Below are 54,207 nucleotides of genomic sequence, written 5' to 3'. Positions count from 1 at the left end.
AACGCGGGTAACATGGCCTAGGTGCAGGATCAAACGTGAAGGGGATGCGGATGTTTTATGAGCCGAAAGCGGGCCTGCGAAATGGCGGGCTGCCGCACAATCCGTTCAAGGCGATTGTGGCCCCGCGCCCGATTGGCTGGATTTCGACGCGCGGCGGCTTGGGCGATAACCTTGCGCCCTATTCGTTTTTCAACGCGGTGAATGATGCGCCGATGCAGGTGATGTTTGCCGGGGGCTTGAAGGATTCGATCACCAATCTGCGCGAGGTCGGGGTGTTTGCGGTAAACGTGGTGGCCGAGAGCATGATGGCTCAGATGAACGCCAGTTCGGAAAGTGTCGCGCGCGGGGTGGATGAGTTTGCGCTGGCCGGGGTCGAGAAGGCGGAATGTGTGGCGATTGATTGCCCGCGGGTGGCGCTGGCTCCGGCGACGTTGGAGTGCCGTTTGGTGCATCTGTTGGAATTGGGCGGCGGCAGTTGGATGGCGGTGGGCGAGGTCGCAGGCGTGCATATCCGCGAGGAATATTTGCGCAGCGGTCGGTTTGATCTGGCGCTGGTGCGGCCTGCGGCACGGTTGGGTTATATGGATTACGCGGTGGTGGGGGAACCGTTTGAATTGGTGCGCCCCGATGAACTGGGGCGCACCGGGGCATAGGGCTGCGGCTTAGCGTGGCAGCGACGGACGTGGCGGTGGCAGATCGGACAGGCCGATGTCGCGCCGCAGATGGTTCGACAGCAGGGCCGCTGGCGGCGGTTTGGCGGGCCGTTGCCGCAGCGCTTTCAGCAGCGCAAGCAGCGTCGGCCATGGGCCATGTTCGGCGATGAGGTCTTGCAAGGTCGGCAGCAGGGCTGCGCGCCCGGTGGTCGGGGTGGCATTCATTTTGGCGCATCACCAGCCGTTTGACGGTCTGGTCCTATGTTTGAGGTCAGATTTGAGGCCCAAACGCACGGCATGGATCAGCCGGGTTGGATTGGGCCGTGTAAGGGTGGGCTTGGTCAGGCCTGAGCCTGAAGCGCGGGGGAGATGGCTTTATCGGGGGTTAGCCGCGATAAAATGATCCGCCAGCGCGTCGCCAAGCAGCAGCCGTAGCGGCGGCGGTGTTGGTGAAATTCAACATGTGACGCCTCCCTTTACTGTGCATGGTGAGCGGTTTATGGCACGGGTGCGCGGGATTTCAAAACCCGATGATCACGCGAGTGTGATATGAGGGCGGGGTTGTGGCCTTGACGTCACAGGGGGGCATGGGGCAACCCGCCGGGGGTTTCACACCCCCGGACCCCCGTGGAATATTTAAGCCAGTATGAAAGCAAATTTTAGATAAATTTTTGGGAGTTAGCGGCGGGTGGCGAAGAAGGTTTTCAGCAGGACTTCGGATTCGGCGGCACTGATGCCGTCGTAGATTTCGGGGATGTGGTGGCATTGCGGGTGGCTGAACACGCGTGCCCCGTGGATCGTGCCGCCAGATTTGGGGTCGGCTGCGCCGTAATACAGGCGGGCGATGCGGGCGGCGGAGATGGTGCCTGCGCAGATTGGGCAAGGCTCTAGGGTGACGTAGAGGTCGTAGCCGGGGAGGCGCTCGGAGCTTGCAAGCTGGCAGGCTGCGCGGATGGCTAAGACTTCGGCATGGGCGGTGGGGTCGTTTAACTCGCGGGTGCGGTTTCCGGCGGCGGCGATGATTGCACCGTCTTTGACCACCACGGCGCCGATGGGGACTTCGCCGCGTAGGGCCGCCATGCGGGCTTGGTCTAAGGCGGCGTCCATGAAGGTTTTGAACACCGTGCTTGCCCCTTGGCGGTTGAGAGAATAGTTTGGCACCATCGCCCGCGATGATCGCGCGCTGAGCCCCATGAAGGATAAGAGACTATGGCCGAGAATACAAATCCCCCGAAATCTGCCCCCAAAACTGCGGTGCCGAAGATCGCTGGCCCTAAGATTGAGGGGCCAAGGGTTGAGGGCAAAGCGGTGGAGCGGAAGTCTGCGGTTGCGGCGAAGCCTGCGGCGGGGACGCCCGAAGGCGACCGGATTGCCAAGGTTCTGTCTCGGGCCGGGGTTGCTTCTCGGCGGGAAGCCGAGCGGATGATTGAATTCGGCGAGGTTTCGGTGAATGGCAAGGTGATTGACTCGCCTGCTTTGAATGTGACCTCGAAGGACAAGATCGTGGTGCGCGGTGTTGTGGTCGGCGAGCCCGAGCAGGCGCGGCTATGGCTGTATTACAAGCCTGAGGGGTTGGTCACTTCTGAGTCTGATGAGAAGGGCCGCGAGACGGTGTTTGACAATCTGCCCGCCGAATTGCCACGGGTGATGTCGGTGGGGCGGCTGGATTTGAACTCGGAAGGTCTGCTGCTGCTGACCAATGACGGCGCGTTGAAACGGCGGTTGGAATTGCCCTCCACCGGCTGGCTGCGGAAATATCGCGTGCGGGTGAATGGCAATCCGGTGGACCCGGATCTGGAGCCATTGCGCAAGGGGATTGTCGTTGAAGGCGAGCGGTTTCAGCCGATGATCGTGGTGATCGACCGGATTCAGGGCGCGAATGCCTGGCTGACGGTGGGTTTGCGGGAGGGCAAGAACCGGGAAATCCGGCGCGCGATGGCCGCGATCAATCTGACGGTGAACCGTTTGATCCGGGTCAGCTACGGCCCATTTCGCTTGAACGATTTGCAGCCGGGCGAGGTGGAAGAGGTCAAGGGCAAGGTCTTGCGCGATCAGCTGGGCCAAGGGGCGACGGTGGATGAGGATGCGCCGAAGCGAACGCGGGCACCGCGTGCCGGGGCTTCGCGGACGACGACGGGCAAAGCCGACGGCGCGAGTTCGGGGCGGCGGTTGAAATCGGGCGAAGGGCTGAAGCAGTTGTCGGAGGCTTGGGGTGAGGCTGTGAAGCCTCGGGTCTTTGGGACGGCGACGAAGAAGGCCGAAGCAGAAGGCGGCAAGCCGCGCACGTTTGGCACCGCTGCCAAGAAGGCCGACGGTGGAGCTTTGCGGCCTGCCAAACCTCCGGCAAAGCGGGCGACACCGACGCGGGGCGGACCTGCGGGGCCAAAGCCTGCGGGTGGGCGGCCTAAACGCGGGGCCTAAGCGGAATAATTCCCCGCTTTTGCCCTCTGGCAGGACGCGGTGGCTGTGCCTATAGTCAAGAGACTCCCGGTGTGTGGGCCAGTATTCTGAGAAGTGAGGCGTGATGTCTGCCAAGGGTTTGGAATCGGGCGCGTTTATGCTGTTGCTGGCGCTGATGGTCTATGTTGCCATCAGTGGGGCGCAATGATGGAGGCGCGGTGATGGCAGAGCGGTTCGGCGGCAAGTATTCTCCAGGTAATTCGCGCTCGGAAGCTGGGCCGGGGGTTGCGCCTGCGCCGGGTATACCTGCTCGGTCTAAGGCAGCCGGGCGAACAAGGGCGCTGTTTTTGCCGCCGTTTTTGTTCGCGGCCTTGGCGTTCAAAGGCGAACCTAAGGCGCTGATCATGGGACTAACGGCTTGCGGGATTTTGCTGCTGGCGGCTTGGTTGACCCAGCAGGGCGTGATCGCGAATGATGCTTACGATGCGCGCAAAGTGGCGCGGCGTCCGGCTATTCCGCGCAAGGCGTTTGCGACGGTGCTTATGGGAGTGGGCTTAGCTATGGGTGCCATGGTCGCCCAGCCGATGATTTATGCGATTTTGTTGGGGCTGGCTGGCGTGATTCTGCATGTCGGCGCGTTTGGGCTCGATCCGATGCGCGACAAGGGCATGGAGGGCGTAGACAGCTTTCAGGTTGAGCGGGTGGCACGCGCGGTGGATGAGGCCGAGGCTTTGCTGGCGGGAATGAAGGATGCGATTTTGCGCGCCAAGGACTCTGGCCTTGAGGCACGGGTGGCGAAGTTTTCCGGCATCGCGCGCGGGCTGTTCCGCTCGGTTGAAAGTGATCCGGGCGATTTGACGGCGGCGCGGAAGTATCTGTCGGTCTATCTGATGGGCGCGCGCGATGCGACGGTAAAGTTCGCTGATGCCTATGCACAGGGCCGCGATGCGAAAATCCGTGGAGATTACGAGACGCTGCTCGGCGAGTTGGAAACGACATTTGCCGCCCGCACGCAGGCGATGCTGCAAGGCGATCATACCGATTTGGACGTTGAAATTCAGGTGTTACGAGATCGGTTGAAACTGGAAACCTAGACCCTTATCACCCGCCCCGCTGCGGGGCTTTGCCAACCCGCGCATCTGCGCCTTGAACGAGTGAGAGCCATGACCGAAGATATCCGCGCTGCCGCTGCCACCTCGCTGGCCGAAGTTGAAAAAGTCACCGCTGTGATCCTGCCCGAACCGGGGCGTGAAGTGGTGGCGCTGGACGCCGCCCCTGCCCCGGTCGCCGAGGATATCCGCAAGCGGATGGCGGAACTGGATATGAGCAACACCCAGTCGATCATCTCGTTTGGCTCGGGCGCGCAGGCGGAATTGCAGGTGATCTCTCAAGAGATGCTGCAAGGGGTGAAGAACAAGGATGTCGGGCCGGCTGGCGACAGCATGCGTGAGATCGTCACCACCATTCGCGGCTTTTCGGGCGAAGAACTCGACGTGAACCGCAAGCAAAGCTGGTGGGAATGGTTGACCGGCCATGCCGCCCCCTTGGCCGAGTTTGTCGCGCGCTATGAGCAGGTGCAGACCCAGATCGACAAGGTGACCGAGAACCTGTTGGTGCATGAGACAACTTTGTTGAAGGATATCAAGAGCCTGGACATTCTTTATGGCAAGACGCTGACCTTCTATAACGAATTGGGTCTGTATATTGCGGCGGGGGAAGCCAAGCTAAAAGACCTCGACGCCACCGATATTCCCGCGCGCGAAGCGGCGGTGAAGGCGGCCCCGGAGGCTGATCAGTTGATTCGGGCGCAGGAGTTGCGCGATCTGCGCGCAGCGCGGGATGATCTGGAACGGCGGGTCTATGATCTGAAACTGACGCGGCAGGTGACGATGCAGTCATTGCCTTCAATTCGTCTGGTGCAGGAAAACGACAAGAGCTTGGTCGGCAAGATCAACTCCACCCTGATGAACACCGTGCCGTTGTGGGAAACCCAACTGGCGCAGGCGGTGACGATCCAACGCTCCAAGGAAGCGGCGATTGCGATCAAAGACGCCAATGATCTGACCAATGAACTCTTGACCGCCAACGCCACCAATCTGCAAGACGCCAACAAAATCGTGCGCACCGAGATGGAGCGTGGGGTTTTTGATATTGAGGCGGTGCAGAAGGCCAATGCGACTTTGGTTGCGACCATCGAGCAAAGCTTGGCGATTGCCGATGAGGGCAAGGCGCGCCGGGCTGCGGCAGAGATCGAGTTGGTGAAGATGGAAGGCGAGTTGCGCGATACTTTGGCCTCGGCCCGTGCGCGCAATACCGCCAGCGGCGCCAATATCGGCAGCGCTGTCTGATCATGGTGCAAGTGCGGCCCTTCACATTGAAACGCTGGAGCGGTGTTCTGGCCGCGCTGGCGCTGTTGGGCTGCGCTGAGGCTCCGCTGCCAGGGGTGAAACCTGCGCCGCGTCCGGTGATGGCGCTGCCGCCCGAAACGGTGGTGACGCCGGAAACCACGGTGAGTGCGGCGGCGCGGGCGTATTATGCGCAAGTGCAGCAGGGCTTGCTGGGTCAGGGGCTGTTGCGCACCGATGGCGGCGGGCCGGATACGCCTTACTCTGACCGGGTGCTGGCGGATAACTTCATCCGCATCGCTCTCTATGACGAATACGACAGATCCAACACCAGCACAGTGCAGCGGCAAACCACCTCGGCTTTGCGGCGCTGGCAGCAACCTGTTCGGGTGGGCCTGCGATTTGGCAACTCCGTCTCGGCACAAATGCGCGCGACCGATACCGCGCGGGTGGGGTCTTATCTGCAACGTTTGCAGGGGCTGACCGGGCATCCGATCCGGCTGGATGACACCCGGCCGAATTTCTGGGTTTATATCGTATCGGAAGATGAGCGGCAGGGTTTGGGGCCGGTTTTGCGCGCGGCGATGCCGGGGCTGACGGCGAATGATGTCAGCGGCATCACCGCCATGCAACGCTCCACCTATTGTATTGTTTACGCGCAATCGTCAGGCGCTTCAGGGAACTACACCGGAGCGTTTGCGGTGATTAGGGCGGAACACCCGGATTTGCTGCGGCTGTCGTGCATCCATGAGGAAATCGCCCAAGGGCTGGGTCTGCCGAATGACAGCCCGCAGGCACGGCCCTCCATCTTCAACGACGATGAAGAATTTGCGTTGCTGACCACGCAAGACGAGATGATGTTGCGGATGCTTTACAATCCCGCCTTGCGCCCCGGTATGACCGAGACCGAAGCGCGGCCCATCGTGGAAACCCTTGCCCGTCGTCTGATGGGCGGGGAAAGTTAGGCCCCTCGTGTTAGGCCCCCATGTTATGCCCCTGTGGGCGAAGGAGTAAGTCATGGTTTTCGGATTTCTGAAGGGCGAGTTCATTGATGTCATCACCTGGCTGGATGACACCCGCGACACCATGGTGTGGCGGTTTGAACGGCAGGGCAATGCGATCAAATACGGCGCCAAGCTGACGGTGCGCGAAGGCCAAGCGGCGGTGTTCGTGCATGAAGGCCAGTTGGCCGATGTGTTCGGGCCGGGCATGTATATGTTGGAAACCAACAACATGCCGATCATGACCACGCTGCAGAACTGGGATCATGGCTTCGATAGCCCGTTCAAGTCGGAAGTGTATTTCATCAACACCACCCGCTTCAACGATCAGAAATGGGGCACCAAAAACCCGATCATGTGCCGCGACCCTGAATTTGGCCCGGTCCGCCTGCGGGCGTTTGGCACCTATTCGATGCGGGTGGCTGATCCGTCGGTGTTCTTGCGCGAAATCGTCGGCACCGATGGCGAGTTCACCTCAGATGAGATCAGCAATCAGATCCGCAATGTGATCTTGCAAGAGGTCAGCCAAGTGCTGGCGAAATCCGGCATACCGGTGCTCGATATGGCGGCAAACACCGCCGATCTGGGCAAACTGGTCGCCACCGCGATTGCGCCGAAAATCACCGAATATGGCCTGTCGATCCCGGAATTCTACATCGAAAACATCAGCTTGCCGGAAGAAGTCGAGAAGGTGATGGATAAACGCACCTCGATGGGCGTCGCCGGAGACTTGAACAAATACATGCAGTTCAACGCCGCCGAGGGCATGGCGCAACCAAACAGCGGCATCGGCGCGATGGTCGGCGCAGGTATGGCTGCGGGCATGGGGATGAACATGGCCAGCGGAGCCGGGCCTTGGGGTGCCGCACCCAGCGCGGCCCCGCCTCCACCGCCGCCACCTGCGGCAGGCAAGGCTTGGCATGTGGCTGAAAATGGGGCCACCAAAGGCCCGTTCAGCGAATCTGATCTCACCAGCATGGCGGCTTCCGGCGCACTCAGCCGGACGGCGCAAGTCTGGACGGCGGGTCAGGATGGCTGGAAAGCTGCCAGCGATACCGAGCTTGCCAAGCTGTTCGCGATGATGCCCCCACCACCTCCGGCAGGCTAACTTATCATGGCCGTGATGGAAGCAAACCACTGGCCCTGCGCGCAATGCGGGGCCGACCTGCGCTATGCGCCGGGTCAGACCGAGTTGAAATGTGACCATTGCGGCTTTGTCCAAGCCATCCCCGCCAAAGCCCCGCGCCAAAAGGCGCAGGCGCTGGTTGAACATGATCTGGCCAAGGGTCTCGCCGATGACCTGCCCGATGCCGCAACAGGCGAAGTCCGCTCCACCTCCTGCCCAAAATGCGGCGCTGTGGTCGAATTTCAGGGCGCGAACCACGCCACCCAATGCCCGTTTTGCGCAACGCCGGTGGTGGTCGATACCGGCAGTCATCGCCGGATCAAACCGCAGGCGCTGGTGCCGTTCGAGTTGACCGAAAGCCAAGCGCGCACCGCCTTAAAAGGCTGGCTCGGCGGCCTCTGGTTCGCGCCGAACTCTCTGCTGGAATACACCCGCGCGGGTCGGGCGATGGACGGCATCTACGCTCCGTTCTGGACCTATGACGCCGACACCGACAGCCGCTATCGCGGTCAGCGTGGCGAGTATTATTATGAAACCCAATGGGTGAATGTCACCGTCAACGGCAAGACCGAGCGGCGGCAGGAACAGGTGCAGAAGACGCGGTGGTATCCGGCCTCGGGGCGGGTCTCACGCGATTTCGATGATGTGCTGGTGATGGCCTCGACCAGCCTGCCCGCGCGCTTGGGCAATGATCTGACGCCGTGGGATCTGGGCAAGCTGGAACCCTACTCGCCGGATTACCTCGCGGGGTTTCAGGCCGAGGGCTATACGGTTGGCCTCGCCGATGGCTGGGGCACCGCGAAAAGCGTGATGGCGGGCGTGATTCAGGATGACGTGCGCCGCGACATTGGTGGCGACGTGCAAAGGGTCGAGTCTGTAGATACCAATTACGCCGATGAGACGTTCAAGCATATCCTGCTGCCGATTTGGATGGCGGCGTATAAATACTGCGGCAAAAGCTATCGGTTTCTGGTCAACGGCCAGACCGGCGAAGTCCAAGGCGAGCGGCCTTACAGCTGGTGGAAGATCAGCTTTGCGGTGCTGGGCGCGGTCATTTTGGCAGCAAGCGCGGCCTATCTTTACGATCCGTCAATCTTTGGGCTTTCGCGGCCTGATTGGATGGATTGAGTTTGGGCGCAGGGAACTGGCTATGCTTTTGGCCCGATTTGATATGCGACGCGGGGAAGCAAGAGGTACAGCTTTAAGTGCCGATGTTTGCGCACCAGAGCGATAGGAAAACTTAATAATCTTCTGTTAACCATCGTCACCACAACATCTGGTAGAAAACCCGCTGAAAATCTGGTCTAAACACAAGTCATTCCCAGCTGGGAAGAAACTACGGCGATTTGAAGATAACCGTAACAACCCGACACGCCGCGCAACAGTTGACTCTGCCACGCCCGCGCGCGATGACGCGCAACAGCATTTCTGGGCAGTTTGGGGGCCAATCCGTGACCGATCTTTCCCGCGTTCTTGACCATGCCCGCATTGCAGAATTGCCGAATCCATACTTCGGCAAGGTGCGCGATTGCTATGATCTGCCTGCGACGGCAGACCAGCCTGCGCGGCGAATTTTGATTTCTTCGGATAGGATTTCGGCGTTTGATCGGATTTTGGCGGCGATCCCGTTCAAGGGTCAAGTGCTGACGCAGATGGCGCGGTTTTGGTTTGACCATACTGCCGATATTTGTCCCAATCATGTGCTGGCTTATCCTGATCCGAATGTGGTGATCGGCAAGCATGTGACGATCCTTCCGGTGGAAGTGGTGGTGCGGGGGTATCTGGCGGGGACGACTTCTACCTCGGTGCTAACGCAATATAAGAAGGGTGTGCGGGCGATGTACGGCCATGTGCTGCCCGATGGTTTGCGCGACAATCAGGTGCTCGCCGCGCCGATCATCACGCCAACATCAAAGGCATTCGACGGCGCGCATGACGAGCCTTTGACGGCGAAGGAGATTGTGTCGCAAGGGCTTTTGACGGCGGCGCAATGGGCGGATATCTCGGCCAAGGCTTTGGCTTTGTTCGCGCGCGGGCAAAAGATGGCGGCAGAGCGCGGGTTGATTTTGGTCGATACCAAATATGAATTCGGGTTGGACTCCGAGGGCAATATCCTGATCGCCGATGAGATTCACACGCCGGATTCCAGCCGCTATTGGATTGCAAGCGGCTATCAGGCGGCGTTTGCGGCGGGCACGCGTCCCCCGAGTTTCGACAAGGATGTGATCCGGTCTTGGGTCGGTGCCCGCTGTGATCCTTATGTTGATGACATCCCGGAAATTCCGGCAGAGATCATCCTCGCGACCTCAAAGGTCTATATCGAGGCGTTTGAGGCGATCACAGGGCAGAAATTTGTGCCCGATCTGACGGGGGCGACGCCGCTTGAGCGGGTGCGCGCCAATCTGGCACCCTATTTCGCGTAAGCGTGTGTTTGCGCTAGCAGACGCCTGTCATGTAATCTCGCGCAAACGCGCAAGGAGGCCGTAATGATTCTGTCCTGTGGTGAAGCTTTGATCGACATGCTGCCGCGCCGCTCGACCGATGGCGAGGCGGCTTTCGCGCCCTATGCCGGCGGGGCGGTGTTCAATACCGCGATGGCTTTGGGGCGGTTGGGCGCACCTTCTGGGTTTTTCTCTGGGGTGTCGAATGACATGCTGGGTGAAATTTTGGCGGATACTTTGAAGGCGTCAAACGTAGATATCTCGCTCTGTGCCCGCTCGGATCGGCCGACCACGGTGGCGTTTGTCAAGCTGGTGAACGGGCAGGCGACTTACGCGTTTTATGATGAGGGCACGGCGGGGCGGATGCTGGCGCTGGCGGATTTGCCAAGCTTGGGCGATGAGGTTGAGGCGGTGTTTGTGGGCGGGATTTGTCTGGTGAATGATCCGGCGGCCAGCACCTATGAAGCGCTTCAGGCGCGCGAGGCTCCGCTTCGGGTGACGATGATTGATCCCAACATCCGGCCCGGTTTTATCGCGGGCAAAGAGGTGGAATACCGCGCCCGGATAAAGCGGATGGTGGCGCGGGCGGATATTGTGAAGCTGTCGGACGAGGATTTGCACTGGCTGGAGGGGGCGGGCGATCTGGTTTCTCTGGCACGCGGAATTCTGGCGAAGGGGCCTTCGGTGGTTTTTATCACTGAGGGGGCTGCGGGGGCGCGGGCGGTGACGGCTTCGCAGGATCGGTTCGTCGCGGCACAAAAGGTGGTCGTGGTCGATACGGTTGGGGCGGGGGATACGTTCAACGCAGGCGTGCTGGCGGCTTTGCATCAGGCGGGGGCTTTGTCGAAAGCGCGGCTGGCGGCTTTGAGCGATGCGGAGTTGGACGCGGCTTTGACTTTGGGGACGCGGGCGGCGGCGGTGACGGTGTCTCGGGCGGGGGCCAATCCGCCTTGGGCGAACGAGCTTTGAGGGCTTTGTTGCAGCGGGTCAGCCGGGCTTCTGTGTCGGTCGATGGCGCGGTGGTGGGGGAGATTGGCGCGGGGTTGCTGATTTTTGTCTGTGCGATGCAGGGGGATGCGGAGGTTCAGGCGGATCGGTTGGCGGCCAAGATTGCCAAGCTGCGGATTTTCAAGGATGCGGCTGGCAAGATGAACCTGTCGGTGAAGGATGCCGGTGGGGCGGCGCTGGTGGTGTCTCAGTTTACTCTGGCTGCGGATTTGCGCGGCAATCGGCCGGGATTTTCTTATGCGGCGGCACCGGAGGAGGGGCGGCGGCTTTATGAATATTTCTCGGGCCGGGTCTCGGCGGAGGGGATCGTGGTTTCAAATGGGATCTTTGGCGCGGATATGGATGTGGCCCTGACCAATGATGGGCCGGTGACGATCTGGATGGATACGGATGATTTCTGAGGGTCCCAACTCGGGACCTTTTTTTATCGTTTTTATTCAATGGCTTGGGGTGGAGGTTTTAAGGATTTGTTAACGTTTGCACGGGTCGCAGGCAAAGGCTGGGGGGGCCGCCCGCCTAGACCCCGAGGATATTTGAGCACAGAGGATGACAATTTTAGATAAAGTTTAGCGGTTGGATGGTGCGAAGCGCCCTGCCCCGCACCGATGTTTTGGTCATTTGATGGCGTCAGCACATTCGATCAGCGCCGACATTGAGGCTTTCGAGCCCGCCAGCGGGTAATCCCGCACCGCGGAGCCATCAGCGTCGCGCAGATGGGCGGTGCGGCCTTCGGCGACTTCGACGAGGAATTTCACCCCTTTATCGCTGTCGGGCAGATCGAACAATGCCGAATTTCCGGTCAGACTGGCATCGCTCAGGCTCCATTCGCCGCGACGGTCGACTTCGACTTGCAGATCAGCCGTATCGCCCTCGGTGAAGTTCCAGTCGCTTGAATAGAATTGCAAGCGCACCGATTGGTCCTGAAACACCCAGATCGTGAAGCTTTCCGAGCCTTCATCCACCGCCGCTTGGCAGGCGACCGAGCCATCATCAAAGCTGTTGACCGCTACCATCCAGTTTTTGTGCTGGAACAGAGTTTCTTGCTCGGCCTGCGCCAAGCTTGGCGCCAGACACGCGCCCAACATCACTGCACCCATTCCAATTTGCCAAAATTTCATGGCGATCCTCCTCAGATTTCTGCGAGAAGGATCGGCGAAAATCCGCCGTTTCGCAAATGAATTTGGCTGTCATCTTTCGCGGCTGAGTGGTTTTCAACCTGTGGTTTAAGACTGTTCCACCCAATCCCAGCTTTGGGTAAACGCACCCAGCACGGCGCTTACGGCTTCGGTCGAGGCCGGGCCGGAGGCGTTCAGTTTGGCGACAAGACCGCGCTTTTTATCCTCGACCACTTCGCGCACCGTGACGGGCAGTTTCGCCTCGGCCAAAGCGGCGTTGTAGGTGCGGGTGATCGCCAAGCGGCGCAGGTCGGGCTTGAACACTTTACCGACAGCGGTTTTCGGCAATTCGGCCAAGATTTCGATGTATTTCGGCTGGGCGGCGCGTTCGGTGATATGGGTTTTGGCATACTCCATCAGGTGCTCGACGGTCACGCTGGCACCTTTGGCAAGTTCGACATAGGCGCAAGGCAGCTCGCCCGAATGGGCGTCGGGTTGGCCGATGGCACCGACAAAACCAACGCCTTCGCAGCCCATCAAGGCTTCTTCGATCACGGCGGGGTCGATGTTATGGCCGCCACGAATGATCAGATCCTTGGCGCGTCCGGTGATAAACAGGTAGCCATCGGCATCAAGGCGGCCGAGATCGCCGGTGCGCAGGAAGATGCCATCGGCGAACAGATCGCGGTTTTTATCGACCTCGGTATAGGTGGAGCCGGGCAGGACGCCGGGGTTGGAGACGCAGATTTCGCCGACCTCATCTGTGTCGCAGATGCGGAAACCGTCGGGGGTTTTTTGCAGGATGCGGATTTCGGTATAGGGGAAGGCTAGGCCGACCGAGCCGATTTTCTTCGCGCCATCGGGCGGGTTGACCGCGACAAGGCAGGTACATTCGGTCAGGCCATAGCCCTCAACGATTTGCACGCCGGTGATCTTCTGGAAGCGGTTGAACAGTTCCGTCGGCAACGGCGCGGAGCCGGAGAACGCACCGCGCAAGCTATCGATCTTGGCGTTGACCGGGCGTTGCAGCAGGGCCGAAAGCGCGGTGGGCACGGTGACGAGATAGGTCGCCTGCCAGCGTTCGATCAGCTTCCAGAGGTTGTCAAACACGCCTTCTCCGCGATAGCCTGCGGGGGTGGGGAACACCACATGTGCGCCGGACGCGATCATCGACATCAAGATCGGATAGGCGGCGAAGACGTGGAACAAAGGCAGCGGGCACATCACAATGTCGGTTTCGCGGAACAACAGGGTTGCCCCAAGCCAGCCGTTGTAGATCATGCCAGAGGCGCGGTGCTGGGCGACTTTCGGCATGCCCGTGGTGCCACCGGTGTGGAAATAGGCGGCGGTGTGGTCTTTGGTGCGGTCGGCGAAGGTCAGTTTATCGCTGGGCTGACGGGCACATTCGCTGGTGAAGTTTTTGACATTGGCGGTGTGATGGATGGGGTTTTTCGGACGCACAAACGGCACGATCCAGCTTTTCGGCGGCGAGAGGTAGCGGTTGAGATCGACTTCGAGGATGGTTTTGACGCTGGGCGCGTGCGCCACAGCCTCGGCCACCTTTTGCGCGAGATCGGTTTTCGGGAAAGGTTTCAGGGTGACGACGACTTTCGCCCCGGTTTCGCGCAGGATGGACGAGATTTGCGAGGGTTCCAACAGCGGGTTGATCGGGTTGACAATGCCTGCGGTGGCCCCGGCCAGCAGGGTGACGGCGGTTTCCAAGGCGTTTGGCAGCACATAGGCGACCACATCATTCGGGCCGACGCCCAAGCTGCGGAACAGATTGGCGGCTTGGGTGACTTTTGCGTGGAACTGATCCCAGGTCAGGGTTTGCGAGGGGTCTGTCGGGCCGGAGAGCAACTGGTAGCTGATCGCGGGCCGGGGGCCGTGTTTGGCGCGGGTGCGCGACAGGAAATCGTAGATCGAATGGGCGATGTCGCGGTTTTCCCAAGATGATTCTGCCTCGATGGCTTTGAGATCGGCGCGTGATGCGAAGCCGCCTGTCATGATAATCCTCCCCTGTGGTCTTTCGGATACCGGGCCATTCTGCTGCGGCCTCGGCTTGGGTCAGGATGGGGAAGATTGCGGGCTGGGGCAAGGAAAAGCGGCGGAGAAAACGCAACGTCAGGGGTTTAGGGGGCGGGCTTAGGGGTTAAGATTGCCGTCGGTGAATTGCAGGCGCGCAAGGCGGGCGTAAAGGCCGCCTTGGGCGACGAGTTCATCATGGCTGCCAATGGCGGCGATGCGGCCTTGGTCGAGGACGACGATGCGGTCGGCGCGTTTGACGGTGGCGAGGCGGTGGGCGACGACGATGACGGTGCGGCCTTTGGCGAGGTGATCGACGGCGGCTTGCACGGCGCGTTCGGATTCGGCGTCCAGCGCCGAGGTGGCCTCATCCAGCAGCAGCACCGGGGCGTCGCGCAGGATGGCGCGGGCGATGGCGATGCGTTGTTTCTGACCGCCAGACAGCATGACGCCGCGCTCACCCAGGTAGGTTTGGTAGCCGTTTGGCAAGCTTTCGATGAAGTCATGGGCGGCGGCGGCTTTTGCGGCGGATTCGACCTCGGCTTGGGTCGCATCGGGGCGACCGAAGCGGATGTTTTCCAAGGCCGAGGTGGCGAAAATCACCGGGTCTTGCGGCACCAAGGCCATGGCAGAGCGGAAATCCTCGCGGGCGAGGGATTTCAGGTCTTGGCCGTCGAGCGAAAGGGTGCCGGATTGCGGGTCGTAGAAGCGCATCAGCAGTTGCAGCACGGTGGATTTGCCTGCGCCGGACGGACCGACGAGGGCGATGGTTTCGCCGGGTTGCACCTGTAGCGAGATGCCGTGCAGGGCGGGGGCGTTGGGGCGGGCGGGGTAGTGGAATTCTACGTTGTCTAGGGTGATTTGGCCTTTGACCGGGCGTTGCAGGGTGGCGGGGTGCAGGGGTTCGGCGACGGGGTCGGTGGCGTCTAGCATTTCCACCAGACGCTCGGTGGCGCCGGCGGCGCGTTGCAACTCGCCCCAGATTTCCGACAGCGAACCGACGGCTCCGGCGACCAGCACCGCGTAGATCACAAATTGCACCAGTTGGCCGGGGGTCATCGTGCCGGCGCGGACATCGCGTGCGCCCATCCAGAGCACGCCCACGACGCCTGAGAATACCAGAAAGATCACGATCACCGTCATCGCGGCGCGGGTGGCCATGCGGGTTTTGGCGGAGGTGAAAGACTGTTCGGAGACGGCGGCGAAATCGGCGCGGGTGAGGGCTTCGTGGGTAAAGCTTTGCACGGTTTGCACGGCGGAAAGGGCTTCGGAGGCTTTGCCAGAGCTTTGCGCGATCCAGTCTTGGTTCTCACGACTTTGGTTGCGCAGGCGGCGACCGAGGGTGACGATGGGGATGATGATGGCGGGGACGATCAGCAGGACCAATCCGGTGAGTTTGAACGAGGTGAGGCTCATCAAGACCATACCGCCGAGCACGGTCAGGCTGTTGCGCAATGCCACGGAGACGGAACTGCCGATCACCGACAGGATCAGGGTGGTGTCGGTGGTGATGCGGCTGAGGACTTCGCCGGTCAGGGTTTTCTCAAAATACGCAGGGCTCATGCCCATCACGCGGTCGAACAGGGCGCGGCGGATGTCGGTGACGACGCGCTCTCCCAATCGGGTGACGAAATAGTAGCGGATGCCGGTGCCGATGGCCAAGGCGGCGGCGATCAGCAGGGCTGCGCCAAAGTATTTATCAACCAGTGACAAATCGCCTGCGTTGAAATTGTCGATCACGCGGCGCACCGCCATGGGCAGGATCAGACTGACCGAGGCGGTCAGGATCAACGCGAGGCCAGCGGTGATCATCATCGGGCGATAGGGGCGCAGAAAGGGCCAGAGGCCGCGCAGGGCACCGACTTTTTTGGATTTTGCGCGTTGTTCGGTGGTGGTCTCGGCCATGGCTTTGCCCTTGATTGCTTGGGCAAGGCTCTAAGCCCGCGCGGGCGTGGCTGCAAGGCTTGGCTATGGCGGCTGGGTTGTGCGCAGCACGTTGCGCGGTTATGTCGCTTGCGTCTCGCAGCGGTCATGCGCCAGAAAGGCTTGCAAATCTTTGGTTAAGTCCTGTTCGAAACGGCGGTCAGTCAGATCAAGCCCTGCGATGCGGTCAAATCGAAAGGTGCGAAAGCCGCGCCTGAGTTCGCACCAGCCCGAGAACATCCAGCCATCGGTCAGGTTCCAGATTGCAAGCGGGCGCACGCTGCGATTTGAGCGCTGGCCCGCGCCGTCGCTATACAGCATCTGCACAATCCGCCGCTCGCGGATCGCCTTGCGCAGCACAACCGCTTGCGAAGGTGCGCCCGTGCTGCGCCGCAAGGAGAAATAGGGCGCATCGGCCAGCTTTCGTGCCGTTGGATCGGGCATATTGGCCTGAAGCATCGCCCGCACTTCGCGTGCCGCCGAGGCCAGCGCCGGATCGTCGAGGCTTTCCGCGAAGGACAGGCCAACCGCCAAAGCCTCGACTTGCTCAAAAGTGAAGGTCACGTTGGGCAGATCGAAACCGGGCCGCAGCAGATAGCCTACGCCCGCCTCGCCTTCAATCGGCAGGCCAGAGGCCTGAAGATGGGCGATGTCGCGGTAGATCGTGCGGATGTTGACCTCGAAGGTTGTGGCCAGATCGCAGGCGCGGCTGATACCGCGGGTGCGCAGTTCATTCACCAGCCGGAAAAGTCGTTCTGCCCTGCGCATCGGTTCTCACTAAGTCGTGGGTCTGGGTCATGGTTCTGCGATTTTGCGGCAAAATTACCTTCAAGATAAGCGCTTATTTCTCGGTTGTGCAGGATTGCCAAACGCCCCTCAGTCCGGGCTACAGGGGCGTTTGCGGTTTTGTCAGGTGGCGGCGGTGGCCTCGATCTCGATCATCAGCGGTGGCAGCGCCAAGCGGGTGACGCCCAGCAGGGTCATCGGGGGGGCTGCACCAAGCGGGCCCATACGCGCACCAAGCAGGTCGAAGTTTTGTAGGGCGGCGTCCACGTCGGTGGTGAAAATCGTCAGTCGGGTGATATCGGCAAGGCTCATTTCGGCGGCGTTCAGCACGGTTTCAAGGTTATTTAGCGCGAGTGCAAACTGGCTGCGCATGTCTTGTGGGTGTTGCGGGGTGCCGCTGGCATCCACGGCGGTCTGGCCGGCGCAAGTCAGCAAGCGGCTGCTGCCTTGCAGGATTTCGGCTTGGTTATAGCCCAGCTTCAATGACCACGGCCAAGGGTTAACGGGGGTTCTTTGCATTGGTTTTGCCTTTTCATGCGTGTTTTGGTGCCCCCCTTAATGCACAGGCCTGCTGACAGCGTGGTGTCAGCAGTGATCAGGGCCAAGACTGTTCGGCCTGCCGCCAGCTGCTTGATCAGCCAAACACAGGACGGCTGCCCCTTTCGCCCGTGCTGGCACCGTGTCAAATTGCGCTGAACAGGGGGTGCGAATGACCGAATTTTTCATGGCGGCGGATGGGGCGAAGCTGGCTTATGCCGATGAGGGCGCAGGGGTGCCCGTGCTGTGTCTGGCTGGGTTGACGCGCACGATGGCGGATTTCGACTATCTGCGGCCACATTTGCCGCCTGTGCGGTTGATCCGAATGGATTATCGCGGGCGCGGGGCCAGTGACTGGACCGGGGCTGCGACGTATACCGTTTTGCAAGAGGCGCAGGATGCTTTGGCTTTGCTCGATCATCTTGGGGTGTCGCGCGCGGCGGTTTTGGGGACATCTCGGGGCGGGTTGATCGGGATGTTGCTGGCGGTTTTGGCGAAGGATCGGCTGCTGGGGTTGTGCTTGAATGACGTGGGGCCAGTGATTGAGCGCAAGGGATTGGAGCGGATTTTCGATTATGTCGGGCGCAATCCGTTTGTGAAAACCCATGCGGCTTTGGCCGAGAAGTTGCCGGGGGCGATGCCGGGGTTTGTGGTCTCGGCTGCGCGGTGGGCGGAGGAGGCGCGGTTGCATTACACCGAGGGGCCGGAGGGGTTGCGGATTACCTATGACCCGGCGTTGCGCGAGAGTTTTCTGGCGGGATTTGAGGGGCCAGCGGTGGATGCCTGGCCGTTGTTTGACGCTTGCGCCGGATTGCCTTTGGCGCTGATCCGGGGGGCGAACTCGGATTTGTTGTCGGAGGCGACCGTGGCCGAGATGCAAAAGCGGCGGCCGGATATGATGTTTGGGCAGGTGCCGGACCGGGCGCATATTCCGTTTCTGGATGAGCCGGAAAGTTTGGCGGTGATCGGGGCGTTTTTGGCGGCTTGCGGCGTGAAGGTGGGCGGATGAATATTGAGATGATCCGGGCGGCGGCGCGACGGCTTGAGGGCCATGCGCGGGTGACGCCGTTGCTGAATGCGCCATTGTTGGACCGCATTGCCGGTCGGCGGGTGGTGGTGAAGGCGGAGTGTCTGCAATGGACTGGCAGCTTTAAGTATCGCGGCGGTTGGGCGGCGGTGTCGGCTTTGCGCGACGCCAAGGGGGTGATTGCGTTTTCCTCGGGCAATCATGCGCAGGGGGTGGCACTGGCGGCAGCCCAGCATGGTTTGGCGGCGGTGATTGTGATGCCAGCGAATGCGCCTGCGGTGAAGATTGAAAATACGCGGGCTTATGGCGCGGAGGTGGTTCTTTATGATCGCGAGACTGAGGACCGGGATGCGATTGGGGCAAGGCTGGCGGCGGAACGCGGCTTGGTTTTGGTGCGGCCCTATGATGAGCCCGAGGTGATTGCCGGGCAAGGCTCGGTGGGGCTGGAGATTGTGGCGCAGTTTGAGGCTGGCTTTGGCGGTGAGGCCGCGGTGTTGACCTGTTGCGGCGGCGGCGGGCTGACATCTGGGGTGGCGCTGGCCTGCGAGGGGCGATTTCGGGTGCGGACCTGCGAGCCTGCGGAGTTTGACGATGTGGCGCGGAGTTTGGCGGCTGGCGCGCGGCTGCGCAATGCGGCGCTGGCGGGGTCGGTGTGCGATGCGATTGTGACGCCTATACCGGGGGAGATCACCTTTCCGATCATGCAGCGCTTGTGTGGGCCGGGGTTGGTGGTCAGCGATGACGAGGCGCTCAGGGCGATGGTGCTGGCGTTTCAGCATCTGCGGATCGTGTTGGAGCCGGGTGGGGCGGTGGCTTTGGCCGCTGCTTTGTTCCGCGAGGGGCTGCCGGATACGGTGATTGCGGTGGCTTCGGGCGGCAATGTCGATCCGGCGGTGTTTCGGGGCGCGATGGAGCGATTTGGCTGATGGCTTTGGTCTATCTCGACGATATTCGGCTGAATGCGGAGGTGTCGGGGCCTGTGGGCGGGCCTGCGGTGGTGCTGTTGCACGCTTTGGGGACTGAGCTTGCGATCTGGGATGAGGTGGTGCCGTTATTGCCCGCTGGCTGCCGGATTTTGCGGTTTGATCAGCGCGGGCATGGGCTGTCGGATGTGCCAGAGCCGCCCTATGCGATGGGGGCGCTGATCCGCGATGCCGAGCGGATGATGGGGCATTTCGGGATGCGGGATGCGGTTGTCGTTGGGTTGTCGTTGGGCGGGTTGGTGGCGCAGGGGCTGGCTGTGAAGCGGCTGGATCTTGTGCGCGGGATGGTGCTGTCGAATACAGCGGCAAAGATCGGCTCGGCCGAGATGTGGGATGCGCGGGTGGCTTCTGTGCAGGCGGATGGGTTGACGGACTATGCAACGGGGGCGATGCAGCGGATGTTTGGCCGCAAGTGGCAGGATGTGCCGGGGATGCCTCGGGTGCGGGCGATGCTGGAGGCGATGGACCCGCGCGGTTGGGTTGGCTGTGCGAGTGCCATTGCGGGGACGGATTTTTATACGCCAACGGCGGGGCTGACCCTGCCGACTTTGGCGATTGCCGGGGCGCTGGATGGCACAACGCCACCAGATTTGGTGCGTGAGACTGCGGATTTGATTTTGGGCAGCAGGCTTCATTTGATCCGGGGGGCCGGGCATTTGCCGATGGTCGAAAAGCCGGAGGAATATGCGGCGGCTGTGGGGGAGTTTTTGCGCGCGATTGGGCAGGTTTGAGATGGGTTGAGATGTTGGAATGGGGGCCAGCCCGCACACCCCCGGAGTATTTGTGCCAAGATGAAAGCAAATTTTAACCAAATTGTCGGGGATTTGCGTTATGTCGGCGGCTTGGCTTTAACGAGGTCTTCATGTTTGCGCGTGCTAATCTGAGTTTGCTGTTCATCCTGTTTACCGTTGCGCTCGACGCGATCGGGATCGGGCTGATCTTTCCGGTGATGCCGGATCTGATGGAGGATGTAACGCACGCGGGGCTTGGGGAGGCGGCGCTGTGGGGCGGGGTTTTGGCGGCCTCATTCGCGGTGATGCAGTTTCTGTGCGGGCCTTTGGTGGGCAATCTCTCGGACCGGTATGGGCGCCGACCCGTGTTGTTGGTGTCACTGGCGGTGATGGCACTGGATTACGTTGTGATGGCTTTGGCGCAGACGGTTTGGTTGCTGTTGGCCGCACGGATCGTGGCGGGGGTCGCGGCGGCGACGCATGCGACAGCCAATGCTTATGTCGCGGATATCTCAACCCCGGATGAACGGGCGAAGCGATTTGGGCTGATCGGGGCGGGATTTGGCATTGGCTTTGTGGCGGGGCCGATGCTGGGCGGGTCGCTGGCGGGGATTGATGTGCGCGCACCGTTTTGGGCGGCGGCGGGGTTGGCGTTTGCCAATCTGGTGTTTGGCTGGTTTGTGATGCCGGAGAGTTTGAGTTTGGAGAAGCGGCGCGGGTTCTCGCTGGCGCGCGCCAATCCTTTGGCGTCCTTGCACGCAATCCGGCGCTTGCCGGGGTTGCAGCGGCTGTTGCTGGTGGTGTTCCTTTATGCGGTGACGTTCAATGTCTGGCCTGCGATCTGGGCCTATTACGGCAAGGCTGCGTTTGGCTGGAACGCGCAATGGATCGGCTTTGGTTTGGCTGCGTTTGGGGTTTGCATGGCGCTGACGCAGGCTTTGCTGCTGGGCCCGATGATCCGCCGCATTGGTGAGCGTCGCACGGCGGCGGTGGGCATGGGGCTGGAGGTGGTGTCTTACGGGTTTTACGGCTTTGCCACCTCGGGGTTTTGGGCGCTGGTGTTCACGCCGATTGCGGCTTTGGGTGGGGTGACGGGGCCAAGTTTGCAGGCGATGATGTCGCGCGCGGTCCCGGAAAATCAGCAGGGCGAGTTGCAGGGGGTGAATTCCTCGCTGAACGCTTTGGCGATGATCATCTCGCCTTTGGTGATGACGTGGGTGTTTGGGCTTTTCACTTCGGCTTCTGCGCCGATCTATCTTCCGGGTGCGCCGTTTCTGTTGTCTGCGACAATTATGGTCGCAGTTGTGATACTGTTTGTCGCGGGGACGCGCGAAACCTCCCGGCCCTGAATTAGCCTGAGCCAAACAGGGGGTGCTTTATGAAGCTGCGCGATCTTGAGATTTTCACTGTGGCACCACCAAGCCCCGGCTGGGGCGGGCGGTATTGGACGTTTGTCAAGCTGACCACAGATAACGGCATTGTCGGCTATGGCGAGTGCTATGCCTCAACCGTTGGCCCGCGCGCGATGGGGGCGGTGATTGAGGATGTGTTCGAGCGGCATATGCTGGGCGAGAACCCCGAGAATATCGAGTTGATGTATCGGCGCGCTTATTCTTCAGGCTTCACGCAGCGGCCTGATCCTACGGTAATGGGGGCGTTTTCGGGGTTGGAGATTGCCTGTTGGGATATCTTGGGCAAAGCTCGGGATCGTCCGGTTTGGGCGCTGCTCGGCGGGATGATGAATGAAAAGGTGCGGTCGTATACCTATCTTTATCCTGAAGCTGGCGAGATCCCTGCCGATTTTTGGGTGAACCCGGATATGGCCGCCGAGGCTGCGGCGCGTTGTGTGAAACAGGGGTTCACTGCCGTTAAGTTTGATCCGGCTGGCCCCTATACCATTCGCGGCGGGCATGAGCCTGCGATGTCGGATATTTCGCGATCCGTTGAATTCTGTAAGAAAATTCGGGAAGCGGTGGGCGATAAGGCTGATCTGTTGTTCGGCACGCATGGGCAATTCACCACGCCGGGGGCGATCCGGTTGGGGGTGGCGATTGAGCCGTATAATCCGCTGTGGTATGAAGAACCGATCCCGCCGGATAACCTTGCCGAGTTCGCCGAAGTGGCGCGGTCGGTGCGGGTGCCCCTCGCCACCGGGGAGCGGTTGACGACGAAGGCCGAGTTTGGCGCGCTGCTGCGCCATGGCGGGGTGAAGATTTTGCAACCCGCGCTGGGACGGGTTGGCGGCATCTGGGAGGCCAAGAAGATCGCCGCGATGGCCGAGGTTTATAACGCCGAGATGGCACCGCATTTATATGCGGGCCCGGTGGAATGGGCGGCGAATGTGCATTTCGCGGTGTCGATCCCGAATATCCTGATGGCCGAGACGATCCAGACCGGCGGCGAATTTCATCTGAAGCTGATCAAGAACAGCTTGAAGTGGGAGGATGGCTATATCCTGCCGCCGACGGCTCCGGGTTTGGGGATCGAGTTCGATGAGGATGTCGCACGAGCGCATCCTTACACCGGGACAAGCCTGCATTTGCAGATGCAGGAAGCGCCTTGTGATTATCGTCATGGCAATAGATTTGAAGGCGGCGCGCCTGCACCGACTTTGGACTAAAACGGGTTGCTGCTGCCGAGGACGCGGCGCTTATGGCGCGCGCCGCGTTTTTTCCCAGCTGGGAATGACTTGTGTTTTCGCAGAAATTTATCACCGAAATCCACAATATGTTGTGGTAAAATCTGTAAGTAGATAAAATTGTATCTAATTTTGCCTGATACGACCTGCTCAGAACATAGCTTTGCTGCTGTTTTTGCGCCCGATGATCCAGATGTAAGTCGCTTGGGCGCGCAAGTGGCTCTGATGTGGCGGGGCCACGATTTTTCTTAAAAATCGGCTGTTGGGGGTGGGGGTTTTCGCGTAAAACACAGCACCCCATAAGGATTTGAACATGACCGATTTTCTGTTGCTGGCTTTCATCTTTCTTGTCGCTGGGGTGTTTGCGGTGCCGATTGCGGCGCGGTTGGGCTTGGGCTCGGTGCTGGGCTATCTGATCGCGGGAATTTTGATCAGCCCGGTTTTGGCTGTTTTGCAGGTGGATCTGGTCTCGATCCAGCATTTCGGCGAGTTCGGCGTGGTGATGATGCTGTTTCTGGTCGGGCTGGAGTTGGAGCCGAAAAACCTGTGGGAAATGCGGGCGCGGCTGTTGGGTTTGGGCGGTGGGCAGGTGGCCTTGACCGTGATGGCGGTGATGGCGGTGGCGATGGCGGTCGGGCTGGTTTGGTCGGTGGCTTTGGCGGTCAGGCTGGTTTTTTCGCTGTCTTCCACCGCGATTGTTTTGCAAAGCTTGGGCGAAAAGGGCTTGATGAAAAGCGATGCGGGCCAAGCCAGTTTCGCGGTATTGTTGACGCAGGATATCGCTGTGATCCCGATGCTGGCGCTGATCCCGCTGCTGGCCTTGCCGGAATTGCAGGGCAGTCATAGTGTCACCGATCATGCCGAAGCTTTCACCTTGGTGGCGGGGATGAACGGTTGGCAGGTGGCGCTGGTCAATGTCGCGGCAGTCATCGGTGTGGTGCTGGGCGGCAGTTATCTGACGCGGCCAGTGTTCCAGTTTGTGGCCTCGGCGCAGTTGCATGAGTTGTTCACCGCGACGGCGTTGATGATGGTGATTGGCATTGCCTTGCTGATGACGCTGGTGGGGTTGTCGCCGGCATTGGGGACATTTTTGGCGGGCGTGGTGTTGGCCAATTCTGAGTATCGGCATGAGTTGGAATCCGACATCAACCCGTTCAAGGCGCTGCTGTTGGGGCTGTTCTTCATGACCGTCGGCGCGGGGGTGAATTTTGCGCTGCTGTGGGACAATTTAGGGCAGATTTTGGCGCTGACGCTTGGGCTGATCGCGGTGAAGGTGCTGGTTTTGCTGGTGCTGGGGCGGATCTTCAAATTGGCTGCGGCGGATAAGTGGCTGTTCGGGCTGGCCTTGGCGCAGGCGGGCGAGTTCGGCTTTGTGCTGATCTCGCTGATGGTATCCTCTGCCGTGTTGCCGCCTGAGATTGCCGATAAGTTGCTGCTGATCGTGGCTTTGTCGATGCTGCTGACGCCGGGGCTATTCATCTTTTACGACAAGGTCATCGCCCCCCGCTTTGCCGAAACAGGTGAGCGGGCGGCGGATGAAATCACTGATCCAAGCCATATCATCATTGCGGGCTGCGGGCGTGTGGGCGGTTTGGTCAACCGCATGCTGCGGGCGGCGGGGTATCATACCACGGTGATCGACTTCAGCAGCAAGCAGTTGGAAATGATGTCTAAATTTGGCATCAAGGCATATTTCGGCGATGCCTCACGCCCTGATATGCTACATTCGGCGGGGATAGCCGAGGCGAAACTTCTGGTGATTGCGATTGATGACCGCGACCAGATCACCGAAATGGTGCGCCATGCGGTGGCGGCTTATCCGAACCTGCATGTGATCGCGCGGGCGGTTGATCGTAACCATGTTTATGATCTGTGGGCGGCGGGCTGCCGCGATATTATCCGCGAAACCTATGACAGCTCGATCCGCATGGGGCGTTCGGCGTTCGAGGTTTTGGGGGCTACCCCCGAGCAGGCCGAAGCGATGCGGCAGGTCTATCATGTGGCGGATCAGAAAATCATGCGCGCGATGGCCGATCATTATGATCCGAAGATTCCAAACTTTGAAAACGCGGCTTATGTGGCGCGGGCGCGGGAGTTGAGTGCTCAGGTAGAGCAGAAACTGATCGTGAAATTCGCCGAGATTCTGGGCAAACCCGCGTTTGAAACACTTTTGCCGGGTGCCGAGCGTGGTGGGCTGGAAGAACGATCGGAACCGCCCTTGGAAAATGTAGAAGCAGAGAAAGTTTCCGGCTAAACCCCGTTCAACCAAGCTGCGACAAAAGCTGTGCCAAGGCTTTGGGATCGGTTGACGCTTGGGTTTCGGCCAGTTCGGCGTGAAGCTTGTCATGCTCGGCGCGCCACAGTGGGGCCGCTTGCCCGACAAGAACCCGCCCGGCCTCGGTCAGCACCGGGCGACGGGCGCGGGCGTCGGTTTGATCGGGGACAAGCTGGAGCAAGCCGCGTTTCTCAAGGGTTTTCGCGGCGGCCGTCATGGTGGTGGCATCCATCGCCAGAAATTCTGCGAGTTCGCCCAAGCGCGGTTGCCATTGGCCGCTGAGGGCCACCAGCATCGAGAATTGGCCGTTGGTCAGGCCCAAAGGCGCGAACAGGCGGTCAAATCGGCGCGCCAACTTGCGGGCCGCGCGTTGGGCGGCAAGGCACAGGCATTGGTCGTGGATTTGCAGCACGGTTTCGATGGGGAGGCTTGATTTTTGCATTTTATATTGATATCAAACTAAATGGAGCGAGGCAAGCGGCGGGTTGTCGCAGGAGGCTAACATGGCAGATTCAGGATATCGCTGGGTGATCGTGGCCGCAGGCGGGGTGATGGGGTGCGTGGCGATGGGGGCGTTGTTCTCGCTGCCGGTGTTGCTGACGCCGATGGTCGCGGCGACGGGCTGGTCGCGGACGGGCATATCAGCGGCGATGACCTTTGCGTTCTTGTCGATGGCGGCGATGGCAATGGTTTGGGGAGCGCTGTCGGATCGGTTTGGCGCTAGGCCCGTGGTGATGGCGGGGGCGGCTTTGTTCTCGGTCAGTTTGTGGCTGGCGGGTCATGCGCCGTCTTTGCTGGCATTTCAGTTGATTTTCGGCGTGCTGGTCGGTGGCTCGGTGGCGGCGTTTTTCGCACCGATGATGGCGACGGTGACGGGGTGGTTTAGCACGCAACGGTCGTTGGCGGTGTCGCTGGTGTCGGCGGGGATGGGGATGGCTCCGGTGACGATGTCGCCTTTGGCCGCGTGGCTGGTGCAGAGTTACGATTGGCGCATGGTGCTGATGATCCTGGCGGGGGTGGTGGCGGGGGTGACTTTGCCGCTGGCGTTGCTGTTGAAGCGGCCTCCGGTGCAGGAATTCGTGCAGGGCGTGGATGCGCCGGATACAGCGATGACGGTGCGGGGGGCGGTGCGCTCGCCGCAGTTCATCGTGCTGGTTTTGACGAATTTCTTTTGCTGCGCCACCCATTCCGGGCCGATTTTTCACACCGTCAGCTATGCCGAGATTTGCGGCATTGCGGCGCTGGCAGCGGTGTCGATTTACTCGGTCGAAGGCATCGCGGGGATGTTCGGGCGGATTGGTTTTGGCGTGATGGGGGATCGCTTTGGCGCGAAACGCGTGCTGGTGGCGGGGCTGTTGGTGCAGGCGTTCGGCGCGCTGGGGTATTTCTTTGCCCGCGATTTGGGGCAATTTTACGCGATAGCGGCGCTGTTTGGCTTCATTTATGCCGGGATCATGCCGCTGTATTCCGTGCTGGTGCGCGAGAATTTTCCGATGAAGATGATGGGGACGATCATGGGCGGCACCGGGATGGCGGGCAGTTTGGGGATGGCGACGGGGCCAGTGCTGGGCGGTTGGATTTTTGACCGGACGGGCAGTTATGGCGGGCTTTACATCACCTGTTTCGCATTGGGGCTGGCGGCTTTTGCGGTGGCGATGACGTTCCGGCCTTTTGCGCGCGGGGGTGAGGTGGTTATGGCTTGAATTTGGCGGGAGCTTTGCACCTGCCAAGGCGGAGCGTTTCAACCCGAACCCCGGTGGCCAAAGCCACCGGACAGCGCCTGCCCTGCCCTGCCCATGGCAGGCGCTTCTCGCCCGCCAGGTCAGGCGCTGTCCTCTGTCGTGATGGTTGATGCGGTTTACCGAGGCGTTTCGACTTGGCCGGGGCAAACTCTCCACTGGAGAGTTTGCTATTCCCGACCAGACCCAACTTGCTACACCTCAACACCGCCTTTGACACCGGTGATGTAGCTGACGATGTCGTTGCCATCGGTTTCATCGCGTCGCAGGGAGGCGACGATACGACCGCGACGGAACACCACGATGCGGTCCACCAGATCGAAGACTTGCCGCAGGTTGTGCGACACAAGGATCAGCGGCACGCCGCGGGCTTTCAGGCCACGGATGATATTTTCCACCTGAGCGGTTTCCTGCACGCCCAGCGCCGCCGTCGGTTCGTCCATGATCACCAGTTTTGACGCAAACGCCGCCGTGCGGGCGATAGATACGCATTGGCGCTGGCCGCCCGACATGTTGCGGATCGGGTTATCGACATTAGGGATTTTAACGGCGGTGGTCTTCAAAGCCTCCAGAGTTTTCTCGCGCATCGCCTTGCGGTCGAGGATTGAGAACGGGCCAAGTTTCAGCTTGAACAACTCACGGCCCAGAAAGAGGTTGGACGGCACGTCGAGGTCATCGGCCAAGGCGAGGGTTTGGAACACGGTTTCAATGCCGGACTCGCGGGCCTGTAGGGGGCCAGCGAAATTCACGGGCTGGCCGTCGAAAATTACGTCGCCGGCGCTGCGTTGCTCCACGGCGGTGATCTGGCGCACGAAGGTGGATTTGCCGGCACCGTTGTCGCCGACCACAGCCACATGTTCACCGTGGCGCAGGTTGAAATTGGCGTCTTCCAGCGCGTGCACGCCGCCGTAGCGTTTGGTGAGGCCACGGGCTTCCAGGATAAATTCGCTCATGCCCGTGCCCCCCGGCTTTTTTGCCGCCATTGATCCAGCACAACCGCGCCGACGATGATCGCGCCTTTTACCATTTCTTGGTAATAGGCGTCGAGTTTCAGGAAGGTGAAGCCCGAGATGATCACCCCGAAAATCAGCGCGCCAATCACCGTGCCGATGATCGAGCCGCGCCCGCCTTGCAGGGATATGCCGCCGATCACCGCCATGGCGATGGCGTCGAGTTCATACATCACCCCCATGTTCGCCTGCGCGGTCTGGCCTTTCGACGACACCACGATGGCGGCAATCGAGGCCAGCATGGCCGCGATGACATAGACCAGCACCTTGTGGCGATCGACGTTGATGCCGGACATCCGGGTGGCTTGTTCATTAGACCCAATGGCATAGGAGTGTTTGCCATATTTGGTATAGGTCATGATCAGATGGAACAGCACGGCCAAGGCGATGAAGATAAACACCGGGCGCATCCCGGAACCGATGGCGTTATAGCTTTCGGTGGGGAAGGAAATCGGGTTGCCGGTGGACCACCAACGCGCGAAACCTCGGGCCGAGACCATCATGCCGAGGGTGGCGATGAAGGGCGGGATTTTGGTATAGGCGATCAATGCGCCGTTGATCAGGCCCGCGATCAGGCCGCAGGTTAGTCCGACAAGAATAGGAATGAGGATCGGCAAATCCATTGCCCAATCGCCAAAGATCGCCTTCGGGTTGGGGTTGCCGTTGACCAAAGCGGTTTGCGCGAAACTCATCGCGACCATGGCGGTGGCGCCAACGACCGAGCCGGAGGACAGATCAATGCCGCCGGTGATGATCACTTGCGTCACACCAATGGCGATGATGCCGACGGTGGCGACTTGCAGGATGATGATCGACAGGCGTTGGGTGTTGAACAGGCCCGTGGTGCCCTCGCGGGTGTTGAACAAAAAGCTTTCGCCGATGATCAGGCGGCCAAGCACTTCAAACGCCGCGACGATGATCAGGAACGCGATGAACACGTTCAACTCTTGCGGGCGGGCTTTCTTCGATGGATCGTATTTCAGGCCACCAAGGCCATGCGCAGGCTCTGCCACGGGCTTCTCTCCCCAATTTGTCAGATGAAAACTATCCCCCGCGTTTCCCGGCGCGGATGCGGACAAAGGGCGATACCTTGGCGATATCGCCCCTCTTTCCCGTCAGGGATCAGTTCTTGGCGAGGAAGTCACCGATGTTTGCCGGAGTCACCAGTTGGAACGGGATATAGACTTTCTGCTCAACCGCTTCGCCCTTCGACAGCTTGATCGCAGCGTCCAAAGCACCTGCGCCCTGCCCTGCCGCGTCTTGGAACACAGTTGCGTCCAATTCTCCGGCTTGCATCGCGGCCAATGCGTCTTGGGTGGCATCAATGCCCGCCACGACAACCGACGCCATATCGACGTTGGCCGCTTTCAAGGCCTGAATAGCGCCGATCGCAGATTCGTCGTTGTTGGCGATCACACCGTCAAAGGCGGTGCCCGTCGACAACCAGTTGGTCATCAGGTTTTGCGCCTCGTCCCGCGACCAGTTCGAGGTTTGCTCGGCGATGATGGTGATCTTCACGCCGCAATCCGGGCCGCCGATCACGTCGTGGATGTCTTTGGTGCGCTGCACTGCGGCTTGGTTGGAAAGCTCGCCCATGATGACATAGATGCTGGCTTCGGTCTTGCCAGCTTCTTTGAACAGACGGCAAACTTCCTTGGTTTCCAAGGTGCCAGAGTCGACTTCGTTGGAAGCCACGAAAGCTTGGTTATCGGGCAAGGTCGCGACGTTCACCGGCTCGCGGTTGACATAGACCAGCGGGATGTTGGCAGCAGCGGCAGCGTCAGACATGGCTTGGGTCGCCGAGGTGTCGACCGGATTCACGATGATCGCCGAGACGCCGGAGGCTACGAAGTTGTTGATCTGGTCCAACTGCTTGGCGACATCGTTCTGCGCGTCTTCGATTTGCAGCCCGACGCCCAGTTCCTTGGCTTTGGCATCCATGCCGTTGCGCAGCACGGTCAGGAAGTTGTCGTCAAACTTCGCCATCGACACGCCGATGCCGTCCGCCATAGCCGAAGTGCCCATCAGGGCGATGAAGCCAGCGGTCAAAAGGGTCTTTTTCATGTGTCTCTCCTCCACAAGTCGGTGTCCGGCACACCGTTTTTGGCCGGACCGCCCTCTCCCAAGGGCGGTATTCTGTCCGGGTCAGGCAGCTATGCCTGCGCGGATGAATTCCATAGATGCCGCGAGTGCCAATTTGGGGTTAGCCAGATCGTGCACTTGCGGCGCAAAGGGTTCGTAGCTGATGGCACCCGTGTAGCCAGCGGCACGCAGGGCGCGGATTTGGGCGACATTGCCCAACAGGTCATCGGCATCGACCAGAACGCGGTGCGGGTCACGCATGTCGCCCAGGTAAATGCTGTCCTTGACGCCCGACACATGCACGATTCCGGTCAGATCCGGGTAAATCGGACCACCGCCTGCAAGGGCGTGGTGGAAGGTGTCATGCACGATGTAGTAGGTGCCTTTGCCGCCGACGGCTTCGATGACTTCGGCGAGAATGTCTTTGTAGCGCAGGCTGCACACTTCAAAGCCCAGCGGTTCGACCATGGCTTTCAGGCCGTAAGATTGCAGCATCGGCAGCAAAGCGCTTAAGGCGCGCTCGGTGACTTGGCGGCTGTCTGCGCGCGAGGTCGCCACATTGTCGTTGCGCGGGATCAGGCTGATGGCTTCGGCCCCGCAGGCCCTGGCGATTTTCATAAGGGCTTCGGCCTCGGCGCGTTTGGCGTCGGACCAGTCGTTGAACATTTTCACCTCGGCAAGCGCCAGAATACGCAAGCCGCGCGCTTTGGCGGCTTTGCCCACCTCGGCGGGGTCCGCACCGTCAAACAGCGAGGTTTTGAAATCATTGCGAAATTCGACGCCCACACAGCCCAAAGACTGTGCGAGATCAAGGAAGGCCAACCAGCCCAGTTTCGGGGTGGTCATATGGTTCAGCGCGAAAGGCAACATTCTGCGAAATCCTCGACTCAGAGCCGCTGCTCGGGTCCGTTCTGACACTGTCGTGGAATTGATATTCTATTTCAAGGTAAAATTCGTCGGAAGGTTCTATTTAGGCGTCCATAGCCTGATGTGTTTTGACGAGATTCGTTGCGAAGGATTTGTGATGCGCCGCGAAATACCCGGCCAAGCGCGTGGTTAGACCGACTCGGCGATGTGCAGATCGGGCGGCAGGAAATGCTGCAGGCCGCCGGGGCCACGGCCTTCAGTGGCGGCGCGGGTCATGATGCCCATCAGATCGCGGCAGAGTTTTTCTAAGGGCGTATCCACTGTCAACGTGATCAGCCCCTCGGCCAGACCTGCGCGCGAGTCAGGGGTGAGGGCAGAAACCACCAGCGCCACATCGCCCGCAGGCCGGGCTTCGCGCAGCGCCGCAATCGCGCCCTCCATGCCACCACCGGCGACATAAATGCCGCGCAAATCGGGTTGACGGGCCAGCAGGTTGAGGGTGGCCTCATAGGTCAACTGGCGGGTCTCAAGGTTAACCAGCGTTTCGAGAACCGTCAGATGCGGCGCACATTCGCGCAGATAACCGCGAAATCCGGTCTCACGCAGCTCATGGCCATGCCAGCGGTGGCCACCGACAAACAGTGCCATCACACCGGGTTTTCGGGCGGTTTGGTGCATGAACCAAGCCGCCGTGCGGCCGACTTTCAGGTTATTCAGCCCCAAGTAGCCCGCGCGGGCACCTTGGGCGAAGTCTGACAGCAGGGAAAACACTGCAAGACCTTTGCTGGAAAGTTCCTCGACCGCTGCTGTGACTTCGGGGTGATTAACGGCGGTGGCGGCCAAGACATCACAACGCCCCGCCATGGCGCGCAGGGCGGCGGCCATTTCTCCGGGGGCTTGGCTGCTGGAAAACTCCAACACCAGACGCCCCTGCACGCCCGGAGCCTGCGCCACGGCGCGATGCAGAGCCTCGGCGAAAGCTTTGTAGAAATCCTGCCCCTGTTTGTGCAGCACGACGCCAAAGCGGATTTCGCGCAGATCAACGGATCGCGGGGAAAAGCGACGGGCGGCGGGGTGGCCGATGCGCTCGGCTGCGGCAATGATCTGGGCGCGGGTGTCTTCGCGCACCGGCTCGCGTCCGTTCAGCACGCGGTCTACTGTGGCGATGGAAACCCCCGCCGCGCGCGCCAAATCTGCCATGCCCAAACGTTTCATCGCATCCCCCTGATGAATTTCCATCACCGATATGGGTATTCTGACGAGATATGATGAGAAATGCCAGAGGTGGCTTGGAGAAAATGGAATATATCTTCTATCTTATCCGTAGAACTGGTCGGAGAGGGGCTGCTATGACAAAGCGCGATTATTCACTGCTGGGCCCGGATGGGGCGCGGGCGGTTGCGACTGGGCTTGCGGCGGCGGAGTGGTATCACACCGAGGTGCCGCGCAAAGAGATGAAGGCGTTGATGCAACGCTCGGACAGCCCGGCGATCCGGGATACGGTGTTGCTGTATGGGCTGATGATCGCCTTCGCCGGGATCGGGATTTATCTGTGGCCGTCGTGGTACAGCGCGCCGTTCTGGCTGGCTTATGGAGTGCTGTATGGCTCGGCGTCTGACAGCCGTTGGCATGAATGTGGTCACGGCACCGCGTTCAAAACACCTTGGATGAACAATCTGGTGTTTGAAATCGCCAGTTTCATGATCATGCGCAATTCGGCGACCTGGCGCTGGAGCCATGCGCGCCACCACACCGACACCTATATCGTCGGGCGTGACCCGGAAATTGCGATCATGCGACCGGTGGTGTTTGCCAAGGTGATCGCCGGGTTCTTCGGGATACCGGATGTGGCGGCGTTCTTCCCGCGCATGCTGTATAATGCGTTCATCGGCGTGCATCCAGCCGAGAAGACCTTCGTGCCGCAAAGCGAATGGCCGAAAGTGGTGCGGGTGGCGCGGATTTCGACGGCGATTTATGGCGCGACTTTGGCTTTGGCGCTCTGGATGGGGTCCATTCTGCCGTTGATGGTGATCGGCCTGCCCCGGCTTTATGGCGCGTGGCATCATGTGATGACCGGGCTGTTGCAGCACGGCGGGTTGGCCGACAATGTGATTGATCACCGGCTGAATTCGCGCACGGTGTATATGAACCCGGTCAGCCGCTTCATCTATTGGAACATGAATTATCATGTCGAGCATCACATGTTCCCGATGGTGCCCTATCATGCGCTGCCCCGGCTGCACGACGCGATCAAGCATGACCTGCCTGCCCCGAATACCTCGATTGCGCAGGCGTTTCGTGAAATGTGGCCCGCACTGCGCCGCCAGTTGGCCCATGAGGATTATTTCCTGAAGCGCAGCTTGCCCGCCAGCGCCAAACCTTACCGTGAAGATTTCCACCTGGCCGCACTTGGTGCCGCCCAGACTGCTGCGGAGTAGATGATGACCCAATGGATTGACGCTTGTGCCACCGATGACATCGACGCGGAGGATCTGATCCGCTTCGATCATGGCGGGGCTACTTATGCGATTTACCACGCGCCGGATGGCAAGTTTTACGCCACAGCGGGCAAATGTACCCATGAGGAGGTGCATTTGGCGGACGGGCTGGTGATGGATTATGTCATCGAATGTCCCAAACACAACGGCCAGTTTGATTACCGCACTGGCGAGGCAAAACGTGCGCCCGTTTGCATTAACCTCAAAACCTATCCGGTGAAGGTTGAGGCCGCGCGCGTCTTCATTCAGGTGGCTTGAATGGCGCGTTTGACGGTGAAGGATTTGCTGGATCAGCGCGGCAAGCATCAATTTGCCATGCTGCGGGTGGAGACGTTGGAGGAAGCGGAGGCCGCCGAGAAGGCCGGGGTTGAACTGTTGTCAATCCCGCCTGCGATGATCCATGATCGGCAGTTTCGCGATGCTGCGCCAAATGCCTTCGCCTTTCCGGGCGATAATTTCTACGAGATCGGTGATACGGCGGATTTCCTGAAATGGGCGTTTCCGCTGTTCAAGGCCGGGGCGGATGGGTTTTATTGCTCGGGGTCTTTGCAGACAGTTAAAGCGATGGCGGATCACGGCTTGCCGGTCTGTGGCCATGTCGGGCTGATCCCGTCAAAGCGCACATGGACGGGCGGTTTCAAGGCGGTGGGCAAGACCTTGGCCTCGGCGCAACTGGTCTATCAGCAGTGCAAGGCTTTGGAGGCGGCGGGGGCGTTTGCGGTGGAAATCGAAGTGGTGCCACATTCGATCACCGAGGCGATTGCCGCCAAAACCGGGCTGTTCCTGATCTCGATGGGGGCGGGGCCAGCGGGCCATGCGCAGTATTTGTTCAGTGATGATGTGCTGGGGCAAACGAGCGGCCATGTGCCGCGCCATGCCAAGCGCTACGCCGATTTCGCCAGCGAACACGCGCGGTTGCAACAGTTGCGGATTGCGGCGATGACGGCGTTTGCCAGCGATGTGCATGGCGGAGCCTATCCTGCGCCACAGTATATGGTCGACAGCGACGCCGATGTGGTGGCGGCGTTTCGGGCGTGGCTGGAGCGGCAGGACCAGGCCTTCCACTAGCGGCTGCCTTGGCCCAAAATGCAAATGCCCACCGCGTCACACGGTGGGCGTTTTGCTGTTCGGCAGAGATATGGCGACTCCGGAAGTTATCCGCGATTGGCGTGATAACAACGGGTTTGACGGAAAAGTTCCAAGGCCGCAGGTCAAGACAAATCAAGACCTTAGCAACAACGGTTCCAACTCAAAAACCGCCCTCGCGGAGGAAAACACCAGCGTCCTAATCTCAACCAAGGCTTTTCCAAGCGAACAGGCATTTGCCGGAAAAGCTCGCATCAGGAACCACGAAACCGCGACTGCTTTGTGCCATGCAATTCTCGCTTGCAACCGTGCCGACGCCTGCGAAATCATGGCAGTGGCCTTCGAGGATCTTTCCATCGGCATGCCGATTGCGCCGCTGTTTAGCGTGATGGATGAGGCTTGGTTTTGGGCCAGTGTGTCAACTCAGAATGAATTGAAAGCCTACACGCTGGCCTGTTTCACCAGCATGACGCCCCGCAATCAAGCGGCCTTCCTCGCCTACGTCCAGCAATCGAGGGCGGCATGAGCTTGGAAGATGTAAGGGCCGCGCTGCATCACGCCCAGGACGTAAATTTGCACGATGATCTGGACCGGCAGCGCACAAATCTCCAGGCAACATCTGCGAGCGTTACACCCTTGCGCGCTGGTGGCGACCAGCTGAGGCCGCGCGCCAAGGCGTTGCTGGCAGCTGCGGTTTGGTCTGGCGACTTTGAGGCTTCGGTTGATCGCGACTATCTGGTGAAAGGATGGCTAGACCGTGGCGCCGTGTCGGTGATCTACGGGCCGTCAAACGTGGGCAAGAGCTTCCTTGCCCTGGACCTGGCACACCACATCGCCAAGGGGCTGCAATGGGGCGGCCGCCGCGTGAACGCGGGTCGGGTCCTGTATCTTGCGGCCGAGGGTGGCACGACCTTTGCCAACCGGGTGGCGGCGCTGCAAGATCCTGCATTCTGGGTTTTGCAGGTGCCTTTGACCCTGACCGGAAAAGACAGCGCGGCGGCAGCGCTTTCGGAAATGATGCAGCACCTCGCTGCGACAGGCGGCGGGAAATTTGATCTGATCATCCTCGACACGCTGAGCCGCGTCATGGGTGGCAATGATGAAAACGCCGCGCCCGATATTGCCGATCTGGTTTACAACCTCGACCATATCCGGCGTGCCACCGGCGCGCATGTCCTGATCGTGCATCACACTGGCAAGGATGCGGGACGCGGCGCGCGGGGCCATTCCTCGCTGCGCGCTGCAATCGACATTGAGATTGAACTTTCGCGGGATGACGCAACAGGGGTCATTACTGCGGAAGTGACAAAGCAACGTGATGGGCCGACCGGCTACAGGTTTGCCTATTGCCTTCGCCAAGTCGAACTTGGCCGGGATAGCGATGGCGACCCGGTGACGACCTGTCTTGTCGAGCCGACGGATTCCGCACAGGCGGGCCGGGTGGTACTGTCGGATGCAGCGCAGAAAGCTGTTGGCATCCTCGACAAGATGGTTGCTGAGGGTGGCGAGGTTATCCGCCACACCAGCTATCCCGGAACGCCTTGTGTGCCTCTGGCCGCGTGGCGTGAAGCCTGTCTCGCTGAGGGGGCCATTTCTACCGGAAAAGACCGGGAAGGCACGAGCAGGGTATTCCTGCGCGCCCGCACCGATCTTGAGGCGAAGCGGCTTGTTTTAGTGCGGGATGATAACGCTTGGGTGGTGCAGAAATGAACCGGACAGCACTCACTTGTCCGGTCCTGTCCGGTCTGTCCGATGCACCGGACAGCAAGCGTCTGTTCGGTCCTGTCCGGTCTGTCCGGTTTCCACATAACCAACTGACAATTAACAACAATGTCAAAGAATGTGCCTTGTCCGGTTATGTCCGGACAGCACGGCACGGCGTTATGTGTTCCGGACACTTGGGGGGAAAGGGGAAACCCCCTTTAAGGGGGGTTCCCCTTCCCACCTCCGGGATACGCCCGAAATCGTTTGGTCTGTCTGGTGCTGGGGAGTTCTGGCGATGAATAGAAGTGCTCGAAGGAAACTCGCAGCGAATGCCGAAGCTCTGTCGGTGCTGATGGCTGCATCGTGCTTGGGCTACAGCAAGGCCGGGGCATTGGGGCGGATCAAGGATGCTCGTGCCACCAAGGCGCTCGAGGGTGCCTTCGCCTCGATGCTGCGCCAAGGCGGTGAGCCGGTGGTGATCCAGATTGGCAACGCGGTGGCGAATGCTTTCCCCTTCCAATCTGTGCCTGATGTCATCTTTGCATCCTTGGATAAAGCATGGCTTGCGGTTGGCATCGACAGCGAAGGCAGAGGAACCTACGCCATGCCGCGTCTAGTGGTCGCGGGCCGCACAGAGGCGCAAGAGCGCGACATTGCCGAAGTCGCCATGCTGGGCGAGTTGGCGCGCGAGTTAAATGTTCCTGGCTTTCCCGTCGGGACAATGGCGGGGCGCAGATAATGGCGCTCGGGTCCTTCGTAGGCAAACTCTGCACACGGGTAATTCGCACCCCGTTACATCGGTGTGGGGTATTTTTTTACCACCTTGCTGTCGATGTTGCTGTTGTTGGCCTTGATATCATTGGTGCCAAATCAAAAAAATTGGCAGAGTGGGCTATGTGCAGGGCACAAAATCACCCCCGTTATTCGGCGAGTGGGAAAACCCCGAAACAGCGCGGCCTGTGCCACCGTGGGTGGCGTGGCGCTGAATTTGATCAATCTTACCTTCCGACCCCCAACAAATTGGAGAGAAAAATGGATCCTGGGATGACCCCTGACGAAAGAGTGTGCGCCACGGTAGTGGCAGAACTTCACCATGCAATGCGGCACCTGATGGGCGTAAACGGCTTGTCGGTGACTGAAATACTTTCCGTCATGCACGCGGAAATTGTCACGCAAATAACATCGGTCTTTGGCGGGCGCGTTGCGGCGGAATGTTGCGAAGCTGCTGCGAAGCGGGTGGCTGAATTGCCGCCCAAGGCCGACTTCGCGGCAGATATCACAGGCGCGGTGATGCAGTGAATCCGCGCTTTGACCTTACCGGCGAAATTGGCCTCGACAGCGCAACCGATGCCTCGATCGGCGCGTTCTGCGATGCGAACCCCGGCCCGATCAACGTTTTTATAAACAGCTTTGGTGGCATCGCGACCGAAGGCGCGGCGATCTTTGCGGCGCTCGAGCGGCACGGCAACGCCACGGCGCTTGTGCAGGGTGTTGCGGCAAGTGCGGCCTCTCTGGCGATGCTGGGCGCAAAGCAGGTGCTGATCGCGGACTCGGCCCTGGTGATGATCCACGAACCCGGCGCGCTTGCCTTCGGCACGTCTGGTGACATGCGCGCGATGGCCGCAACTCTGGAAAAGATGACTGCGGTTTATGCCGCGATTTATTCCCGCGCGACTGGCAATCCAGTGGCTCGCGTGTCGGCATGGATGGCCGAAGAAACCTGGCTTACCGCAGAAGAAGCGGTGGCCCTTAACTTCGCCGATGCGATTGCACCGGCAGTGAAGGACGCGGCTGTTGCCGCCGCGGCTTTCGACTATCGCAAATTCAAAGCTGCACCGCCGCACCTGGTGGTGCAGGCATTGAAAAACGGCTGGGCGACCGCATCGCTCGAACCCAAATATGGATTGAAGGTATGAACGTGATTCTGAATAAGACCGGGCATGTCCCGGCGCGAACCCTGGCACAAATGCGGCTGGTGGCCGCAAAGGCCGATCTGAAACCTGCGCTGATGGAAGCGTTTGCCGAAGGAGCTGCGGCGCATGGCATGACCGCCATTCAGGCCGAGGCGGCGATTGCTGGGGTGGTGTTAATGGCGACCACGCCGCTTGCGCGGAACGTCGATGACGCGACTCTGATCAAGTTGACAGATGAATTTCTTGCCAAGGTCAACGGCACTGAGACGGGCACCAAAGGCGGAACGCCCGCAGATCCCACCGCTCTGGCTGGGGAAGTCCTGATGGCTTACCTTGCCGCTGAGGATGCAAAACAGCCGGTTCCCCGCAGCGCCCAATACACAGTCGGTCAATCCTGGGAAAGTTCGGCAGCGATGGCTCACAAAATTACAGACGCTCGCGCTGCTGCGATTGCGCCCATGATGGGCCTCAAGCATGAGCCTACCGTGGGCAGGGAGTTGTGGGCCCCAACACGCTGGACCATGCGCGCCAGTGGGCGAAGCAAAGCGGCGCTCAGATGCGCAGCGAAGCCGATATGATGGAAGCACTCGTGACCGGACGGGTGACGGGCAAGATTGCTTACATGTCCGGCTCGCATACGACTTCGGACTTTCCCACCATCGCGGGCGGTTCAGTCCAGATCTTGATTGGCCGCGCCCTCGAGCAGGCTCCGGTTGGTCTGGCACTTTGTGCCAGCAAGATCACGGCAAGCGATTGGCGCGCGCGCAAGATGCCCAACGCATCGGCTGCAAGCTCGCTGTCAAAAGTGATGGAAGTCGGCGATGTGAAGTTCCGCACGATTGACACATCCGGCGAAACTGTGCCGGCACCTGATCGCTATGCCGGTGCCTTCCGCGCGACCGAAGAACCGCTGACGAATGCCGCATCAGGTGGTTATGACCCAGAGATTGCGATTGCCAAGGCGCTACTGGACGCGGCGCAGGAATCGCAGCGCAGTGTCTTGGCAGCGGCGATCACCGGCAACGCGGCGATGGCAGACGGAAACCTTGTGTTTTCTGCGGGCCACGCCAACATCGCGGGCGCGGCAGCGGCGATCACGGTGACAAGTCTGGGCGCAGCGCGCACGGCAATGCAGCGGTTTGTTGACAGCCGCAAAGCCGCGCGTCCGGTAACGCCATACATCATTCTGGTGCCCCCGGAAAAACAAACCGAAGCCGAGCAGATCATTGCCCAGATCACTGCTGCAAAGTCATCTGACGCCAACCCATTCGCGGGCAATCTTCAGGTGGTTTCAGACCCCGGCCTTGTCGGAACGGCGACCTATCATTGGTATGTGTTGCCCGATCCGGCCACGACCGATGGCTTAGCGCTGATCACGATGGAAGGCATGGATTCGCAGCAAGTCGAGGCGCGCGACGCTTGGCCGGATTTCGGGATGACCTGGCGCGTCCAATGGCCTCTGGCGGCGGCATTCGTGCGCTCGAGCTGGTATCGCACCCAAGGCGCGTAAACGCGCACAGGAGGGGCGGCAAGGGCCTGGCGGGAAAACCTGCCCGGCTTCTTCATGCTTGGCGTTAAGCAGTGATCGTTGGTGGGGGGTGACGTGCTATTCTGCCGGGCGGTGGCGGTTCTGATCGTCCAGCGACTTGGCTTCTCGGCGCAAGGCCAGCACGCCCACGCCCGCAACCACCAGTGCGACCACCGGAACGATGAATTCAAACAGGGTCATGCTTCACCTCCTTACGCAGATATCCAAGAATATAGTGCGAAACCGCGTGCATTGCGAGTCCTGTGATTCCCCACCAAAGCGTTGCCAGTGAGGCGTTGCTGATGTTCTCGGACAAGGGACGCAAAACGGCAAAGCCGAGCAGCCCAAGGCCCACGGCGTTGATGAACCCGGCAAACAGCTTCACCCGTTCGTTGTGCTTCCCCAGCGGATCACGCGCCGTCTGCATCGGTTTCACCTTTCATTCTACGTCTCGCTTCGTGGCATTGCATTAAACCGCTCATTTTTTGGGGCTAACGGTTGCCCCTGCTGCCTTCACTGCGTCGAGATGATCCGAAATCATCTGAAGTTTCTCTTGTATGTCAGGCTTGCCCAGATCGGCTAAGTCTATGTTGATCGAGAGACTTGCAGCGGTTTGCTTTTCATCAAGCGAATCCTCAAGACGCGAAACTATTTCGGCGTTCATGCTGCGGTTGTTCGCGTCAGCGGATGCCTTGATGCGGTCGCGCATTCCATCAGGAAGGCGGATTACGAACTTTTCACTCTCACGGCCCGTCGAAGTTGCCACGTCGATTCCCCAATTTTGTGGCACCGTGCCACATATATCTGCTTGACGAAATGAAGGCACCGTGCCATCAATAAGGCACCGTGCCATCAATGGTGACTATATGACCGACCGTAAACCGCTCCAACTTCGCCTACCGCCCGATCTGAAGACCTGGCTTAAGGCCGAAGCCGAGAAAAACGGCGCAAGCCAGAATAGCGAGATTGTCCGGGCGATCCGCGAGCTCATGGACCGCAACCGCACCGAAGCCCTGCAAACCCAATAACACCTGCAAACCCAATAACAACGGAGACACCAATGCCCCACCAGAACCCCGCGCCGGGGAACGAACCCGGCTTGCCAAATCTCAAGGATGTTCACTTCAACGCCATGCTTGTCGCAGATTTGTTTGCTGCACTGGTGGGTCTGCAAGACTTCGGTGGCCGCGAATCCGGCCCGATTTTCGCCGTTGCGCGGGCAAGTGAACCGCTGGCGCGCGAATTTGCCGCCGATCTGGAACGGGTGATGTGATGGGAACGCAATTTACCCGCCGCGCCCTTGGGGGCGTTCTCGCCGGATTTGTGGGCGCTGCACCCGTGGTCGGTGACTCTTGCCCTATGCCGCAGCCTTCGCAGATGATGCGTCTGTATCACTACTGGTTGCGGCATCGCGCCACCTTCAACAGTTTTGACGTTGATTGCGCCGAGGCAGATGCGGCTTGGGCCAAAATGATGGAAGCCGAAAGGCACATTGAAGCGGTGCCCATGGTCGAAGCTCGCGATTTTGCCGTGCGGATTCTGGTTTCATCTGATCTGGGCGGCTTGGACGCGACGGAGCATATCATTGCGGAGGCTGCCGAAATGGTAGGTGTAATGGTTTGAACGCCCTGCGCCATGTGAAGCGGTTGCTTCCAGCGGAAGGCGGTGCGCAATGACCGCGCCGAATCCTGCGCCGGAAAATGCCCCGCAGTTACCCACGCTGCACGACATTCACACCCACACTCTGCAGCTGCAGGGTCTGATCGAGGCGCTCGACGTCCTGCAAGAGCTGGGCGGCGCGAAGTCCGCGCCGATCTGGGCGGTGGTAACAAGCGCTGTACCGTTAGCCCGCAAAATTTCCCGCGATATTGAGAGGGTGATGTGATGCGCACCCAATTCACGCGCCGCACCCTGCTGACAGCCGCGCCAGTGCTTGCGCTGGCCTCGATGATCGAACCACCCGCCCTACCTGCGAGTGTTACGCCACAGCTGGCAGTCACAGAAAATTCCTTGCTCGAGTTTTTCCAGACATTGCGGCAGATGGACAAAGCAGGCCGCGCCAGCATGGTAGAATGGCTGCGCGCCCAAGATCACAAGATCTTCAATGCCCTCGCAGACCCGGTGGAACGCTACTGCGCCCATCTCAACGCTGCCGATCAGGTTCGCGGGTGAAGGCAAGATTATGACTGGGAAAGACCGAAGACAAACGGCATCACTTGACACCATCCTAATTCAAATGCTAGTTGGGTTCAAATGATGCCTTTCGGAGTGAGCCAATGAAACGATCCGCCATGCTTTACTGTGCAGACTGTACTGCGCCGCGTTACAAAGTCTTGAAACAGCGCGAGCAGTTGCCCTTTGTGCCATCCGATGACGATCTTAATGGTAAATGGGCCAACTTCAACTTGGATGACGCCTTTCGCTTGCGCTTGATGCTAGACCTCATTGGAGGCGAATCCAAAGATGAAACCCAGCTGAACGGGCTGGGTCCTTCCTATGCGGCAGAGATTGTAGGCAATGCGATGGGCCTCTTTCCTCGCCACCCGCTCAACCAAGTTGAGCCGGATGACTGGTGGGCAGGTCTGGTGGTGTTTGAGGACACCACGAGCGAAGGCGAGCAAATCCGTTTTTCCGAGTGGTATATCGGAGAATTAGCCAACCTTGGTGCTTGGGTTGCTGATCGGCGCGTCCGGCCATGTGCGGGACCAAATGGGGCGATCCTCACCCGTAACCTACCCGTGGTCCGTATCTTCCTTGCAAACGTCACCCGCGCCGCAAACTTCACCCGCGAACGGGCCTGTGCAATGGGGCTGCCAGCGGGCGAGGATTTTTCGCTGGTGCCGGTCTGATGCTGCACCGCTTTCCCTTGCCGCTTCCATGGGGTCACCTGACGCTTCTGGACCTGGTCGAACCTGTTCGCAAAACCAAGACGGAAAAGTATTTTCGGCACTGCCTCTACATCTTGAACCGCCAATGCAAAGGCGGAAAGCAGATAATTATGCAAGGGCCAGAATTTCTAATCCCGAAGGTGGCACCGACCGAGGGGCCGTTGCAATGAGCAATTTCTCGCAGATTTTAGCACACGGCGAATGGCCGGAAAGGATGAAAGCCTAATGGCCGCCCGCCCCTCATTCCCGTTTTCCACTGGGTTGCGCCGCGCTTCCGCTGCAATTCATTGCGGCGTTTCGGCAGGGCACTTTGACTGTATGGTGAAAGAGGGCGTTTTGCCTGCGCCGCGCGATCAGGGTGGCGTCAAGACATGGCTACGGCAAGAGCTAGATGAGGCGCTCTTTTCATTGCCGACAATCGGGGATGAAGGAGGCGGCAACACATGCGACGAGGCATTCGGACTGTAAAGCTAAAGCACCTCAATACCGCAGGATATTTCCCAAGCGGCAACGAGCGGCTTTACTATCGCCCCAAGGGTCAAAAAGGCATCGCCATGCCCGACCTGCCCCGCGATCACCCCAAGTTTCTTGCGGCCTATGCGGCGGCAGCTGGCCTGTCACAATTGCCCATGCCTTCGGCGCGATCTGGCAGCATAGGGGCAGGCGTCACTGCTTTTCTGGTATCGGCTGAGTATCTCGCGCAATCACCTGGCGTAAGGGCGCACTGGCGGCGCGCGCTGGACCGCATCCGGGCGAAGTGTGGCAACGCGAAAATGAAGGATCTTCAACCTCAGCATATTCAGAAGGATTTGCAGGGCTTGAACCCGCACCCGGCGAACAACCGTTTGCGGGTTTGGCGCGCGATCTGCAACTGGTGGAATGATCAGATTATGATTCCGGGGAATCCCGCCGCAGAGGTGAAGCGGCACAAGGTTCCCAAGTCGGACGGCTTCACGGTATGGCTAGAAGCCGACATTGAAGCATTCCGCAATCACTGGCCGCTGGCATCCGCCGAGCGTCTGGCCTTTGAAGTGCTGCACTGGACCGGGGCAAGAATGTCGGATGCTATCGCTTTGACGGAAGGCATGGTCGGCAGGGATGGCTGGCTGACCTACACCCAAGGCAAAACCCGCAATGAGGTTGTGCTGCCGTTCCGGGCATCCGCCCCCGAATTTTCGGGGCCTGATGGGCAAGCGATGCTCCTGGCGGCGGTTGATGCCAGGCCGTCACGCCATGCCGTGCTGATCGTCACCAGCTTCGGCAAACCCCGCTCTGTGAAGGCCGCGTCTGCATAGTTTGCAGCGGCGGCACGCGCGGCAGGAGTCAAAGGTAAATCGGCTCACGGGTTGCGCAAGTGGCGCGCGGGTTTGATGGCCGGAAACGGCGCAAGCACCAACCAGATTGCGGCATGGCTGGGCCATGAATCTCTGAAAATGGTGGAGCACTACACCAAGAAGGCGGACCGTAAACGGATGCTGGCTGGAACGGGCGGGGAACGCCAAAGTTCCAACTTTTTGACAGAAGTTCCAAAAGAGGCAGTAAAGTGATGGAAAATCATATGTTTAAGAAAGCTATGGCGACTCCGGAAGGACTTGAACCCTCAACCCCAGACTTAGAAGGTCCGTGCTCTATCCAGTTGAGCTACGGAGCCGCATTTGGCCTATGTGCGGCAGGAACGGCCGTTACGCAAGGCTGCGCGTCAGGTAAAGCGAGTTCGCATCAAGGCTGTAGCCTTCAAACGGTGGGCAGTTTTCAAAGCCCGCTTTGTAATACAGCGCGCGGGCTGCCACAAAAGTGGGCTGTACGCCGGTTTCAAGTGACAGGCGGGTCAGGCCTGCGGCTTTGGCTTCAGCCAAGAGGTGATCGAGCATGGTGCGCGACAGGCCCCTGCCCCGGGCTTCGATCAACACATGCATGGATTTGATCTCGGCATGGGCCGCGTCGATCCGTTTGAGCGCGCCCATCGCCAAGGGTTTGCCCGCGTCGCGCAGCACGAAGAAATCCACCGCTGGTATCGCCAGTTCCGAGGCATCCATCATATGGATGCTTTCTGGCGGCGTATCGGCGTGCATATCGGCGGTGTGGCGCTGCATCAGCAGGGCCAAATCTGCGCTCAGCGGGCTTTCCTTGGCGATGGTTATGCTCATTGTCCGCCCATCATATTGGTGCCGTTGACCAGCATTCCGCCCGTTGCAGTGGATTCAAGTTCCCACACCAAGGCGCCGTTTTCGCCGGGTTTCGCCATGCCTTCAGCCATTTTCAGGACGGGAATGATCTGACCGGTCATTTCGGGCGGACCAGCGGCGAGGGCTTGTTCCACCGCCGTCAAACCAGTTGCAGTGACTGTGGCTTTGCCGACGGGCATTGGTGTGGCGGGGCCGGCGCTGAACAGGCCCTCATAAGTGACCGTGTAAAGCGGCGAGGTCACAGAGCCTGGGGCGAGGGTGATATCCACCGCGCCATCGGGCAGCAGCGCGGCGAGCAAGGCTTGATCCTGCTCTGGCGTATTCGGTTTCGGGTTCACCAGATCGACCGTATCCAGCAAGATCGCCACCGGAGCCGCCAGATTGAAGCGCGAGGCTTTGAAATCGAGGCTAAGCGCTGTCGGCACCAGCTGCGCCGCCCATTCCGGCACAAGACCTGCGGGCAGGCTGAGGCCATTCAAGGTGAAGGCTTCGCGGAACAGGCCGTCAGTCACGATGCCGTTCATCTCAATCTCAAACGCCAGATCAGTCAATCCGACCAAACCGACCGGGGTTTCCACTTTGACATCACTCAGCGTGCCGGTGCTGCCAAGATGCGCAAACAGCGGCAGACCGTCTTTGATGATGCCTTTCAGCGTGGCTTGCTGGGCTGCGGCGGCGGCGGCATCGGGATTGGCGACCGCGAAGGCCAGCAATTTATACATGGCATCGGGGCGCAGACCGGTAATGTCAGCGGTGCCTGATTGGGTGGCCGCCGTCAACTTGATTGGCACGCCCATTTCTGGGATGGTCATGGTCTCCGAGAGGCCGGTCGCCTCGTATGTGGCTTTGCTGTCAACGCCGCCATCCGCGCCTTCTTCAGCGGTGCTGTCGTATTTCATGCTGGCGACGCTGTAGGCGATATTGGAATCGATCTTGGTGTTGGCATCCGTAATCTTCTCGGTCACCGAGATATCGCTGGCTGTGGTGGTCGAAGTGGTGAAACTCTGTAGCGCGGCATCGAAGGTGCCGGTGCTTTGCAGGCTGGCGACTTTCACCACGATATCGGCAGTGCCGGGCACAGACATCGTGAAGTCAATCGCTTGATCTTGCTCCATTTCCCAGGTGCCATCGCCGTTGTCGGTCAGGCTGAATTCAATCGGCGTGATGGTGGTTTTCACCTCGGGCGGGGCCTTGGCGATCAGCGGCGCGAAATCGAGGGTGACATCGTAATAATCGTCTTCGGGCGTTACGGTGACGACGCCTTCAGTGGCCCCGAGATAGGTTTGCAAGGTGGCGGTCAGGGCTTCGGCACCCTCTGGCGTAGCTTCAGCAGTAGCAAGGCTGGCGCAGAGGCTGAGCGGAATCGCAATAATGGCGGCATAACGCATGGGTAAATCCTTCTTTGAGTTGAAATATGGCAGACAAAAATCGCCCTAAGCTTGGGCGGAGGTCATGATTAATGTGTCCAGACACCGCGACGGTCGGTCGCGAAATTCTCACCATAGCCGCGCTGACGGATCAAGGCTTTGCGCTTTTGCGGCTCGGTTACGTCAAATTCAATAGCGTTTGCAGTGGCATAGGCTTCAGCCGCCTCACGCGACTCAAAGCGCAGTTTGACCTGCGCCTGGGTGTCCGAAGAACTGGTCCAGCCCATCAGCGGATCAACCTCACGCGCAGAATCCGGGGCGAATTCCAACAACCAATCGGTGGTTTTCGCGGTGCCAGATTGCATGGCGGTTTTGGCAGGCTGATAGATGCGGGCGCGCATGATGAAAACTCCCTGAGTGTTGGGTAGGTTTATTCCGAAATTGGCGGGAAAACGCAAGCCAGAAGGCGCTGTCGGTTGATCGCGAGGGGTGTGAGTGGGGTGTGTGGTGCGACCAACCGACAGCTGAGTATGCTGCTTGCAGGCATAGATTGCCGCAAGTTTCGCCGCTAAACAACTATAAAGTGCATCTTTGATCTGCATTTTCGTTAAAATTGCATTGCTTTTGTTCACGTTAGCGAAAGATAGGTTAATAGCTGCTTTCACATGCCTTTGTTTTCCGTACCCCTTCCCCGTGAACAAAAACGGAATACATTGGGTTGCGGAGGGAATCGCAGGAAGGAATCACTGTGCCCCATAACAACATCAATGCCCTGTCCGAGCGCCCCGATGTGCTGACCCGCCCCAAGCTGGAAGGCGGGCGGCGCTTCGTCTTGAAAACGCCGTTTGAGGCAGCGGGCGACCAGCCAAACGCGATTGCGGCGCTGTCACAGGGCGTGCTGGAGGGCGAGCATGATCAGGTTTTGCTGGGAGCAACGGGCACCGGCAAGACGTTCACCATGGCGAAAGTGATCGAGCAGACCCAGCGTCCTGCGATCATTCTGGCCCCGAATAAAACCTTGGCCGCGCAATTATACGGCGAATTCAAGGGCTTCTTCCCCGACAATGCGGTGGAATACTTCGTTTCCTACTATGATTATTACCAGCCCGAAGCTTACGTCGCCCGCACCGACACCTTCATCGAGAAGGAATCCCAGATCAACGAACAGATCGACCGGATGCGCCACTCGGCGACGCGGGCGCTGCTGGAACGTGACGATGTGATCATCGTGGCCTCGGTTTCGTGCATCTACGGCATCGGCTCGGTGGAAACCTATTCGGCGATGACGCAGGATTTGCTGGTCGGGCAAAGCTATGATCAGCGGCGGGTGTTGGGCGAGTTGGTGGCGCAAGCCTATAAGCGCAATGATCAGGCGTTTCAGCGCGGCACTTTCCGGGTGCGCGGCGATTCGGTCGAGGTTTGGCCGGCCCACCTTGAAGATCGCGCATGGCGGTTTTCGTTTTTCGGTGAGGAGCTGGAGGCGATTATCGAATTTGATCCGCTGACGGGTGCGAAAACCGATAACTTTAAGCAAATCCGCATCTATGCCAATTCGCATTATGTCACGCCGCGCCCGACGATGAATCAGGCGGTGATCGGCATCAAGAAAGAGCTGCGGCAGACGCTGGATTTGATGGTCAGCCAAGGCAAACTGCTGGAGGCGCAACGGCTGGAGCAGCGCACATCCTTCGATCTGGAAATGCTGGAGGCGACCGGGGTTTGCAACGGCATTGAAAACTATTCGCGCTATCTGACCGGGCGTGCGCCGGGCGAACCGCCACCGACGTTGTTTGAATTCATCCCCGACAATGCCATTGTTTTTGCGGACGAATCCCACGTTTCGGTGCCGCAAATCGGCGGCATGTATAAAGGCGACTTCCGGCGCAAGATGACGCTTGCCGAACACGGTTTCCGCCTGCCGTCCTGCATGGACAACCGCCCGCTGAAGTTCGAAGAATGGGACGCGATGCGGCCGCAAACCGTGTTTGTCTCCGCCACCCCGGCGAAGTGGGAGATGGAACAGACCGGCGGCGTGTTTGTCGAGCAAGTGATCCGCCCGACGGGGCTGGTCGATCCGCAGATCGAAATCCGGCCCGTGGATATGCAGGTCGATGATCTGCTGGACGAGATCAGGCGCGTCGCCGCCTTGGGCTTGCGTGTGCTGGTGACGACGCTGACCAAGCGGATGGCGGAAGATCTGACCGAGTATTTTCACGAACAGGGCATCCGCATCCGCTATATGCATTCGGACATCGACACCATTGAACGCATTGAAATCCTTAGAGATTTACGGCTTGGGGCGTTTGATGTGCTGGTCGGGATTAACCTGTTGCGCGAAGGTTTGGACATCCCGGAATGTGGCTTGGTGGCGATTCTGGATGCCGATAAAGAAGGCTTCCTGCGTTCGGAAACCTCGCTGATCCAGACCATTGGCCGCGCCGCGCGCAACTCCGATGGCCGGGTGATCATGTATGCCGACCGGATCACTGGTTCTATGGAACGCGCGATTGGTGAGACCACGCGGCGGCGCGATAAACAGATTGCTTACAATACCTTGCACGGGATTACCCCGACGACGATCAAGAAAAACGTCGAGGATGTGTTGCTGGGAATTTACCAAGGTGACACCGATCAGGCGCGGGTGACGGCGAAAATCGACCGTCCGATGCTGGGGCATAACCTATCCAGCCATCTGGATGCTTTGCGTTTGGCGATGCGCAAAGCTGCCGAAAATCTGGAGTTTGAAGAAGCCGCACGGATGCGCGATGAGGTGAGGCGGCTGGAGGCGGTGGAACTGACCATCGCTGATGATCCTTTGGCGCGGCAATCGGTGGTCGAGGACGCCGTTGAAGATGCTGTGAAAATGTCCGGTCGATCAACTGGCGGGCGTGCCGGGATGCGGGGTGGTAAAGCAAGGCGGCGCAAGTAGCTTGGTTAAAACGCTGCGATCACCTCGTACATCACCGGCTCGAAGCCTTTGCACAGGGTGTTGATCAGACGGTTGCGCTCGCGCATTTCCGGGCTGCGCAGCATCGCCTGATAATCCTCGCGCCGCTGCCATTTTGAATAGTTGCACACCCGCGTCATCGCGTCGTTCATATGCAGGCCCGCGCCGATAAAGCCCTGTTGATGCCGGATAAATTCGTCGTAGGCGGCTTGTAGTTTCTCCATCAGATCATGCGCGGTGGCGGGGGTCATCTCGAAGGTGATGATGATGGTCTGGCCTTGGAAGCTGGCTGAGATTTCGGGCATGGCGGGCTCCTTTTCAGCAAGGCTAGGCGGTGGCGGTGAATAGGGCAAGGGACTTGGCAGCAGCGGCTTTTCGCGGCATGGTTGGGTCAGATAGAAAAGGCGTGCGATATGAAGATCTTAGATCCGAATGATCCGTTCTTTGCCAAGGCTTGGGTGCGGTGGGTGACCTGTGTTTTGCCGATGCTGTGGGGGCTGGTGGAGTTTTATTTCAACAGCCCAGGTTGGGGAATTTTGTTCGTGGCAGCAGGGGCTTACGCGTTTTACATGCTGATCATCAAGCGTGCGGACAACGGATAGAGCCGCGCATTTCGCCGGAATCGCCAGTGAGCGAGGATTCGCGCAGTTTGCAGCCCGTCACCTCGGGGATCAGGGCGATCATTTGGGCGCGGATATCGTCATGTTCGCCGCACTTGGCATAGCCTTGGCGGATCACCTCGACCCGCTTTTCGGTATAGAAAACAGTGTATTGTCGGCCGTCTCGGGTTACGTCCACCCGCTTGGCATTGAAGAATTCCGGGGCGGGTTGGGCACCACAGGCGGCGAGGATCAGCAGGGGGATGAAGGCTTTCATGGCCTCAGTCTGGCGGGGATTGGTTAAGCGCTGGTTAACGGCGATGTCTCGCCGAAGTGTGAAGGCGAGGGAACCGGTACGGGGTTGGGGCGTTGATGGATATCAGCCAATTTCATAGGAGGCTTCCATGACCATCAAATCTTACATCCTCGTTGGTGTCGCGGCATTCGGGCTATCAGGCTGCTTGGAAAACGACGCCCAGCGCGGCTTGGCGGGCGCGGCAGGCGGCGCGGTGATCGCTGGGGCCACGGGCGGCAATGCGGTGACGGGCGCTGTCATTGGCGGCGCGGGCGGTTATTTCTGCCGCGATCTGAAGGTGCCGGGTTGCCGGAATAAGTGAGGGTTGGAGTGAGGGGCGGGACAGTTGGCCCGCCCTTTTGGTGCCGATGAGGCTGCAAAAAGAGGTTTTAACCTACCTATCTAAGCTTCAATCGCGTGAAACACCGTTAAACACTTCTGTTACCCTAATAAACACTTCTTTTACTCTAACCTCTTGCCAGACTTCTTAACGGATACCACTTGCCCATACATAGCAACGGATAAACACTCGCAATCAGACTGCCAGATTAAGAACCCATAACTTGTCTGCCCTACAACTGAACCAGAGACTGAGTGATCCTCAAACTCAATAGATACACTTTCAGCGGTTTTTAATTTATCCGCATGATAATTAGCAAACTGAATAGAAGTAAGTATTATCATCGACTTAGCTATTAGACGGATGCCCGATCTATATGTGTCAATGCTGCGTGTTAGAACCGCAATCGAACCTCTAAGTCCAACGAGTTTGCTATCAGCCAAATCAACTTTATTTTCTGCTCTCTTTTCTGATCGAGGTAGAAAGCCTACCTTACGAGACATTCTGTAGAGGAACTCGCCCGCGATCGCCCCAACCAACAAGTATAGTACCCATGCACCAATTCCATTTAAAAGCGCAATCGCGGCGAAAAATACTGAAACTAGAATCTCTAAATAAAACTTGGCAAATATAAATCTGTAGACTCTGCGAGAAATCAGACGCTTGAAGAAAAATCCTTGAAAACGCGCTGCAACGAGTCTCACAAGGCTAGAAAATAAGGATGCCAATGCCCAAGCCAAAACCCCAACGCCGATAATTCTAAATTGAAGTTGCGCTAAAAAATATGGGTCAACAAGTTGAAAATCTTGATCTCCAAGGAAGGTTACGCAACTTCATAAAAAAATCGCATCGACGGATAGTATAAATATAATGTCTTGCCATTTCCAGAGAAAAATGCGCTTAGGAAAATCTAGCATTAATGCTCCATTGTTATAGCCCTAAGTCACTACCAACCTTAATCACCTAGGCACACGAATGGTTGCACCATTCTCTTTCGCCCACCCGCTCTAGAAGAGGACAGCCTTAGCTGTCCATTTTTAGCGCGCTGATAAACGCCTCCTGCGGAATCTCCACCTTGCCAAACTGACGCATCCGCTTTTTCCCGGCCTTCTGCTTCTCCAGCAGTTTCTTCTTCCGCGTCGCGTCGCCGCCGTAGCATTTGGCGGTCACGTCTTTGCGCATGGCGGACAAAGTCTCACGCGCGATCACGCGGGCGCCAATCGCCGCCTGGATCGGGATTTTGAACATGTGGCGGGGGATCAGGTCTTTCAGTTTTTCGACCATGGCGCGGCCACGGGCCTCGGCCCGATCCCGGTGGACCATCATCGACAAAGCGTCGACGGATTCCTCATTTACAAGAATCGACATTTTGACAAGGAAATCTTCACGATATTCCGAGATGCTATAGTCAAAGGAGGCATAGCCCTGGGTGACCGATTTCAGGCGGTCGTAGAAATCGAACACCACTTCGGCCAGCGGCAGATCGTAGACCACCATGGCGCGGGACCCGGCATAGGACAGGTCCATCTGGATGCCGCGGCGGTCTTGGCAGAGTTTCAGCACGTCGCCGAGGTAGTCGTCGGGGACCATGATCGTGGCCTTGATCCGGGGCTCCTCGATGTGGTCGATATAGGTGAGGTCGGGCATGTCGGCGGGGTTGTGCAGGTCTTGCACGGTGCCGTCTTTCATATGCAGTTTGAAGACCACCGAGGGGGCGGTGGTGATCAGGTCGATGTCATATTCGCGTTCCAAGCGGTCACGGATGACTTCGAGGTGCAGCAGGCCAAGGAAGCCGCAGCGGAAGCCGAAGCCGAGGGCTGCGGAGGTTTCCATCTCGGTGCTGAAGGACGCGTCGTTGAGGGATAGCTTCTCGATGGCGTCGCGCAGGGCTTCGAATTCGGCAGCGTCGACCGGGAACAACCCGCAGAACACCACGGGTTGCGCGGGTTTGAAACCGGGGAGGGCTTCGGTGCAGCCCTTGCGTTCGTGGGTGACGGTGTCGCCAACGCGGGTGTCGCGGACTTGTTTGATGGAGGCGGTGAAGATGCCGATTTCGCCCGGCCCAAGCTCATCAATATCGACCATTTGCGGCTTGAGGACCGAGAGTTTGTCGATGCCGTAGACGGCGTTGGTTTGCATCATGCGGACGCGGTCGCCCTTTTTCATCAGGCCGTCCATGATGCGCACCATGACGACGACGCCGAGGTAAGCATCATACCAGCTGTCCACCAGCATGGCTTTCAAGGGTGCGTCGCGGTCGCCCTTAGGGGGTGGCAGACGGGTGACGATGGCTTCCAGCACCTCGGGGATGCCGAGGCCGGATTTGGCCGAGATCAGCACGGCATCAGAGGCGTCAAGGCCTATCACGTCTTCGATCTGCTGGCGGATGCGGTCGGGCTCGGCTGCGGGTAGGTCGATTTTGTTGAGGACCGGGACGATTTCGTGACCGGCATCGAGGGCTTGGTAGACGTTGGCAAGGGTTTGCGCCTCAACCCCTTGGGAGGCATCAACGACCAGCAGCGAGCCTTCTACTGCGCGCATCGAGCGGGAGACTTCGTAGGCGAAATCGACGTGGCCGGGGGTGTCGATCAGGTTCAGGATGTAGGTTTTGCCATCTTTCGCCGGATATTCGATCCGCACCGTGTTGGCCTTGATGGTGATGCCGCGCTCGCGCTCGATATCCATGCTGTCCAGCATCTGCGCCTTCATATCGCGCGCAGCCACCGTGCCGGTCATCTGAATGAGCCGGTCGGCGAGGGTGGATTTACCGTGGTCAATGTGGGCCACGATGGAGAAGTTGCGGATGAGATCAAGCTGGGTCATGCGCGCGATATAGCTTGGTTTGGGGGGGGCGGGAAGGGGGTTGTGGGCGGTGGGGTGTGTCCACGCGTGGACAGGGGGGTGGGGTGTGGGATTTCAAGGGGTTAGCGCATGCTTGTTCATCGTTTGTTAAGGTTTGCAGGCGCTGGAGCAGACGCAGGGCCCTAATGGCGGACGCAGCGACCGTCTGGCCATAAGGATAGATGGTTGGTGAGGGTGAACGCCGTGATCGATATCAACGGCGATGTAGAAATTGTGGAGGTGACCAAATTGGGTCATGATAGAGTGGCAAGATTGGGTTTTGTTGCGCTATCAACGTCGAACACGCCAACCAAGGACGAAAGAGTTTGGACGAAGAGCAGCGCTTGAATCTAGAGGATATTGTTGACGAGAGAACCGAGGCGGAAGCTAGTATCCTGATGCTGCGTGCGGCAGTTCGCCTGCTTCCCTATCTTCACCCTGACTTTCCAGACTATCTGAAGCTTGGACTCGATGAGTGGCGTATCACAAAGCGGCAGGAGCCGTTTATGCTTTCGATTCTTCGCGCATTACAACTTTCATATGTTCTCTTTGATCAGCCCGAAAGCGTATAATTTGAGAGCATTGACGAGTTTCGAAGTGAGAATATTGCGAATTTTCACAACAATTCCAAGACCCTACTTTCATCTCGCTGGTTGGATATTCTGTGGGTAATCGAACACACGCTCGCCTATTTCGATCCGCATGAAAACAGTAAGGCGCGCGACCTATCCGTCGAAGTCTTGCTGGAAGCCTGCCGACATGATGTAGAAAACAGCTCCTATTGGGAATTATTAAATGACGATGAGAATCTGTCGGAAGAAAATCACCTAAAGATCATAGTTTCAAAGCTCTACAACCATCCAGATTTCAACGATGACCCTCTAGACAGTTGGCGTTCTCCATTTGAAGTTGTCGGGTTCGCAGAAGCACTTCATCAATCTGAGAGCGAAGGCTTATCCCCTTTGATCCGGCGGCACATGATGTAGTGCGACGCGGCTTGCCAACTTAAAATGTTCTGGTATTGTTCTACTCATGCCAGCCAGATGGAAAAATGACAAACCTATGTCCCGCCAAGCGTTCGACGCTCGGTTTTCCGACGAGGAAGCGTGCTCGCATTATCTGGCGGAGCATCGTTGGCCCGATGGCTTCGTCTGCCCCTCCTGTGGCACCTGCAAGGGCTGGCCTCTAGAGCAAGTCGCCGTTCATATGATTCAGGCTTCCCATCTTGGACGGTTTCTGATTCCCTGATCTTTCCAGATATAGGGGATCGAGATGGGCAAATCACATCCTATGGAGCTTCGCA

At 59.3% G+C, this 54,207-nt stretch carries 62 protein-coding genes, 1 tRNA gene and 2 pseudogenes; 41 read left to right on the top strand and 24 right to left on the bottom strand.

The features are described from left to right. Positions 1-50 precede the first annotated feature (50 nt). Positions 51-653 carry a flavin reductase family protein gene (locus ACP7AP_RS17390; protein ID WP_426036071.1) on the top strand — a complete coding sequence of 201 codons (603 nt, stop codon included), beginning with the start codon at positions 51-53 and terminating at the stop codon, positions 651-653. A gap of 9 nt (positions 654-662) precedes the next feature. Here the strand turns inward: ACP7AP_RS17390 and ACP7AP_RS17385 are convergent, their stop codons facing one another. Then, positions 663-878 carry a hypothetical protein gene (locus ACP7AP_RS17385; protein WP_426036069.1) on the bottom strand — a complete coding sequence of 72 codons (216 nt, stop codon included), beginning with the start codon at positions 876-878 and terminating at the stop codon, positions 663-665. A gap of 453 nt (positions 879-1,331) precedes the next feature. After that, complete coding sequence (locus ACP7AP_RS17380) at positions 1,332-1,760, bottom strand: nucleoside deaminase (protein WP_426036081.1); 429 nt, start codon at positions 1,758-1,760, stop codon at positions 1,332-1,334. Positions 1,761-1,862: 102 nt separating this feature from the next. Between ACP7AP_RS17380 and ACP7AP_RS17375 the strand changes: the two genes are divergently transcribed. The 9 genes from ACP7AP_RS17375 (at position 1,863) to dtd (ending at position 11,375) form a co-directional block, all read left to right on the top strand. After that, positions 1,863-3,074, top strand: coding sequence for a pseudouridine synthase (locus ACP7AP_RS17375; RefSeq protein ID WP_426036067.1), 1,212 nt, complete (start codon positions 1,863-1,865; stop codon positions 3,072-3,074). Positions 3,075-3,274: 200 nt separating this feature from the next. Beyond that, complete coding sequence (locus ACP7AP_RS17370) at positions 3,275-4,147, top strand: 5-bromo-4-chloroindolyl phosphate hydrolysis family protein (protein ID WP_426036065.1); 873 nt, start codon at positions 3,275-3,277, stop codon at positions 4,145-4,147. Between the two features lie 69 nt (positions 4,148-4,216). Next, positions 4,217-5,401, top strand: a complete 1,185-nt coding sequence (locus tag ACP7AP_RS17365; RefSeq protein WP_426036063.1) for a toxic anion resistance protein — start codon at positions 4,217-4,219, stop codon at positions 5,399-5,401. Between the two features lie 2 nt (positions 5,402-5,403). Beyond that, positions 5,404-6,363 carry a DUF2927 domain-containing protein gene (locus ACP7AP_RS17360; protein ID WP_426036061.1) on the top strand — a complete coding sequence of 320 codons (960 nt, stop codon included), beginning with the start codon at positions 5,404-5,406 and terminating at the stop codon, positions 6,361-6,363. Positions 6,364-6,415: 52 nt separating this feature from the next. After that, positions 6,416-7,507: an SPFH domain-containing protein gene (locus ACP7AP_RS17355; protein ID WP_426036059.1), complete on the top strand. Its 1,092-nt coding sequence runs from the start codon at positions 6,416-6,418 to the stop codon at positions 7,505-7,507. 12 nt (positions 7,508-7,519) lie between these two features. Continuing rightward, a complete protein-coding gene (locus ACP7AP_RS17350; RefSeq protein WP_426036079.1) occupies positions 7,520-8,653 on the top strand; it encodes a primosomal protein N' (replication factor Y) - superfamily II helicase in 1,134 nt (377 codons plus the stop codon). A gap of 323 nt (positions 8,654-8,976) precedes the next feature. Next, complete coding sequence (locus ACP7AP_RS17345; RefSeq protein WP_426036057.1) at positions 8,977-9,948, top strand: phosphoribosylaminoimidazolesuccinocarboxamide synthase; 972 nt, start codon at positions 8,977-8,979, stop codon at positions 9,946-9,948. A gap of 63 nt (positions 9,949-10,011) precedes the next feature. Continuing rightward, positions 10,012-10,935 carry a carbohydrate kinase family protein gene (locus ACP7AP_RS17340; protein ID WP_426036056.1) on the top strand — a complete coding sequence of 308 codons (924 nt, stop codon included), beginning with the start codon at positions 10,012-10,014 and terminating at the stop codon, positions 10,933-10,935. Then, entirely contained in the window at positions 10,932-11,375 is a 444-nt protein-coding gene (gene dtd / locus ACP7AP_RS17335; protein ID WP_426036054.1) for a D-aminoacyl-tRNA deacylase, read from the top strand. The genes ACP7AP_RS17340 and dtd overlap by 4 nt, the downstream gene beginning before the upstream one ends. A 213-nt stretch (positions 11,376-11,588) precedes the next feature. Here dtd and ACP7AP_RS17330 read toward each other — a convergent pair whose 3' ends face one another. The 5 genes from ACP7AP_RS17330 to ACP7AP_RS17310 all read right to left on the bottom strand — a co-directional run bounded on the left by ACP7AP_RS17330 (position 11,589) and on the right by ACP7AP_RS17310 (position 17,342). Next, positions 11,589-12,092: a hypothetical protein gene (locus ACP7AP_RS17330; RefSeq protein WP_426036052.1), complete on the bottom strand. Its 504-nt coding sequence runs from the start codon at positions 12,090-12,092 to the stop codon at positions 11,589-11,591. A 105-nt stretch (positions 12,093-12,197) separates the two neighbouring features. Then, positions 12,198-14,096 carry an acyl-CoA synthetase gene (locus ACP7AP_RS17325; protein ID WP_426036050.1) on the bottom strand — a complete coding sequence of 633 codons (1,899 nt, stop codon included), beginning with the start codon at positions 14,094-14,096 and terminating at the stop codon, positions 12,198-12,200. Positions 14,097-14,234: 138 nt separating this feature from the next. Beyond that, positions 14,235-16,019 carry an ABC transporter transmembrane domain-containing protein gene (locus tag ACP7AP_RS17320; protein WP_426036048.1) on the bottom strand — a complete coding sequence of 595 codons (1,785 nt, stop codon included), beginning with the start codon at positions 16,017-16,019 and terminating at the stop codon, positions 14,235-14,237. A 99-nt stretch (positions 16,020-16,118) separates the two neighbouring features. Beyond that, positions 16,119-16,805: a helix-turn-helix transcriptional regulator gene (locus tag ACP7AP_RS17315; RefSeq protein ID WP_426036046.1), complete on the bottom strand. Its 687-nt coding sequence runs from the start codon at positions 16,803-16,805 to the stop codon at positions 16,119-16,121. 141 nt (positions 16,806-16,946) lie between these two features. Next, positions 16,947-17,342: a RidA family protein gene (locus ACP7AP_RS17310; RefSeq protein ID WP_426036044.1), complete on the bottom strand. Its 396-nt coding sequence runs from the start codon at positions 17,340-17,342 to the stop codon at positions 16,947-16,949. A 190-nt stretch (positions 17,343-17,532) separates the two neighbouring features. On the opposite strand from ACP7AP_RS17310, the gene ACP7AP_RS17305 reads away from it, so the two are divergent. The 6 genes from ACP7AP_RS17305 to ACP7AP_RS17280 all read left to right on the top strand — a co-directional run bounded on the left by ACP7AP_RS17305 (position 17,533) and on the right by ACP7AP_RS17280 (position 24,993). Next, entirely contained in the window at positions 17,533-18,369 is an 837-nt protein-coding gene (locus ACP7AP_RS17305; protein WP_426036042.1) for an alpha/beta fold hydrolase, read from the top strand. Further along, entirely contained in the window at positions 18,366-19,313 is a 948-nt protein-coding gene (locus tag ACP7AP_RS17300) for a threonine ammonia-lyase (RefSeq protein ID WP_426036040.1), read from the top strand. The genes ACP7AP_RS17305 and ACP7AP_RS17300 overlap by 4 nt, the downstream gene beginning before the upstream one ends. After that, the gene (pcaD, locus tag ACP7AP_RS17295; RefSeq protein WP_426036038.1) at positions 19,313-20,101 is read left to right on the top strand and encodes a 3-oxoadipate enol-lactonase; all 789 of its coding nucleotides are present in this window, start codon (positions 19,313-19,315) and stop codon (positions 20,099-20,101) included. Before ACP7AP_RS17300 ends, pcaD begins: the two co-directional genes overlap by 1 nt. 131 nt (positions 20,102-20,232) lie before the next feature. Next, entirely contained in the window at positions 20,233-21,450 is a 1,218-nt protein-coding gene (locus ACP7AP_RS17290) for a TCR/Tet family MFS transporter (protein WP_426036036.1), read from the top strand. Positions 21,451-21,479: 29 nt separating this feature from the next. Continuing rightward, positions 21,480-22,721 (top strand): mandelate racemase/muconate lactonizing enzyme family protein, encoded by a 1,242-nt coding sequence (locus tag ACP7AP_RS17285; RefSeq protein ID WP_426036034.1) that lies wholly within the window; start codon positions 21,480-21,482, stop codon positions 22,719-22,721. A gap of 331 nt (positions 22,722-23,052) precedes the next feature. Further along, positions 23,053-24,993, top strand: a complete 1,941-nt coding sequence (locus ACP7AP_RS17280) for a cation:proton antiporter (protein ID WP_426036032.1) — start codon at positions 23,053-23,055, stop codon at positions 24,991-24,993. A gap of 7 nt (positions 24,994-25,000) precedes the next feature. Here ACP7AP_RS17280 and ACP7AP_RS17275 read toward each other — a convergent pair whose 3' ends face one another. After that, positions 25,001-25,456: a MarR family winged helix-turn-helix transcriptional regulator gene (locus ACP7AP_RS17275; RefSeq protein WP_426036030.1), complete on the bottom strand. Its 456-nt coding sequence runs from the start codon at positions 25,454-25,456 to the stop codon at positions 25,001-25,003. Positions 25,457-25,517: 61 nt separating this feature from the next. Between ACP7AP_RS17275 and ACP7AP_RS17270 the strand changes: the two genes are divergently transcribed. Beyond that, positions 25,518-26,717 (top strand): MFS transporter, encoded by a 1,200-nt coding sequence (locus ACP7AP_RS17270; protein WP_426036028.1) that lies wholly within the window; start codon positions 25,518-25,520, stop codon positions 26,715-26,717. A 230-nt stretch (positions 26,718-26,947) separates the two neighbouring features. Here ACP7AP_RS17270 and ACP7AP_RS17265 read toward each other — a convergent pair whose 3' ends face one another. The 5 genes from ACP7AP_RS17265 to ACP7AP_RS17245 all read right to left on the bottom strand — a co-directional run bounded on the left by ACP7AP_RS17265 (position 26,948) and on the right by ACP7AP_RS17245 (position 31,927). Next, positions 26,948-27,706: an ATP-binding cassette domain-containing protein gene (locus ACP7AP_RS17265; RefSeq protein ID WP_426036026.1), complete on the bottom strand. Its 759-nt coding sequence runs from the start codon at positions 27,704-27,706 to the stop codon at positions 26,948-26,950. Beyond that, entirely contained in the window at positions 27,703-28,776 is a 1,074-nt protein-coding gene (locus ACP7AP_RS17260; RefSeq protein WP_426036024.1) for an ABC transporter permease, read from the bottom strand. Before ACP7AP_RS17260 ends, ACP7AP_RS17265 begins: the two co-directional genes overlap by 4 nt. A 109-nt stretch (positions 28,777-28,885) precedes the next feature. After that, positions 28,886-29,827, bottom strand: a complete 942-nt coding sequence (locus ACP7AP_RS17255; RefSeq protein ID WP_426036022.1) for a sugar ABC transporter substrate-binding protein — start codon at positions 29,825-29,827, stop codon at positions 28,886-28,888. 81 nt (positions 29,828-29,908) lie between these two features. Continuing rightward, complete coding sequence (locus tag ACP7AP_RS17250; protein WP_426036020.1) at positions 29,909-30,715, bottom strand: TIM barrel protein; 807 nt, start codon at positions 30,713-30,715, stop codon at positions 29,909-29,911. Between the two features lie 186 nt (positions 30,716-30,901). Next, on the bottom strand, positions 30,902-31,927 hold the full coding sequence (locus tag ACP7AP_RS17245) for a LacI family DNA-binding transcriptional regulator (RefSeq protein WP_426036018.1): 1,026 nt from the start codon (positions 31,925-31,927) through the stop codon (positions 30,902-30,904). A 134-nt stretch (positions 31,928-32,061) separates the two neighbouring features. On the opposite strand from ACP7AP_RS17245, the gene ACP7AP_RS17240 reads away from it, so the two are divergent. The 10 genes from ACP7AP_RS17240 (at position 32,062) to ACP7AP_RS17195 (ending at position 39,423) form a co-directional block, all read left to right on the top strand. Beyond that, entirely contained in the window at positions 32,062-33,150 is a 1,089-nt protein-coding gene (locus ACP7AP_RS17240; protein WP_426036017.1) for a fatty acid desaturase family protein, read from the top strand. Between the two features lie 3 nt (positions 33,151-33,153). After that, entirely contained in the window at positions 33,154-33,468 is a 315-nt protein-coding gene (locus ACP7AP_RS17235) for a MocE family 2Fe-2S type ferredoxin (protein ID WP_426036015.1), read from the top strand. Continuing rightward, entirely contained in the window at positions 33,469-34,278 is an 810-nt protein-coding gene (locus ACP7AP_RS17230) for a 3-methyl-2-oxobutanoate hydroxymethyltransferase (RefSeq protein WP_426036013.1), read from the top strand. It abuts the gene before it with no gap. A 43-nt stretch (positions 34,279-34,321) separates the two neighbouring features. Beyond that, positions 34,322-34,822, top strand: coding sequence for a hypothetical protein (locus tag ACP7AP_RS17225; protein WP_426036011.1), 501 nt, complete (start codon positions 34,322-34,324; stop codon positions 34,820-34,822). Continuing rightward, positions 34,819-36,006, top strand: a complete 1,188-nt coding sequence (locus ACP7AP_RS17220) for an AAA family ATPase (RefSeq protein ID WP_426036009.1) — start codon at positions 34,819-34,821, stop codon at positions 36,004-36,006. Before ACP7AP_RS17225 ends, ACP7AP_RS17220 begins: the two co-directional genes overlap by 4 nt. Before the next feature lie 289 nt (positions 36,007-36,295). After that, entirely contained in the window at positions 36,296-36,739 is a 444-nt protein-coding gene (locus ACP7AP_RS17215; RefSeq protein ID WP_426036007.1) for a hypothetical protein, read from the top strand. After that, positions 36,739-37,299: a hypothetical protein gene (locus ACP7AP_RS17210; RefSeq protein ID WP_426036005.1), complete on the top strand. Its 561-nt coding sequence runs from the start codon at positions 36,739-36,741 to the stop codon at positions 37,297-37,299. The genes ACP7AP_RS17215 and ACP7AP_RS17210 overlap by 1 nt, the downstream gene beginning before the upstream one ends. Next, positions 37,296-37,916 (top strand): head maturation protease, ClpP-related, encoded by a 621-nt coding sequence (locus tag ACP7AP_RS17205; protein WP_426036003.1) that lies wholly within the window; start codon positions 37,296-37,298, stop codon positions 37,914-37,916. Before ACP7AP_RS17210 ends, ACP7AP_RS17205 begins: the two co-directional genes overlap by 4 nt. Then, positions 37,913-38,491, top strand: a complete 579-nt coding sequence (locus ACP7AP_RS17200; RefSeq protein WP_426036001.1) for a hypothetical protein — start codon at positions 37,913-37,915, stop codon at positions 38,489-38,491. The genes ACP7AP_RS17205 and ACP7AP_RS17200 overlap by 4 nt, the downstream gene beginning before the upstream one ends. Then, positions 38,470-39,423 (top strand): Mu-like prophage major head subunit gpT family protein, encoded by a 954-nt coding sequence (locus tag ACP7AP_RS17195; RefSeq protein ID WP_426035999.1) that lies wholly within the window; start codon positions 38,470-38,472, stop codon positions 39,421-39,423. Before ACP7AP_RS17200 ends, ACP7AP_RS17195 begins: the two co-directional genes overlap by 22 nt. A gap of 96 nt (positions 39,424-39,519) precedes the next feature. Here ACP7AP_RS17195 and ACP7AP_RS17190 read toward each other — a convergent pair whose 3' ends face one another. From ACP7AP_RS17190 to ACP7AP_RS17180, 3 genes are read right to left on the bottom strand one after another with little or no spacing between them, the layout of a single operon-like run. Further along, a complete protein-coding gene (locus ACP7AP_RS17190; protein ID WP_426035997.1) occupies positions 39,520-39,642 on the bottom strand; it encodes a hypothetical protein in 123 nt (40 codons plus the stop codon). After that, entirely contained in the window at positions 39,629-39,868 is a 240-nt protein-coding gene (locus tag ACP7AP_RS17185; RefSeq protein ID WP_426035995.1) for a hypothetical protein, read from the bottom strand. Before ACP7AP_RS17185 ends, ACP7AP_RS17190 begins: the two co-directional genes overlap by 14 nt. A 51-nt stretch (positions 39,869-39,919) precedes the next feature. Next, positions 39,920-40,207 carry an Arc family DNA-binding protein gene (locus ACP7AP_RS17180; RefSeq protein WP_426035993.1) on the bottom strand — a complete coding sequence of 96 codons (288 nt, stop codon included), beginning with the start codon at positions 40,205-40,207 and terminating at the stop codon, positions 39,920-39,922. A 100-nt stretch (positions 40,208-40,307) separates the two neighbouring features. Between ACP7AP_RS17180 and ACP7AP_RS17175 the strand changes: the two genes are divergently transcribed. The 8 genes and pseudogenes from ACP7AP_RS17175 to ACP7AP_RS17140 form a co-directional block, all read left to right on the top strand. Next, a complete protein-coding gene (locus ACP7AP_RS17175) occupies positions 40,308-40,469 on the top strand; it encodes an Arc family DNA-binding protein (RefSeq protein WP_426035991.1) in 162 nt (53 codons plus the stop codon). Between the two features lie 32 nt (positions 40,470-40,501). Next, on the top strand, positions 40,502-40,714 hold the full coding sequence (locus ACP7AP_RS17170) for a hypothetical protein (RefSeq protein WP_426035989.1): 213 nt from the start codon (positions 40,502-40,504) through the stop codon (positions 40,712-40,714). Next, positions 40,714-41,064 (top strand): hypothetical protein, encoded by a 351-nt coding sequence (locus tag ACP7AP_RS17165; protein WP_426035987.1) that lies wholly within the window; start codon positions 40,714-40,716, stop codon positions 41,062-41,064. Before ACP7AP_RS17170 ends, ACP7AP_RS17165 begins: the two co-directional genes overlap by 1 nt. Positions 41,065-41,113: 49 nt before the next feature. After that, positions 41,114-41,326, top strand: a complete 213-nt coding sequence (locus ACP7AP_RS17160) for a hypothetical protein (protein WP_426035986.1) — start codon at positions 41,114-41,116, stop codon at positions 41,324-41,326. Continuing rightward, positions 41,326-41,613, top strand: a complete 288-nt coding sequence (locus tag ACP7AP_RS17155) for a hypothetical protein (RefSeq protein WP_426035984.1) — start codon at positions 41,326-41,328, stop codon at positions 41,611-41,613. Before ACP7AP_RS17160 ends, ACP7AP_RS17155 begins: the two co-directional genes overlap by 1 nt. Positions 41,614-41,717: 104 nt before the next feature. Then, positions 41,718-42,290, top strand: a complete 573-nt coding sequence (locus ACP7AP_RS17150) for a hypothetical protein (RefSeq protein WP_426035982.1) — start codon at positions 41,718-41,720, stop codon at positions 42,288-42,290. 482 nt (positions 42,291-42,772) lie between these two features. After that, positions 42,773-43,624, top strand: coding sequence for a site-specific integrase (locus ACP7AP_RS17145; RefSeq protein WP_426035980.1), 852 nt, complete (start codon positions 42,773-42,775; stop codon positions 43,622-43,624). 15 nt (positions 43,625-43,639) lie between these two features. Then, positions 43,640-43,876, top strand: a pseudogene (locus ACP7AP_RS17140) (tyrosine-type recombinase/integrase); the annotation flags it as partial. 27 nt (positions 43,877-43,903) lie between these two features. Here the strand turns inward: ACP7AP_RS17140 and ACP7AP_RS17135 are convergent. The 4 genes from ACP7AP_RS17135 to ACP7AP_RS17120 all read right to left on the bottom strand — a co-directional run bounded on the left by ACP7AP_RS17135 (position 43,904) and on the right by ACP7AP_RS17120 (position 46,283). Further along, positions 43,904-43,980, bottom strand: a tRNA-Arg gene (locus ACP7AP_RS17135). A gap of 31 nt (positions 43,981-44,011) precedes the next feature. Beyond that, positions 44,012-44,476 carry a GNAT family N-acetyltransferase gene (locus ACP7AP_RS17130; protein ID WP_426035978.1) on the bottom strand — a complete coding sequence of 155 codons (465 nt, stop codon included), beginning with the start codon at positions 44,474-44,476 and terminating at the stop codon, positions 44,012-44,014. Next, on the bottom strand, positions 44,473-45,903 hold the full coding sequence (locus ACP7AP_RS17125) for a hypothetical protein (protein WP_426035976.1): 1,431 nt from the start codon (positions 45,901-45,903) through the stop codon (positions 44,473-44,475). The genes ACP7AP_RS17130 and ACP7AP_RS17125 overlap by 4 nt, the downstream gene beginning before the upstream one ends. Before the next feature lie 68 nt (positions 45,904-45,971). Next, positions 45,972-46,283 carry an ETC complex I subunit gene (locus ACP7AP_RS17120; protein ID WP_304927604.1) on the bottom strand — a complete coding sequence of 104 codons (312 nt, stop codon included), beginning with the start codon at positions 46,281-46,283 and terminating at the stop codon, positions 45,972-45,974. Positions 46,284-46,630: 347 nt separating this feature from the next. Between ACP7AP_RS17120 and uvrB the strand changes: the two genes are divergently transcribed. Next, positions 46,631-48,811 carry an excinuclease ABC subunit UvrB gene (gene uvrB, locus ACP7AP_RS17115; protein WP_426035974.1) on the top strand — a complete coding sequence of 727 codons (2,181 nt, stop codon included), beginning with the start codon at positions 46,631-46,633 and terminating at the stop codon, positions 48,809-48,811. Between the two features lie 5 nt (positions 48,812-48,816). Here the strand turns inward: uvrB and ACP7AP_RS17110 are convergent, their stop codons facing one another. Then, positions 48,817-49,134, bottom strand: coding sequence for an antibiotic biosynthesis monooxygenase family protein (locus tag ACP7AP_RS17110; RefSeq protein WP_426035972.1), 318 nt, complete (start codon positions 49,132-49,134; stop codon positions 48,817-48,819). A gap of 108 nt (positions 49,135-49,242) precedes the next feature. On the opposite strand from ACP7AP_RS17110, the gene ACP7AP_RS17105 reads away from it, so the two are divergent. Then, the gene (locus ACP7AP_RS17105; RefSeq protein ID WP_426035970.1) at positions 49,243-49,431 is read left to right on the top strand and encodes a hypothetical protein; all 189 of its coding nucleotides are present in this window, start codon (positions 49,243-49,245) and stop codon (positions 49,429-49,431) included. Here ACP7AP_RS17105 and ACP7AP_RS17100 read toward each other — a convergent pair. Next, positions 49,409-49,705, bottom strand: a complete 297-nt coding sequence (locus ACP7AP_RS17100) for a hypothetical protein (protein ID WP_426035968.1) — start codon at positions 49,703-49,705, stop codon at positions 49,409-49,411. The two genes, ACP7AP_RS17105 and ACP7AP_RS17100, sit on opposite strands and share 23 nt — an antisense overlap. A gap of 127 nt (positions 49,706-49,832) precedes the next feature. Here ACP7AP_RS17100 and ACP7AP_RS17095 point away from each other — a divergent pair, with 127 nt between their 5' ends. Then, entirely contained in the window at positions 49,833-50,045 is a 213-nt protein-coding gene (locus ACP7AP_RS17095) for a hypothetical protein (RefSeq protein WP_426035966.1), read from the top strand. A gap of 140 nt (positions 50,046-50,185) precedes the next feature. On the opposite strand, the gene ACP7AP_RS17090 is transcribed toward ACP7AP_RS17095, so the two are convergent. Continuing rightward, positions 50,186-50,803 carry a hypothetical protein gene (locus ACP7AP_RS17090; RefSeq protein WP_426035964.1) on the bottom strand — a complete coding sequence of 206 codons (618 nt, stop codon included), beginning with the start codon at positions 50,801-50,803 and terminating at the stop codon, positions 50,186-50,188. A 283-nt stretch (positions 50,804-51,086) separates the two neighbouring features. Next, on the bottom strand, positions 51,087-52,886 hold the full coding sequence (lepA, locus tag ACP7AP_RS17085; protein WP_426035962.1) for a translation elongation factor 4: 1,800 nt from the start codon (positions 52,884-52,886) through the stop codon (positions 51,087-51,089). A gap of 344 nt (positions 52,887-53,230) precedes the next feature. On the opposite strand from lepA, the gene ACP7AP_RS17080 reads away from it, so the two are divergent. The 3 genes and pseudogenes from ACP7AP_RS17080 to ACP7AP_RS17070 form a co-directional block, all read left to right on the top strand. Then, positions 53,231-53,476, top strand: coding sequence for a hypothetical protein (locus ACP7AP_RS17080; protein ID WP_426035960.1), 246 nt, complete (start codon positions 53,231-53,233; stop codon positions 53,474-53,476). A gap of 81 nt (positions 53,477-53,557) precedes the next feature. After that, positions 53,558-53,890, top strand: coding sequence for a hypothetical protein (locus ACP7AP_RS17075; RefSeq protein ID WP_426035958.1), 333 nt, complete (start codon positions 53,558-53,560; stop codon positions 53,888-53,890). A 46-nt stretch (positions 53,891-53,936) separates the two neighbouring features. After that, a pseudogene (locus ACP7AP_RS17070) lies at positions 53,937-54,098 on the top strand (transposase); the annotation flags it as partial. Between the last annotated feature and the right edge of the window lie 109 nt (positions 54,099-54,207).

The sequence above is a fragment of the Cypionkella sp. TWP1-2-1b2 genome (genome assembly GCF_049896245.1).
Lineage (GTDB): Bacteria > Pseudomonadota > Alphaproteobacteria > Rhodobacterales > Rhodobacteraceae > Cypionkella.
Note: the sequence above shows the minus strand (reverse complement) of the source record. Positions and strands in the feature narration are given on the sequence as shown.

Bases quoted from the DNA above. Each gene is read 5' to 3' on its own strand.
- ACP7AP_RS17365 (WP_426036063.1), top strand. From the start codon at position 4,217: ATGACCGAAGATATCCGCGCTGCCGCTGCCACCTCGCTGGCCGAAGTT.
- ACP7AP_RS17155 (WP_426035984.1), top strand. From the start codon at position 41,326: ATGCGCACCCAATTCACGCGCCGCACCCTGCTGACAGCCGCGCCAGTG.
- ACP7AP_RS17270 (WP_426036028.1), top strand. From the start codon at position 25,518: ATGGCAGATTCAGGATATCGCTGGGTGATCGTGGCCGCAGGCGGGGTG.
- ACP7AP_RS17105 (WP_426035970.1), top strand. From the start codon at position 49,243: ATGAAGATCTTAGATCCGAATGATCCGTTCTTTGCCAAGGCTTGGGTG.
- ACP7AP_RS17250 (WP_426036020.1), bottom strand. From the start codon at position 30,715: ATGTTGCCTTTCGCGCTGAACCATATGACCACCCCGAAACTGGGCTGG.
- ACP7AP_RS17095 (WP_426035966.1), top strand. From the start codon at position 49,833: ATGACCATCAAATCTTACATCCTCGTTGGTGTCGCGGCATTCGGGCTA.
- pcaD (WP_426036038.1), top strand. From the start codon at position 19,313: ATGGCTTTGGTCTATCTCGACGATATTCGGCTGAATGCGGAGGTGTCG.
- ACP7AP_RS17325 (WP_426036050.1), bottom strand. From the start codon at position 14,096: ATGACAGGCGGCTTCGCATCACGCGCCGATCTCAAAGCCATCGAGGCA.
- ACP7AP_RS17210 (WP_426036005.1), top strand. From the start codon at position 36,739: ATGGCGCTCGGGTCCTTCGTAGGCAAACTCTGCACACGGGTAATTCGC.
- ACP7AP_RS17305 (WP_426036042.1), top strand. From the start codon at position 17,533: ATGACCGAATTTTTCATGGCGGCGGATGGGGCGAAGCTGGCTTATGCC.
- ACP7AP_RS17275 (WP_426036030.1), bottom strand. From the start codon at position 25,456: ATGCAAAAATCAAGCCTCCCCATCGAAACCGTGCTGCAAATCCACGAC.
- ACP7AP_RS17100 (WP_426035968.1), bottom strand. From the start codon at position 49,705: ATGAAAGCCTTCATCCCCCTGCTGATCCTCGCCGCCTGTGGTGCCCAA.
- ACP7AP_RS17130 (WP_426035978.1), bottom strand. From the start codon at position 44,476: ATGAGCATAACCATCGCCAAGGAAAGCCCGCTGAGCGCAGATTTGGCC.
- ACP7AP_RS17380 (WP_426036081.1), bottom strand. From the start codon at position 1,760: ATGGACGCCGCCTTAGACCAAGCCCGCATGGCGGCCCTACGCGGCGAA.
- ACP7AP_RS17125 (WP_426035976.1), bottom strand. From the start codon at position 45,903: ATGCGTTATGCCGCCATTATTGCGATTCCGCTCAGCCTCTGCGCCAGC.
- ACP7AP_RS17145 (WP_426035980.1), top strand. From the start codon at position 42,773: ATGCGACGAGGCATTCGGACTGTAAAGCTAAAGCACCTCAATACCGCA.
- ACP7AP_RS17290 (WP_426036036.1), top strand. From the start codon at position 20,233: ATGTTTGCGCGTGCTAATCTGAGTTTGCTGTTCATCCTGTTTACCGTT.
- ACP7AP_RS17200 (WP_426036001.1), top strand. From the start codon at position 37,913: ATGAACGTGATTCTGAATAAGACCGGGCATGTCCCGGCGCGAACCCTG.
- ACP7AP_RS17165 (WP_426035987.1), top strand. From the start codon at position 40,714: ATGGGAACGCAATTTACCCGCCGCGCCCTTGGGGGCGTTCTCGCCGGA.
- ACP7AP_RS17215 (WP_426036007.1), top strand. From the start codon at position 36,296: ATGAATAGAAGTGCTCGAAGGAAACTCGCAGCGAATGCCGAAGCTCTG.
- ACP7AP_RS17235 (WP_426036015.1), top strand. From the start codon at position 33,154: ATGACCCAATGGATTGACGCTTGTGCCACCGATGACATCGACGCGGAG.
- ACP7AP_RS17175 (WP_426035991.1), top strand. From the start codon at position 40,308: ATGACCGACCGTAAACCGCTCCAACTTCGCCTACCGCCCGATCTGAAG.
- ACP7AP_RS17185 (WP_426035995.1), bottom strand. From the start codon at position 39,868: ATGCAGACGGCGCGTGATCCGCTGGGGAAGCACAACGAACGGGTGAAG.
- ACP7AP_RS17355 (WP_426036059.1), top strand. From the start codon at position 6,416: ATGGTTTTCGGATTTCTGAAGGGCGAGTTCATTGATGTCATCACCTGG.
- ACP7AP_RS17265 (WP_426036026.1), bottom strand. From the start codon at position 27,706: ATGAGCGAATTTATCCTGGAAGCCCGTGGCCTCACCAAACGCTACGGC.
- ACP7AP_RS17360 (WP_426036061.1), top strand. From the start codon at position 5,404: ATGGTGCAAGTGCGGCCCTTCACATTGAAACGCTGGAGCGGTGTTCTG.
- ACP7AP_RS17170 (WP_426035989.1), top strand. From the start codon at position 40,502: ATGCCCCACCAGAACCCCGCGCCGGGGAACGAACCCGGCTTGCCAAAT.
- ACP7AP_RS17160 (WP_426035986.1), top strand. From the start codon at position 41,114: ATGACCGCGCCGAATCCTGCGCCGGAAAATGCCCCGCAGTTACCCACG.
- ACP7AP_RS17240 (WP_426036017.1), top strand. From the start codon at position 32,062: ATGACAAAGCGCGATTATTCACTGCTGGGCCCGGATGGGGCGCGGGCG.
- ACP7AP_RS17320 (WP_426036048.1), bottom strand. From the start codon at position 16,019: ATGGCCGAGACCACCACCGAACAACGCGCAAAATCCAAAAAAGTCGGT.
- ACP7AP_RS17190 (WP_426035997.1), bottom strand. From the start codon at position 39,642: ATGACCCTGTTTGAATTCATCGTTCCGGTGGTCGCACTGGTGGTTGCG.
- ACP7AP_RS17285 (WP_426036034.1), top strand. From the start codon at position 21,480: ATGAAGCTGCGCGATCTTGAGATTTTCACTGTGGCACCACCAAGCCCC.
- ACP7AP_RS17120 (WP_304927604.1), bottom strand. From the start codon at position 46,283: ATGCGCGCCCGCATCTATCAGCCTGCCAAAACCGCCATGCAATCTGGC.
- ACP7AP_RS17110 (WP_426035972.1), bottom strand. From the start codon at position 49,134: ATGCCCGAAATCTCAGCCAGCTTCCAAGGCCAGACCATCATCATCACC.
- ACP7AP_RS17195 (WP_426035999.1), top strand. From the start codon at position 38,470: ATGCGCAGCGAAGCCGATATGATGGAAGCACTCGTGACCGGACGGGTG.
- ACP7AP_RS17370 (WP_426036065.1), top strand. From the start codon at position 3,275: ATGGCAGAGCGGTTCGGCGGCAAGTATTCTCCAGGTAATTCGCGCTCG.
- ACP7AP_RS17230 (WP_426036013.1), top strand. From the start codon at position 33,469: ATGGCGCGTTTGACGGTGAAGGATTTGCTGGATCAGCGCGGCAAGCAT.
- ACP7AP_RS17310 (WP_426036044.1), bottom strand. From the start codon at position 17,342: ATGCAAAGAACCCCCGTTAACCCTTGGCCGTGGTCATTGAAGCTGGGC.
- ACP7AP_RS17255 (WP_426036022.1), bottom strand. From the start codon at position 29,827: ATGAAAAAGACCCTTTTGACCGCTGGCTTCATCGCCCTGATGGGCACT.
- ACP7AP_RS17315 (WP_426036046.1), bottom strand. From the start codon at position 16,805: ATGCGCAGGGCAGAACGACTTTTCCGGCTGGTGAATGAACTGCGCACC.
- ACP7AP_RS17280 (WP_426036032.1), top strand. From the start codon at position 23,053: ATGACCGATTTTCTGTTGCTGGCTTTCATCTTTCTTGTCGCTGGGGTG.
- ACP7AP_RS17150 (WP_426035982.1), top strand. From the start codon at position 41,718: ATGAAACGATCCGCCATGCTTTACTGTGCAGACTGTACTGCGCCGCGT.
- ACP7AP_RS17245 (WP_426036018.1), bottom strand. From the start codon at position 31,927: ATGAAACGTTTGGGCATGGCAGATTTGGCGCGCGCGGCGGGGGTTTCC.
- ACP7AP_RS17375 (WP_426036067.1), top strand. From the start codon at position 1,863: ATGGCCGAGAATACAAATCCCCCGAAATCTGCCCCCAAAACTGCGGTG.
- ACP7AP_RS17330 (WP_426036052.1), bottom strand. From the start codon at position 12,092: ATGAAATTTTGGCAAATTGGAATGGGTGCAGTGATGTTGGGCGCGTGT.
- ACP7AP_RS17385 (WP_426036069.1), bottom strand. From the start codon at position 878: ATGAATGCCACCCCGACCACCGGGCGCGCAGCCCTGCTGCCGACCTTG.
- ACP7AP_RS17300 (WP_426036040.1), top strand. From the start codon at position 18,366: ATGAATATTGAGATGATCCGGGCGGCGGCGCGACGGCTTGAGGGCCAT.
- ACP7AP_RS17220 (WP_426036009.1), top strand. From the start codon at position 34,819: ATGAGCTTGGAAGATGTAAGGGCCGCGCTGCATCACGCCCAGGACGTA.
- ACP7AP_RS17390 (WP_426036071.1), top strand. From the start codon at position 51: ATGTTTTATGAGCCGAAAGCGGGCCTGCGAAATGGCGGGCTGCCGCAC.
- ACP7AP_RS17340 (WP_426036056.1), top strand. From the start codon at position 10,012: ATGATTCTGTCCTGTGGTGAAGCTTTGATCGACATGCTGCCGCGCCGC.
- lepA (WP_426035962.1), bottom strand. From the start codon at position 52,886: ATGACCCAGCTTGATCTCATCCGCAACTTCTCCATCGTGGCCCACATT.